This is a genomic window from Micromonospora sp. DT48 (assembly GCF_049844495.1).
Classification (GTDB): Bacteria; Actinomycetota; Actinomycetes; order Mycobacteriales; family Micromonosporaceae; genus Micromonospora.
In genome coordinates, this window is the sequence record NZ_JBNCLE010000021.1 from 1 (window position 1) to 57671 (window position 57671).

Annotated in this window: 40 protein-coding genes, 1 pseudogene and 1 riboswitch (1 of these 42 running past the window's edge); of the genes and pseudogenes, 8 read left to right on the forward strand and 33 right to left on the reverse strand. The window is 71.4% G+C overall.

Annotation, left to right across the window (positions count from 1 at the left end; translation table 11 throughout):
- Positions 1–672 precede the first annotated feature (672 nt).
- Positions 673–924, reverse strand: coding sequence for an SCO4848 family membrane protein (locus tag ACLQ2S_RS22615; protein WP_155221721.1), 252 nt, complete (start codon positions 922–924; stop codon positions 673–675).
- Between the two features lie 69 nt (positions 925–993).
- Here ACLQ2S_RS22615 and ACLQ2S_RS22620 point away from each other — a divergent pair, with 69 nt between their 5' ends.
- Positions 994–1536: a hypothetical protein gene (locus tag ACLQ2S_RS22620; protein WP_155221722.1), complete on the forward strand. Its 543-nt coding sequence runs from the start codon at positions 994–996 to the stop codon at positions 1534–1536.
- Between the two features lie 4 nt (positions 1537–1540).
- Here ACLQ2S_RS22620 and ACLQ2S_RS22625 read toward each other — a convergent pair whose 3' ends face one another.
- The 5 genes from ACLQ2S_RS22625 to ACLQ2S_RS22645 form a co-directional block, all read right to left on the reverse strand.
- Positions 1541–2410, reverse strand: a complete 870-nt coding sequence (locus ACLQ2S_RS22625; protein ID WP_425702704.1) for a DUF6406 domain-containing protein — start codon at positions 2408–2410, stop codon at positions 1541–1543.
- 51 nt (positions 2411–2461) lie between these two features.
- Entirely contained in the window at positions 2462–3286 is an 825-nt protein-coding gene (locus ACLQ2S_RS22630; RefSeq protein ID WP_309223832.1) for a DUF6406 domain-containing protein, read from the reverse strand.
- A gap of 47 nt (positions 3287–3333) precedes the next feature.
- Positions 3334–24051 (reverse strand): toxin glutamine deamidase domain-containing protein, encoded by a 20718-nt coding sequence (locus ACLQ2S_RS22635; protein WP_425702763.1) that lies wholly within the window; start codon positions 24049–24051, stop codon positions 3334–3336.
- Positions 24052–24162: 111 nt separating this feature from the next.
- Complete coding sequence (locus tag ACLQ2S_RS22640) at positions 24163–24501, reverse strand: hypothetical protein (RefSeq protein ID WP_425702706.1); 339 nt, start codon at positions 24499–24501, stop codon at positions 24163–24165.
- On the reverse strand, positions 24498–24890 hold the full coding sequence (locus tag ACLQ2S_RS22645; protein ID WP_155221725.1) for a YbaB/EbfC family nucleoid-associated protein: 393 nt from the start codon (positions 24888–24890) through the stop codon (positions 24498–24500). The genes ACLQ2S_RS22640 and ACLQ2S_RS22645 overlap by 4 nt, the downstream gene beginning before the upstream one ends.
- Positions 24891–25042: 152 nt before the next feature.
- On the opposite strand from ACLQ2S_RS22645, the gene mycP reads away from it, so the two are divergent.
- Positions 25043–26341 carry a type VII secretion-associated serine protease mycosin gene (gene mycP / locus ACLQ2S_RS22650; RefSeq protein WP_425702708.1) on the forward strand — a complete coding sequence of 433 codons (1299 nt, stop codon included), beginning with the start codon at positions 25043–25045 and terminating at the stop codon, positions 26339–26341.
- A 98-nt stretch (positions 26342–26439) separates the two neighbouring features.
- Here mycP and ACLQ2S_RS22655 read toward each other — a convergent pair whose 3' ends face one another.
- From ACLQ2S_RS22655 to ACLQ2S_RS22680, 6 genes and pseudogenes are all read right to left on the reverse strand, one after another.
- The gene (locus ACLQ2S_RS22655; RefSeq protein ID WP_155221727.1) at positions 26440–26730 is read right to left on the reverse strand and encodes a WXG100 family type VII secretion target; all 291 of its coding nucleotides are present in this window, start codon (positions 26728–26730) and stop codon (positions 26440–26442) included.
- Positions 26731–26744: 14 nt separating this feature from the next.
- Entirely contained in the window at positions 26745–27074 is a 330-nt protein-coding gene (locus ACLQ2S_RS22660) for a WXG100 family type VII secretion target (protein ID WP_155221728.1), read from the reverse strand.
- Positions 27075–27230: 156 nt separating this feature from the next.
- Positions 27231–28286: pseudogene (gene eccB / locus ACLQ2S_RS22665) on the reverse strand (type VII secretion protein EccB); the annotation flags it as partial.
- Entirely contained in the window at positions 28180–28989 is an 810-nt protein-coding gene (locus tag ACLQ2S_RS22670) for a hypothetical protein (RefSeq protein ID WP_230462576.1), read from the reverse strand. The pseudogene eccB and the gene ACLQ2S_RS22670, both read right to left, overlap by 107 nt.
- Entirely contained in the window at positions 28986–31271 is a 2286-nt protein-coding gene (locus tag ACLQ2S_RS22675; RefSeq protein WP_155218048.1) for a hypothetical protein, read from the reverse strand. The genes ACLQ2S_RS22670 and ACLQ2S_RS22675 overlap by 4 nt, the downstream gene beginning before the upstream one ends.
- A 20-nt stretch (positions 31272–31291) precedes the next feature.
- Entirely contained in the window at positions 31292–32080 is a 789-nt protein-coding gene (locus ACLQ2S_RS22680; RefSeq protein ID WP_155218046.1) for a hypothetical protein, read from the reverse strand.
- Positions 32081–32251: 171 nt separating this feature from the next.
- Here ACLQ2S_RS22680 and ACLQ2S_RS22685 point away from each other — a divergent pair, with 171 nt between their 5' ends.
- A complete protein-coding gene (locus ACLQ2S_RS22685) occupies positions 32252–33136 on the forward strand; it encodes a Crp/Fnr family transcriptional regulator (RefSeq protein WP_230462575.1) in 885 nt (294 codons plus the stop codon).
- Positions 33137–33173: 37 nt separating this feature from the next.
- Here the strand turns inward: ACLQ2S_RS22685 and ACLQ2S_RS22690 are convergent, their stop codons facing one another.
- The 13 genes from ACLQ2S_RS22690 to ACLQ2S_RS22750 all read right to left on the reverse strand — a co-directional run bounded on the left by ACLQ2S_RS22690 (position 33174) and on the right by ACLQ2S_RS22750 (position 45567).
- Complete coding sequence (locus ACLQ2S_RS22690) at positions 33174–34199, reverse strand: NAD-dependent epimerase/dehydratase family protein (RefSeq protein ID WP_425702713.1); 1026 nt, start codon at positions 34197–34199, stop codon at positions 33174–33176.
- A gap of 8 nt (positions 34200–34207) precedes the next feature.
- Positions 34208–34987, reverse strand: a complete 780-nt coding sequence (locus tag ACLQ2S_RS22695; protein ID WP_425702715.1) for a glycosyltransferase family 2 protein — start codon at positions 34985–34987, stop codon at positions 34208–34210.
- The gene (locus ACLQ2S_RS22700; protein WP_425702717.1) at positions 34984–36186 is read right to left on the reverse strand and encodes a nucleotide sugar dehydrogenase; all 1203 of its coding nucleotides are present in this window, start codon (positions 36184–36186) and stop codon (positions 34984–34986) included. Before ACLQ2S_RS22700 ends, ACLQ2S_RS22695 begins: the two co-directional genes overlap by 4 nt.
- A 291-nt stretch (positions 36187–36477) precedes the next feature.
- Complete coding sequence (pheT, locus tag ACLQ2S_RS22705) at positions 36478–39054, reverse strand: phenylalanine--tRNA ligase subunit beta (protein ID WP_425702719.1); 2577 nt, start codon at positions 39052–39054, stop codon at positions 36478–36480.
- Between the two features lie 36 nt (positions 39055–39090).
- On the reverse strand, positions 39091–40158 hold the full coding sequence (gene pheS, locus ACLQ2S_RS22710; RefSeq protein WP_155218041.1) for a phenylalanine--tRNA ligase subunit alpha: 1068 nt from the start codon (positions 40156–40158) through the stop codon (positions 39091–39093).
- Between the two features lie 329 nt (positions 40159–40487).
- Positions 40488–41285: a TrmH family RNA methyltransferase gene (locus ACLQ2S_RS22715; protein ID WP_425702758.1), complete on the reverse strand. Its 798-nt coding sequence runs from the start codon at positions 41283–41285 to the stop codon at positions 40488–40490.
- A 70-nt stretch (positions 41286–41355) separates the two neighbouring features.
- Positions 41356–41748 carry a 50S ribosomal protein L20 gene (gene rplT / locus ACLQ2S_RS22720; protein WP_155218039.1) on the reverse strand — a complete coding sequence of 131 codons (393 nt, stop codon included), beginning with the start codon at positions 41746–41748 and terminating at the stop codon, positions 41356–41358.
- A 32-nt stretch (positions 41749–41780) separates the two neighbouring features.
- A complete protein-coding gene (rpmI, locus tag ACLQ2S_RS22725) occupies positions 41781–41975 on the reverse strand; it encodes a 50S ribosomal protein L35 (RefSeq protein WP_013732809.1) in 195 nt (64 codons plus the stop codon).
- A gap of 20 nt (positions 41976–41995) precedes the next feature.
- Positions 41996–42640 carry a translation initiation factor IF-3 gene (gene infC, locus ACLQ2S_RS22730; protein ID WP_309223256.1) on the reverse strand — a complete coding sequence of 215 codons (645 nt, stop codon included), beginning with the start codon at positions 42638–42640 and terminating at the stop codon, positions 41996–41998.
- A 329-nt stretch (positions 42641–42969) separates the two neighbouring features.
- A complete protein-coding gene (locus ACLQ2S_RS22735; RefSeq protein WP_155218037.1) occupies positions 42970–43431 on the reverse strand; it encodes a PH domain-containing protein in 462 nt (153 codons plus the stop codon).
- Positions 43428–44417 carry a DMT family transporter gene (locus ACLQ2S_RS22740; RefSeq protein ID WP_425702724.1) on the reverse strand — a complete coding sequence of 330 codons (990 nt, stop codon included), beginning with the start codon at positions 44415–44417 and terminating at the stop codon, positions 43428–43430. Before ACLQ2S_RS22740 ends, ACLQ2S_RS22735 begins: the two co-directional genes overlap by 4 nt.
- A complete protein-coding gene (hisG, locus tag ACLQ2S_RS22745) occupies positions 44414–45259 on the reverse strand; it encodes an ATP phosphoribosyltransferase (RefSeq protein WP_425702726.1) in 846 nt (281 codons plus the stop codon). Before hisG ends, ACLQ2S_RS22740 begins: the two co-directional genes overlap by 4 nt.
- 44 nt (positions 45260–45303) lie before the next feature.
- The gene (locus ACLQ2S_RS22750) at positions 45304–45567 is read right to left on the reverse strand and encodes a phosphoribosyl-ATP diphosphatase (RefSeq protein WP_088947482.1); all 264 of its coding nucleotides are present in this window, start codon (positions 45565–45567) and stop codon (positions 45304–45306) included.
- Positions 45568–45704: 137 nt separating this feature from the next.
- Between ACLQ2S_RS22750 and ACLQ2S_RS22755 the strand changes: the two genes are divergently transcribed.
- Genes ACLQ2S_RS22755 through ACLQ2S_RS22765 form a run of 3 tightly spaced genes read left to right on the forward strand, consistent with a single transcriptional unit; the run spans position 45705 to position 48183 of the window.
- Positions 45705–46565, forward strand: a complete 861-nt coding sequence (locus ACLQ2S_RS22755) for an ABC transporter substrate-binding protein (protein WP_155218031.1) — start codon at positions 45705–45707, stop codon at positions 46563–46565.
- The gene (locus ACLQ2S_RS22760) at positions 46562–47407 is read left to right on the forward strand and encodes an amino acid ABC transporter permease (RefSeq protein WP_309223254.1); all 846 of its coding nucleotides are present in this window, start codon (positions 46562–46564) and stop codon (positions 47405–47407) included. Before ACLQ2S_RS22755 ends, ACLQ2S_RS22760 begins: the two co-directional genes overlap by 4 nt.
- A gap of 2 nt (positions 47408–47409) precedes the next feature.
- Entirely contained in the window at positions 47410–48183 is a 774-nt protein-coding gene (locus tag ACLQ2S_RS22765; RefSeq protein WP_155218029.1) for an amino acid ABC transporter ATP-binding protein, read from the forward strand.
- A 9-nt stretch (positions 48184–48192) separates the two neighbouring features.
- Here ACLQ2S_RS22765 and ACLQ2S_RS22770 read toward each other — a convergent pair whose 3' ends face one another.
- The 8 genes from ACLQ2S_RS22770 to rpe all read right to left on the reverse strand — a co-directional run bounded on the left by ACLQ2S_RS22770 (position 48193) and on the right by rpe (position 55763).
- On the reverse strand, positions 48193–49239 hold the full coding sequence (locus tag ACLQ2S_RS22770; protein WP_425702729.1) for a hypothetical protein: 1047 nt from the start codon (positions 49237–49239) through the stop codon (positions 48193–48195).
- Entirely contained in the window at positions 49236–50072 is an 837-nt protein-coding gene (locus tag ACLQ2S_RS22775) for a hypothetical protein (RefSeq protein WP_155218025.1), read from the reverse strand. The genes ACLQ2S_RS22770 and ACLQ2S_RS22775 overlap by 4 nt, the downstream gene beginning before the upstream one ends.
- Positions 50073–50270: 198 nt before the next feature.
- Positions 50271–50771, reverse strand: a complete 501-nt coding sequence (ribH, locus tag ACLQ2S_RS22780) for a 6,7-dimethyl-8-ribityllumazine synthase (protein WP_155218023.1) — start codon at positions 50769–50771, stop codon at positions 50271–50273.
- A 5-nt stretch (positions 50772–50776) separates the two neighbouring features.
- On the reverse strand, positions 50777–52039 hold the full coding sequence (locus ACLQ2S_RS22785; RefSeq protein WP_155218021.1) for a bifunctional 3,4-dihydroxy-2-butanone-4-phosphate synthase/GTP cyclohydrolase II: 1263 nt from the start codon (positions 52037–52039) through the stop codon (positions 50777–50779).
- Positions 52036–52656, reverse strand: a complete 621-nt coding sequence (locus ACLQ2S_RS22790) for a riboflavin synthase (RefSeq protein WP_425702732.1) — start codon at positions 52654–52656, stop codon at positions 52036–52038. The genes ACLQ2S_RS22785 and ACLQ2S_RS22790 overlap by 4 nt, the downstream gene beginning before the upstream one ends.
- Positions 52657–52658: 2 nt before the next feature.
- The gene (ribD, locus tag ACLQ2S_RS22795) at positions 52659–53720 is read right to left on the reverse strand and encodes a bifunctional diaminohydroxyphosphoribosylaminopyrimidine deaminase/5-amino-6-(5-phosphoribosylamino)uracil reductase RibD (protein ID WP_155218017.1); all 1062 of its coding nucleotides are present in this window, start codon (positions 53718–53720) and stop codon (positions 52659–52661) included.
- A 150-nt stretch (positions 53721–53870) separates the two neighbouring features.
- A riboswitch (FMN riboswitch) is annotated at positions 53871–54043 on the reverse strand.
- A gap of 57 nt (positions 54044–54100) precedes the next feature.
- Positions 54101–55189, reverse strand: a complete 1089-nt coding sequence (locus ACLQ2S_RS22800; RefSeq protein WP_425702734.1) for a GGDEF domain-containing response regulator — start codon at positions 55187–55189, stop codon at positions 54101–54103.
- Positions 55083–55763 carry a ribulose-phosphate 3-epimerase gene (gene rpe / locus ACLQ2S_RS22805; RefSeq protein ID WP_425702736.1) on the reverse strand — a complete coding sequence of 227 codons (681 nt, stop codon included), beginning with the start codon at positions 55761–55763 and terminating at the stop codon, positions 55083–55085. The genes ACLQ2S_RS22800 and rpe overlap by 107 nt, the downstream gene beginning before the upstream one ends.
- A 246-nt stretch (positions 55764–56009) precedes the next feature.
- Between rpe and ACLQ2S_RS22810 the strand changes: the two genes are divergently transcribed.
- Both ACLQ2S_RS22810 and ACLQ2S_RS22815 read left to right on the forward strand, forming a co-directional pair.
- Positions 56010–56897 carry a septum formation family protein gene (locus ACLQ2S_RS22810; protein WP_155218013.1) on the forward strand — a complete coding sequence of 296 codons (888 nt, stop codon included), beginning with the start codon at positions 56010–56012 and terminating at the stop codon, positions 56895–56897.
- 86 nt (positions 56898–56983) lie between these two features.
- Positions 56984–57671, forward strand: the 5' portion of a protein-coding gene (locus ACLQ2S_RS22815; protein ID WP_155218011.1) for a septum formation family protein. 197 nt of this gene lie beyond the right edge of the window; 688 of the gene's 885 nt are visible here — the first part of the coding sequence; its start codon is at positions 56984–56986; its stop codon lies off the right edge, out of view.

Here is a 57671-nt window from a genome sequence, read left to right on the forward strand (position 1 = left end):
CCCCGACAACAAAAAATGTTGCCAAAGGAATCCAAACCAACCAGACACACGCCTGGCCAGCCCGGGAATCAAACAAATTGGCACTGGCTTATCAAGCACCCTGTTGAGTTCTCAAAGAACAACCACACACCATCAAACAACCCACCAACGGGCCGCCATCCGGGGCACCACACCCGACCACAACCGCACCGGGCACTTTTACTACGTTACCTCACCGTCTGGGGCGAGTCAAACCGGATTGTCCCGGTCCGTCACGCTTCAGGTGGTTCGGCACCCGTGATCGAGCGCAGCGGTCGCCCGCCTGACTCGGTCATCGGATTTGGCAGGCCGGCCGCTGCGGTCTCCCGCACGCTCGCCCGGTGCCCTGCCGGTCGTAAACCTTACCCGGTCGGTTCCGCCCCACCAAATCGGCCCCTCTGGCCGCTCGGTCGAGCACCACCCGGCCGCGTCCACAGAGGAGATATCCCCTCCACGAACCCGGTGCCTAGCGAACCTGGGCCTCAGGGTTTTCGCCCTGTTTGCCCCCGTTCCGCGTTGGCAGAGAGAAAGTTACGCGTCCGGTGGATTGATCGTCAAATCGGCGCGACGCGGTCCCGGTCACACTCTTGGGATCGGGGGTGTGACCGCCCGGCAGGCCCAGGTCAGACCAGCTGAGCCACTCCGGACGGTGACTCAACGCGTACCGCGTCGGGATGCCCGCCAGCCACGGAGGCCGAGCAGCCCCACGGCCGTGCCGACGACCAACGACGCGGCGATGAGCAGCGCGTGCACCCACAGGAAGCCGGTCGCCGGCCAGTCCCCGACGTTCCCACTCGCCCACGACCTCGGGTCGTTCCAGATGGCCACCGCGAACCTCGGCCAGATCACCCAGGTCCACACCCCGACCCCGGTGAGGAAGACGGCCCAGCCGCGTGACAACACCATGGTCGGCGAGTATGCCAGCGGGCCGCACCGGGACGTCGGCGGAAGCATCCGATCGGTACGGTGGGTCGCATGAGCCCCCTGCTGAGCCGCACCAATGCGGAGGCACATCTCTACATGGATCTACACCCGTGCACCTGCGGTGAGACACGTTTCCCCCGGCAGAGTGCGGTCGTGGCGCTTGCCGACGGCGAACTGGCCAGCCGGTACACGGGCGCCTGCGCGGGGTGTGGGCAGGAACGGGAGTTCGTGTTCAGGCTGCCGCCCGAGCCGACTTCCACCGCCGGTGGGTTCCGCTACGGCGAAGACGAGCCCTCACAGCTGCTCGACCCAGGGGAGTGGCTGCTGGTCTCCGACGCGTACGCCGGGCAGGTGCCGGCCGACCCCGGGAGCGGCGAGGCCGCGCAGCGCGCTCGCGCCGTGCTGACCCGGGCCATGGCCGCGCTCGACGAGGTCGGCAAGTTCATCCCGCCGGACGCGGCCGTCGTCCCGGCGAACGCCTTCACCTCGGACCGGGGACGGCAGCTGCACCAGCGCGAGCCCGGTCGGTTCCGGCGGGACCGTCTCACGGCCGTGCACGACGCGTACGCCGAGATGCTAACGCGGCTCGCCTGATCCGTTACCTCGGCCCGTCCGCGTCGGTGCCGGGCTCCGTGATGGTTCCCGGCGGCACCAGCTGCGCCGGAGGCAGGTGGTCCAGCGCCATCGGGGTCAACCGGCCGACGAGGTGCCCGATCGAGTCAGCGACCACCCGCAGCGCCCGCTCTCGCGCTGCCGCGGCAGGTGAGCCGGGAGGCCCGACGAGATCCATCTCGTGCACGAAGTAGATGCTCTCGTCGCTCGGCTGTGCCGAGATGACCAGGAGGCCACCCGAGGGGTTGGCGATCACCAGCCAGTCCGGCGACAGCCAGGGATCCCGGTGTACGCGCTGCGCGTGCACCAGGTCGAACGGCGGGTACTCCGGATGCGCCCCGAGCAACGGACGTTCCGGCAACAGACTGAACGGCACGCCGGGAATGTGGTGCTCCACCTCGGGCTGCGCCCCGTTGTTCTGGCGCAGCCAGTCACGGTAGCTCGGCGACAGCCGCACCCCGAGGGAGGCTTCCAGCGACTGAAGTCGCGCCTCGTCGAGTTGCCCGTACGGGCGCAGCCGGGCCGGCTGCCAGAGCCGGCCGCTCGGCGGTTCCGCCACCTCGTCGGCGTCCACCCGCCGGAGCGTCACCTGCCACTCGTCCGCACTGGCCATGTCCAGGTCCGCGAAGCGCCAGGTTTCGTCGCCCACGGCGAAGGTCTCGCCGAGCGTCACCTCGTGGACGACATCCTCGTCGCTCCCGAGGGGCATCACGATGATCTCGGCACGGACCGGTGGCCCCACGTCGACCCACCGCGCCCCGAACCGGACCGGCCCGACGTTCGTTGTCGTGGTGTTCCGGACGGCGGCCACACGAGTAAACGAGCGCACCAGTCCCCTCCCGCCTCCTTCAGACACGACGAGGTGTCAGCATGTCGTACCGCCCCGACCTCAGTCGGACCTACCGGCTCATAGTTGCCCGTTCTCGTAGTTCCGGGGATCGGTGAACGTGCCGGCCGGGTGGATCTGAGCCGGTGGGAGGTGGTCCAGCTCCATCGGGGTCAGCCGACCGATGAACTCGTACATCGACCAGGCCACCGCCTTCAGCTTCCGTTCCCTAGCGGCCGTGGCGGCCGGGCCGGGTGGGCCGACCAGGTCGAACTCGTTGATGAAGTAGACGCTGTCGTTGCTCGCCTGCGCCGCGACGACCAGCAGGCCATTGACCGTGTTCGCGATGACGAGCCATTCCGGTGACAGCCAACGGTCCCGGTACTGCTGCTGGGCGTGCACCAGGTCGAACGGCGGATATTCCGGGTGTACGCCGAACAGCGGCCCCGACGGAAGCAGCGCGACCGGCATCCCGGGAATGTGGTGCGGCACCTCGGGCTGCGCACCGTTGTTGCGGCTCAACCAAGTGCGATAGCCCCACGGTAGTTGAACCCCGAGCGCGGCCTCCAGGGACTGGAGCTGGGCCTCGTCGAGCTGCCCGTAGGGGCGCAGTCTCGCCCGTTTCCACAGCCGGCCGGTCGGCGGCTCCATCACCTCGTCCGCGTCCACCCGACGGACGGTGACCTTCCAGTCGTTCGCACTAGTCATGTCGAGATCGGCGAAGCGCCAGGTCTCCCCGGCCACCGGAAAGGTCTCGCCGAGGGTGACCTCGTGGGCGAAGCTCTCGTCGCTCTGGAAGGGCATCACGATGATCTCGGCACGCACCGGTGGCCCCACATCGACCCAGCGCACCCCGAACCGGGCCAGCCCGACGGTCGTCGTGGTGTTGTTTCGGACGGCGGCCACATGAGTAAACGAGCGCACCAGACTTCTCCCGGCTCCCTCAGGCACGATCAGGTGTCCAGCATGTCGTACAGCGCCGGCTCGGCGGGAAGTGGGAAGCCGAGCACATCACGCGCGATCCGCTCGGCCTCCGCGCGCTCCACCGGCGCCGGTGTCGCCTGCCCCGGCGTCGTGCCCCCGGCCGTCCAGTGCAGTGAGCGTCCCTGGCCACCGATCTCCGACACCATCAGGCCGATCACCGTACCGTCAGCGGCGATCAACGCGAAGTACCCAATCCCATACCGATCGTCATCGAGATAGCGGCGACCGAGGGTGCGCGGTGGCGAGGCAGGCGCTGCCGGCGGACTGGGTTCGGCTATCGGAGCGCCCGGGGCTGGCACGACCAGCGGACGATGGACGACTCGCTCGGGTGACGATCGGGGCGACGGTACGGCCGGTTGGAGGTTCGCCGGGGGTCCGCCGCTCGTCGGCGGCTGCGCCGTTGCGGCGGCCGGTGACGGCTCCAGGTGCGCGCACATGGGCTGCATCAGATCGAGGAATGCGCGCACCGGCATCGAGGACGGATGCTGCCTGTTCCAGGGATTACGTAGCTGCACCTGGCCGTCCTGCACCGCAACGATTTCGTACACATGCTGCGCCTCGAGGCCGTAAGGCAAGGTGGTGCGCCCCGGATACAAGTCCATCGGCCGGGTGGCGATGGTGATCGGACTTCCGGCGGTGAGCAGAGCCGCCAGCTGCCGCTCGACCGCCGCCTCCCGACCCGGCGTGGCGTCGAGAAGCGTCTGGCGAGCCGGTAGGCCAGTGAGCTGGGTGAGCAACTCGGCCTGCAACAGGGGGGTACTGCCGACGTTGAGCCGTGCGTAGCCCATCGGCGCGGCACGGTGCGGATCGCCCTTGCCCTCCCATGCGCGCCACTCACGCTGCCACTGTTCGTGCCGCTCCTTGGTCCAGGTCCTGTCGACCGCAGCGAGCGCCTTCTCCAACACCGACGCCCATCCGACACCCACTGCTGACTGGTCGGCATACGCGGCCCAGGAACTGCCGGTGTGTACCGGGACATCGGGACGCACGTTGATCCGGATGCGCCGTCCAGTCGCCACCGACTCGTCGCCGCGCAGCACGGTCTCGTGCAGCAGGACATCCACCGTGCCGTCCGGTTTCGGCTGGAACAGCTGCGGAATGCGCTCCGGCCGGTGCCCGGCGAGGGCCGCCATCGTGGCCAGCATCCCGCAGTCACCCAGCATGCCCTGCTGCACCTGCGTCCGTAGGGGTGGGCCGTCGAAGAGCGGTGCCGGTTGGCCCGTTGCCGAGAGCAGCGAGCGGCCGTACTCGACCGGATTCTCGGGGTCTGGGTCGGGCAGGGTCACCCGGTCGGCGACCACCGAGACCTCGCCCGCGGTCACGGTCGGCGTGACCTCGGCTTCGACGTCCGGAGGCGGCGGCATCATCGCCTGCAGCGCCTGGGTGAGCGCCGTCGGCACCAGCCCCATCCGCCGTGCGCCCGCCAGATAGTGGAAGCTGTGCGTGGTGAGCACCGCCACGGCGGCGGGATTCGACCCGTACTCGGCGTTGAACGCGGCATAGGCCCGCGTCCGGTCCTCCATCAGCAGCGCGTTCCGGCCGGCGGGGGTGGCCAGGTCGTACGCGGGGGCCGACGCGTCCAGGTTGAACTCGGGAGCGCCTTCGAGGGTGTAGGGGCGCAGGTCGAAGCGGCCGGTCAGGTCGACGTAGATGCCCTCGGCGGCGATCCGGTCGGCGAGGCGTGGATCGACCTGGCGTACCTGGTCGAGCAGGTTGGGCGGCAGTCCGATCAGCTGCCCGGCAAGAGCCGGCATCCGGGGCAGCGAGGATTGGCTCTGCTCCCCCTGCACGGCCAGCTCGCGCAGCTTCCCGGCCAACTCGGCGGCGGGCGGCGGTTGGAATTCGGGGGCGAGGCGGCTGCGGTAGTCGATCGCCCGGAACCGTTCGACAGCTGTCTGGTTGGGGTTGACGGCCAGGGCATCGGTCACCGCCTCCGGTGTGATCACCGGCAGACTCAGCTGCATCACCTGGGTCCACACCTCGGTGGGCAGGACCGCGAGTCGCGCGGCTGCGTCGGGCGTACCCCAACGCAGGCCCAGCCGATCGACCAGGGCGTCGATCTCGGCACGCAGGACGAGTCGGGTGGCGGGGTCGACCTGCGCGTACCCGGCGGCCAGCAGGCGCAGCTCGGCCAACCGACCCCGGTCCCGGGCGGTGAGGCCGCCCGGGTCGATCGGCTGCTCAACGGCGCCCTGGTCGAAGAGCCCGACCTGCGCCTCACCGGTCTCGTGCCGGGCCAGCAGTTCCGCGGCCTCGTGCACCACCGCACGGTCGACCGTCCAGTCGGCGGCCCGGTCGGAGACGGTGAGGGTGAAGGTGCCGTCGAGGTTGCGGGTGGTCTGCGCCACGACGCCGTCGGCGAGCGTGCCGCCGGTGACCTGGACACGCAGCGGCGTCAGCCCGCCCGAGCGGATCTCGAAGACGTCCGGTCCGACGGCCGTCACCTGATCGGCGCCGATCGGCTCGGCCAGCAAGGGCAGGACCGTGCGGGCCCGCTCCACCACCGCCCGGGCGTCGGCGGTGGGCCGCCCTTGACCGTGGAACTCCGAGTCGGGCAACGCGGTGACCGTGCTGCGGGCCAGCTCGACGTGCGCGTACCAGGGGCTCATCAGGTCGAGGAAGGCACGCATCGGCATCGGTGCCGGGTGGTGGGAGTTCCACGGGTTGCGCAGTTGCACCTCACCGTTGGCCACCGACACGATCTCGTACGCGTGGCCCGCGACCAGCCCGTACGGTGGCTTGCCGCCCGGCTGCGCAGCGTAGGCGCTGGCCGGTCGGGTGCCGGTGATCAGCGGGCTGCCGGCGGCCAGCAGGGCGGCCAGTCGCGCCTCGGCGTCGGCTTCCCGGCCCGGAGTCGGATCGAGTTCGCTGACGCCGGTCGGCAGGCCGGTGAGCTGACTGAGCAGTTCGGCCTGCACCAGGCGGCTGCTGCCGTTGTTGAGCCGGGCATAGCCGAGTGGAGCCGCCTGCGCGGCGTCCACGTCCGGCCGGGCGGTCCACTGCTGCTGCCACTGGTCGTGGCGCTGCTGGGTCCAGGTACGGTCGATCGCCGCGATCGCCTTCTCCAGCAGCGAGGCCCACGAGGCACCGACCGTGGACTGGTCGGCGTACGCGCTGTGGCCGTTCGAGTTCGGGTGCAGGGGCACATCCGGGAAGACGGTCACCCGCAGTTGCCGCCCGGTCGGCGTGACCGTCCGACCCGGTCCGCTGGTCTCGTGCAGCACCACGTCGACCGAGCCGTCCGGGTTGGGGTGGAACATCTGCGTGACGGTGCCCGGCAGGTGACCGGCGACCGCCCCGATCACGGCGATCATGCCGCAGTCGCCGAGCGACCCCTGCTGGACGTCCTGGCGCTTCGGTGGCCCGTCGAACAGTGGTGGCGGTTGCCCGGTGCGGGCATCCACCGCCTGCCCGTAGACCGGACCCGGCTGGCCCTTCGACTCCGGTGGCAGGGTCACCCGGTCGGCCGTGACCCGGATCGTCCCGGATGCGTCCTGCGTCGCCTGGTTCTCCACGGAAGCGGCGGTCGTCGGCGGTACCGGAGTGATGCTGCGCAGTGCCTCGGTCAGGACGTCCGGCACCAGCCCCATCCACCTGGCCGTTCCCTGGTAGTGGAAGTCGTGGCCAGTGAGCAGGGACGCTGCCTGGTTGCCCTCGAGCGCACGTAGCGCGGCGCGGGCCCGTTGCCGGTCCTCGTGCAGTTGGGCACGCCGACCGGCCTCGGTGGTCAGGTCGTAGGCGGGGCGCGCCGCACCGAGGTCGATGGCGGGCACGTTCGTCACCATGTACGGACGCAGGTCGTAGCGGCCGGTCAGGTCGACGTAGATGCCCTCGGTGGCGAGTCGGTCGGCGAGTTGCGGATCCACCGCCCGGATCCGGTCGAGCTGTGCCTGCGGGATGCCGACGATCTGCCCGGCGAAGGCGGGCATCCGTGGCATACCGGATTGCGCGTGTTCCGCCTCGGTCGCCAGCTCCCGCAGCCGGGCGTCCAGGTCCGCCTGCTGGGGCACCTGGAAGTCCGGAGCCAGCCGGGCCCGGTAGTCGAACATCCTGATCCGCTCGACCTCGGTGAGGGTGGCGCCACCGGCCAGCACCGTGGAGACCGTGTCGGGCGTGATCGACGGCACGCTGAGCTGCATCAGGTGCGCCAACACGTCACGTGGGACGAGCGCCCACCGGGAGCGGACGTCCGGGTCGCCGAGACGTAGGCCGAGGTGACTGGCGAGAGCGTCGATCTCGGCGCGCACGGCGGATCTGGTGGCCGGGTCGGCGTCGGCATACACGGCGGCGAGCAGTCGGATCTCCGCCATCCGGCCGAGGTCGTGGGCGGTCAGCCCGGCCGGATCGATCGGGCCCTGGACGTTGCCCGGGTCCAGCGGGCCGACCAGTGCCCGACCCGACTCGTGCAGGGCGGTCAGCTCGGCGACCTCGTGCGCGAGTGCTCGGGCCACCACCGCATCAGCGGCCCGGTCGGAAACGGTGACGGTGAAGGTGCCGTCCGGGTTGCGCTGCGACTGGGCCACCGTGCCGTCGGCCAACGGACCACTGGTCAGCCGTACGGTCAGCGGGAACTGCCCGGCAGAGCGGATCTCGAACAGATCCGGTCCGACCGCGACCACCGCGTCCACCTGGGCGAACCGTGCCACCTGCGGCAACGCGGCACGGGCGAGATCCAGCACCGCTGCCGGGTCGCTGACCGGGCGGCCCAGACCGTGGAAGGTGGAGCCCGGAACGGCAGCGGCGGTGATCGCGCCCTCCGTCGATACGCTGCCGTCATGGCCACGCCCGCCGACCTCTACGCCGCCATCCTCGCCGACCCCGACGACCTCGACCTGCGGCGACGCTACGCCGACGCCATCGAGCCCACCGATCCCGAGCGCGCCGAGCTGATCCGCCTCTACCTGGCCGGGGAGTACGGAACCCGAGAGTCGCTGTTCCTGCACCGACGGATCCGCCCCCGGCTCGCCGAGCCGGTCACCCACCTGCTGAACACCTGGCAGTTGCGTAACGGCCTGATCGAGTCGGTGACCATGACCGCTCGTACCTTCGTCGACCACGGGCACGAGGTCTGGGCCAGCCACCCCGTCCGCCACCTGGTCCTGGTCGAGGCCGCCGGGCTGATGGCCGACGTCGCGCAGGTCGCCTGCCTCGACCGTCTGGTCGCCCTCGACCTGGGCGGAAACCCGATCGGTGACGACGGGCTCGCCGCGCTCGTCGACTCCCCGCACCTGGGCCGGCTGCGGTGGCTCGGGTTGGCCGACTGCGACATCGGTCGGGCTGGCATCGAGGCGCTGGCCGCCACCCGCAACCTGCCCGCCCTGCGCTACGTCGACCTGCGACGCAACCCCGTCGAGGTCACCGCCCGAGGCCACGGACAGGACATCGACGGGAAGCCCATCTCCGTCGAGCTGCCCTCGCTCGGGCAGGAGCTGATCGAGCGGTTCGGCCCGCTGCCCTGGCTGGATACCCAGTGGGGCTGGGCCCTGCTCGGCATTGTCCGCTGGGACGAGGTCTGACGGCGAGTCCGGCCGGGCGGAGCCACCGTCAGTGGGCGACGGCGGCGGCGAGACGCCACGGTTCGACTCCGCAATCCGCTGGGCGTGGAAACGAATGCTGGGTGGAATGCCCCGCGAGTCGTCCGGCAGCCCCACGGCCTGACGCTGGACCGCTTCCGCCACGCTCCTGTCGACCTCGGCCATCAGTGCGCCAGCCACCGAGGCACCGCCGAGGACTCGCAGCTGACCACTGCCGTCCCGGAGCCCCAACACGTCGGGGACGGGGTTGTCCACGTCGAGCGACGGCCCCTCGAGCGCCGCCAGGTCCACCTCGGTCAACAGGTTGTGTACGCCGCCGGGCAGGCGTGGCTCCTGCCCGATGGAGAGCACCACCCGGTCGTACACCTGCTCGGTGCCGTCGCTGAACCCGACGACGAACGCCCCGTCGACGGTGTGCCGGATGCTGACGACGCTGCGCAACGACATGTCCGACACGCGCGCCCGCGCGGCGTCCGAGTACGCGCCGAGACCGGGCAGGTTGTTACGCCGGTTGTCACCGCCACTGAAGCTGAACTCCAGCTGTGCCCGGGCATCCGCCACCGGATCGCCCGTCACCCGATCGGCCGGTAGCGGTCTGGCCTGGGCCGCCCAGTCGATGCGCCCAGCCGGGGAGGCCGCGGCCTGCTCGATGTCCCACGCGCCGGATGCTCCCGCGCCGTAGACCAGCACCCGGTCGCCCGACTGGTAGGTGTCGGCCAGGTTCTGCCCGCCGAAGTCGACCGGTCGCGCGGCCGGGCGGGGATCACTGAACGAGCCGTCCGGAGCGTAGCCGAGTCGGGCGGCCACCTCCTCGGGCAGCGTCCGCGGATCCACCTGATCGCCGGACGGGTCGAGCACCTGCCCGGTCAGGACGTCGACGGCGTAACCGGAGGACGGGTCGACCACCAACGGATCCGTCGGCCGACCACCGAGGTCGGTGAGCAGCGGCAGGTCCGCGGCACCCGTGCCGGTGCCGCCGAGGACGGCTCGCACGGTCGGCGCAAGGTCGGCCGGATCGACGACCGCGCCCGTCGGGTCGCGGAACACCGGGGTGGTACCGGACCGATCCACCCGGTAGCCGCTGGTCGGGTCGAAGAACTGCCCGTCAGTGGTGGTCGGCGCGCTCGGCACCCGCGCTGGGCCGGGGCCGGTCGCGATGTCGAGCGACGCGGTGAAGAAGTCCCGCCCGCCGATCGTCACCCGGAAATTCGCGCCGTCCGGCCACCCGGCGGCGTCGGCCGGGCGAGGCGTGACCGAGGTGGCGAGCCCCTGGTAGGTGGGCATCCCGGTGAGTGCCCGGGCCGCTCCGACCGCGTCGGCGAAGACGTCGGACGGGGTGAACCCGGTGCCCTCCTCGGCCAGGTCGGACGGCTGGAACGGCAGCCCGGGAAGTTCCAGCTCGGAGGGAACCTGCCCCATCAGCAGCGCCTGCCGCTCCGCCCACGGGTCGTGCCCCTGCGAGACACAGAGCACCGGCGGCAGACCGGAACCGGTGTCGGCCGGAGCGCCCATGGTAACGAAGTCGGCGGTGGCCGCCCAGCCCCCACCGATCACCAGCCGACCGAAGACGTGGTCGGGCGCCGCGTCCAACGCGGAGTCCACCCTGGCCGTCAGGGCGAGGTCGGCCTCGTTGCGCAGGGCGGTGGCCTGCTGTGCCCAGGACCGGGCCTCGGCGCGTACGGACGACTGGGCGGCGCGCAGTTCGGCGACGAGTTGCTGCCCGTCGCTCGACGCGACCCCGACCAGGCTCTCGACCTCGCTGGCGAAGGTGCCGAGGTGGTTGCGGATCGCCTCGAGACGGGCCTGGGCGGCCTTCGGGCCGACCACCGGCACGTTGTCGCGGTGACCGTGGACGGGGGCGACGGGCTCCTGCTCCAGCAGACCGGAGGAGACGAGCAGACTCAGCGCCTCGGCCTGGAGTTGACCGGCCAGCGCCGAGTCTGACGTGGCGGCACTGTCGGCGAGCACGACCCGCAGTTCGGCCAGCCGACCGATGTCCTGTGCGGTGAGGGTCCGGACACCGTTGCCCTCCGGCCGGGCGCCCTCGGCGAGCGCCGTGGTGGCGTCGACGCGCAACCCCACCGCCCGTTCCTGCGCGACGGTGTCCACCTCGGCCAGGGTCGCGGCCACCGCACGGCGGACGTGGTCCGGGTGCGCCCCGGTGGACACCTGCACCACCGCGCCGTCGGCGGTGTACTGCACGGTGGCGACCGGCGCGAGCGGCGCGTTATGGGCGGGGGCAGCCAGTTCGATGCGTATCCGGTACGGACCGTCCAGCGTGTCCAGGGTGACCGTGCCGGTGGCCGGGTCGACGTGGGCACCGTCCGGCAGAGGTCCGCCGTCCAGGGCTGCCTGGACGGCCTCCCCGGTCCGCACCGGATCGGCGTCAAGCAGCGCACCGCCGAACGTCGTACCGGCGGCGGCCTGCCGAAGATCGGGCCCGGCCGCATCGGTCGCGGTGTCTACGTCCGGGCCCGGAGGGCCACCGGGACCAGTGGGTCCGGTCGCTCCGTCCGACGGCGGTTGGCCGTCGACCGAGGTCAGGCCGTCGGTTCCACCTCGGGCCACACCTGCCGGCCCTTGATCCGGCCCTCGCGTCGCGCCTGCGCGTACTCCTCCATCACCCGGCGCGGCGGCAGGCTGGTGTGTGCCGTGACCACTCCCGACCGGTCGATGATGTAGCTCCCCTGGCCCACGTGCATCCCCGAGGCTCGTTCCTGCTCCGAGAGCTTCTCCCGGGCCAGCCAGCCGAACTCGAACTCCCGAAGCATGATCGGATTCTCGGTCCGCAGCAGTCGGCTGATCAGTGTCAGCGCTTCGTCCTCGGTCAACTCGCCCCTCTCCGTCCGGCACCATCATCGCCCAGAGTGCGTGGGTTTCCCGCACATCGGCGGCGGGCATCTCCACCGTCGTCGTCCCGGTCTGCGGATCCCACCACACCGGCGCGTCGGCACCCGCCGGGAAGACGATCACGAAGGCGTGCGAGCCGTCGACCTCGGGTTGGCCGGTCTCGTCGAGGACCACGTTCCCCGCCCCGTCGAGGAGCAGCCAGTCCGCCACCACCAGCGCCGACGCCCCCGGCCCGGCCTCCGCCACCTGCTGATAGAGGCCCGCGTACTGGGCGGCCACCGCGTCGGTGCGTGCGGACAGGTCCGCCGGTAGGTTGCCGGGGCCGCCGAGCCACTCACCGCCGATCCACGCCTCGGCCCGCTCCAGTCCACCCCGCTCACCGGAGATACGGTCGATCGAACCGTCGACGGCCCGGTCCGCCCAACGGGGCACCGACACCTGCGGGTCGCCGTGGAAGCTGGCCAGTGCCGCCAGCGACGAGTCGAGGCAGTTGTTGCCCCGACCGGGCCGATCCGGCCCGCCGTCGTTGACCAGTTGTCCGTACGGGTGGGTGGACGGATCGGCGAAGACCGCGTACCCCTGCGGGGTGGCCAAGCTCGCCGCGAGGTCGTCCTGGAAGCGCGGGTCTTCCAGCGGTGCCAGCTCACCCGGGCCGAAGCGCCGGCTCTCCGGCAACGGCTGGGTGGCGGTGGCCGGGCCGTCCGTCGCTACGCTGCCGTCATGGCCACGCCCGCCGACCTCTACGCCGCCATCCTCGCCGACCCCGACGACCTCGACCTGCGGCGACGCTACGCCGACGCCATCGAGCCCACCGATCCCGAGCGCGCCGAGCTGATCCGCCTCGACATCAACGGAATCCGCAACACCCGGGAGGTCATGCTCCTGCACCGGCGGACCCACCCGCGCCTCGCCGAGCCCGTCGCCCATCTGCTCGTCGACTGGCGGATTCGCAACGGCCTGATCGAGTCGGTGACCATGACCGCTCGTGCCTTCGTCGACCACGGCGCGGCGGTCTGGGCCCACCATCCCGTCCGCCACCTGGTCCTGGTCGAGGCCGCCGGACTCATGCCGGACGTCGCCCAGGCCGCCTGCCTCGACCGTCTGGTCGCCCTCGACCTGCGCGGAAACCCGATCGGTGACGACGGACTCGCCGCGCTCGTCGACTCCCCGCACCTGGGCCGGCTGCGGTGGTTGGGCCTGGCCCGCTGCGGCATCGGTGCGGCCGGAGTTGAAGCCCTGGCCGCCACTGACAACCTGCCCGCCCTGCGCTACGTCGACCTGCGACGCAACCCCGTCGAGGTCACCGCCCGAGGCCACGGACAGGACATCGACGGGAAGCCCATCTCCGTCGAGCTGCCCCCGCTCGGGCAGGAACTGATCGCCCGGTACGGCCCCCTGCCCTGGCTCGACGTCCAATGGGGATGGCACTGGCTCGGTGTCGGCTGGGAGGAGGTGTGAAGACGGTAGGGATTCCGGAGACGTCGAGGTCCCAACGGTACCGACGGTGACCGGGCCGTCCGTCGCTACGCTGCCGTCATGGCCACGCCCGCCGACCTCTACGCCGCCATCCTCGCCGACCCCGACGACCTCGACCTGCGGCGACGCTACGCCGACGCCATCGAGCCCACCGATCCCGAGCGCGCCGAGCTGATCCGCCTCGACATCAACGGCGGAAGTACGCCACGACGTCTGCTGCTCCGGCGCAGAGTCGGACCGCGACTCGCCCGTCCGATCGCGCACCTGGTCGACGGTTGGCAGGTGCGGCGTGGCTTCGTCGAATCGGTCACCATGCGGGCCGACGCCTTCCTCAGCCACGGTACCGAGGTCTGGGGCAGCGTTCCCGTCTGTCACCTGGTGCTGACCGACGTCACCGGACGTTGCGCCGACATCGCCGCGTCGCCCCTGCTGAAGACTCTGGTCGGCTTGGACCTGGGTGGCAACCCCATCGGTGACGACGGCGTGCGGCAGCTCACCGGTTCCGGGTTTCTGGGCCGACTGCGGTGGCTCGGGCTGTCCCGCTGTGACATCGGCGCCGAGGGGGCCGAGGCGCTGGCCGCCAGCCGTAACCTCCCCCGCCTGCGTTACGTCCAGTTCGACCGCAACCGGGTCGACATCCTGCCGTACGGCATCGGTCAGGACATCGACGGCAGACCGATCGGGGTCGAGATGCCCGCTGTCGGGCAGCGTCTGCTCGACCGGTACGGACCGCTGCCCTGGCTCGACACCCGCTGGGCCTGGGAGGGGCCCCCGCGATACCACGACGTCTGAGGCGTCCGGACCAGACCGGGGACCGCCCCCGGTCGGGCCGTCGCCGGTGGCAGCAGGCGGCATCGGCCGATTCGCCTCGGCGATCCGTTGCGCGTGGAACCGGATGCTGGGCGCGATGCCTCGGGAGTCGACCGGCAGGGCCGCGGCCTGGCGCCGGACTGCATCCTCCACCGTCTCGTCGACCCTGCTGATGAGCGGACCGGCCACGCTCGCTGCTCCCAGAATGCGCAGCTGACCACTGCCGTCTCGCAGCCCCAGCACATCGGCGGGTCCTACCGGTGCGGTGGCTGGCCCTTCGATGGGGGCAAGGTCCACGTCGGCAACCAGGTTGGCGACACCGCCCGGGAACTCGGCCGCCTGGCCGATCGAGAGGACCACCCGGTCGTACGTCTGTCGGCTGCCGTCGGTGAACTCCACCTGGAAGCCGCCGTCGACGGTGTGCCGGAGGCTGACGATCTCCCGCAACGACCGATCGACCTGGCTCTGCACCGTGTCGGCGTAGGCACCGACGTCGGGCAGCGTGTTCCGCCGGTTGTAGCCGCCTCCGAAGCTGTGCCGCAGGCGCGCCTCCGCGTCCTGGACAGGATCGCCGGTGAGCTGGTCCGGCGGCGGGTCCATCGCGCGGGCCGACCAGTCGACGCTCGCGGCGGGCGACGCCACGGCCTGCTCGATGTCCCAGGCGCCGGACGCGCCCGCGCCGAAGACGAGCACCCGATCCCCGGGACGGTAGGCGTCGGCGAGGTTCTGCCCGCCGAAGTCGACAGGTGGCGCGGCGGGGCGGGGATCCCGGAAGGACCCGTCCGGAGCGACACCCAGCCGGGCCCCGACCTCGGTCGGCACGGCTCCGGGGTCCACCGGCGTGCCGTCAGGGTCGAGCACCTGACCGGTGGTGACGTCCACGGCGTACCCGGAGGTCGGGTCGACCACCAGCGGGTCGGTGGGTCGCCCGCTCAGATCCGCCAGCAGCGGCAGATCCGACCGGCCGGCACCGGGGCCGCCGAGAACCGCTCGTACGCCCGGAGGCACGCTCTCCGGTGCCACCGGATTGCCGTCCGGGTCCTGGAACCGCACCGCGTCGCCGGAGCGGTCAACGCGGTAGCCGGTGCTCGGATCGACGTAGGTGCCGGTGGTGTCGGCCGGGACGCTCGGCACTCGGGACGGGCCCGGGCCGCTGGCGATGTCGACGGAGGAGGTGTAGAAGTCCTGGCCGTTGACGGTCACTCGGAAGTTGGCGCCGTCGGGCCAACCCGTGGCGTCAGCCGGCCGGGGTGTGATCGAGGTCGCGGTGCCCTGGTAGGTCGGCATCCCGGCGAGCGCGCGGGCCGCGCCCACCGCGTCGGCGAAGACGTCGGAGGGGGTGAACTGGGTGCCCTCCTGCGCCAGGTCGCTCGGCTGGAACGGCAGGCCGGGGATCTCCAGCTCCGACGGGACCTGCCCCATCAGCAGCGCCTGGCGTTCCGCCCACGGGTCGTGCCCCTGCGAGATGCAGAGCACCGGCGGCAGACCGTGGCCGGCGTCGGCGGGAGCCCCCATGGTGACGAAGTCGGCGGTCGCGGCCCAGCCACCACCGATGACGAGTCGGTCGAAGACATGGTCGGGTGCCACGCCCAGGGTGGCGTCCACCCTGGCGGTCAGCGCGAGGTCGGCCTGGTCGCGCAGCGCGGTCGCCTGTTGGGCCCAGGCGCGGGCCTCGGCGCGGACGGCCGACTGCGCGGCCCGGATGTCCGCCACGAGCTGCTGCCCGTCGCCTTGTGCGAGCCCGATGAGGCTTTCGATCTCGGTGGCGAGCGGGCCCAGGTGATGGTGGATCAGGTCGAGTCGGGCGCGGGCCGCCTCCGGCCCGACGACCGGCGTGTTGCTGCCGAGCCCGTGCACGACGTGCGTCGGCTGCTGTTCGAGGAGGCCGGAGGCGACCAGCAGGCTCAGTGCCTCGGCGCGTAGCTGGGCGGCGGTTCCGGGATCGGTAGTGGTGGCACTGTCGGCGAGCACCACCCGCAGCTCGGCCAGCTGACCGATGTCGCGTGCGGTCAGCACGCGGGTGCCGTCGCCCTCCGGACGGGCGCCCTCGGCGAGCGCGGTGGTCGCGTCGAACCGAACCCCTTCGGCCCGTAGCTGGGCGATGGTGTCCACCTCGGCGAGCGCCGCCGCCACCGCCCGCCGGACGTGATCCGGGTGGGCGCTCGTCGACACCTGCACGACGGCCCCGTCGGGGGTGTACTGGACGTTGGCCACCGGTACGACCGACGCGTCCACCGCGACCGGGGTCAGCTCGATGCGTACCGGGTAGGGACCGTCGGGAGTGGTCAGGGTGACTGTGGCGGTGGCCGGGTCGGCGCTGGCCCCGTCGGGTAGTGGCCCGCTGGTCAGGGCCTCCTCGACCGCGATCGAGGTACGCCCGGGGTTGGGATCGAGGAGCGCACCGCCGAAGGTCGTACCGGCCGCCGCCTGCCACAGGTCGGGGCCGTCCGGGTCGGTCACGCGCCCGGAGTTGCCCGGCGGCGGGCCGTCCACGCCGGGTAGCCCGGTGTCTGCGGCCGTGTCGGCCGGGGGCGTCAGGCCGTCGACTCCTGCGTCGGCCAGACCTGTCGACCCGTTATCCGGCCCTCCCTGCGGGCCTGCGTGTACTCCGTGATCAGCAGCGGTACCGGCAGACTCATCTGCGCGGTGATCACTCCCGTCTGATCGATGATGTAGCTCCCGTGGCCCAGCTGCCTGCCCTCCGCCCGTTCCTGTGGTGACAGCTGCTCCTTCGCCAGCCAGCCGAACTCGAACGGATGAAGCTCGATCTCGTTCGCCGTGCCCAGCAGGCGTCTGATCAACGTCAGCGCCTCGTCCTCCGTCATCCGAAACCCTTTCCGCCATGATCTCCATCGACCACAGCGCATACGTCTGCGACAGGTACGCGGCTGGGGGCTGCGGCCACGTCGTCCCTCGTTGCGGATCCCACCAGACCGGCCCGTCGGCACCTTCCGGATACACCAGGACGAAGGCGTGTGAGTCCTGGACCTGCACCTGCCCGTGATCCAGGACGAGTTCACCGGTGCGGGGATCCGTCCTGACCCATTCGGCCACGACGAGGGCCGCAGAACCGGGACCGGCCTCCGCGACACGCTGGTGAAGCTGCGCGTACTGCTCGGCCACCGCCGCTCTGTGCTCGGCCGGTGTCGTCGGCAGTCCCTCCGACCCACCCGACCAGTCGACGCCGAGGAATTGCTCAGCTCGGTCGAGCCCACTCGCCTCGCCGGTCACCGTTTCGATCGAGCCGTCCGGGCGGACGTCCGGCCACCGGGGGAAGGACACCCGCGGATCGCCGAAGAAGCTGGACAGCGCCGAGAGCGAGGAGTCCAGACAGTTGTTGGCACGCCCCGGCTGGTTCGGTCCGCCGTCGTTGACCAACTGTCCGTACGGATGGGTGGACGGGTCGGCGAACAGCAGGTACCCGTTCGGGGTGCGCAGGCTCTGCTCGACGTCCCACTGGTATGCCGGATCCTCCAACGGTGCCAGCTCGCCCGGCCCGAGCCGCCGGGTCTGCGCCAACCCGTGGTCGGTGTCGAGCGGCACCGTCGAGGGCTGGCCGCCGGGCGGCTCGGTGTTCAGGTCGCCGAGCGGCAGATCTCCGTCAGCTCGTCCTCCGTCGGCAACGGAACCGTCGCGAAGTGCGCCACCTGGCGCTCGGCCGTCGCCCGGTCGACCTGCTGGATCTCGTGGCGTTCCGGATTCGCCCAGAGGATCGCCGCCGCCACGTCCGGCCGGAACGTCCACGCCCGCGTCGGCCGATCCCAGATCACCGCCTGGGTCGGCCCGGAACTGTCCGCCTCCGCTATCAGGTTGACCGGCGGGCCGTCCGGATCGTCCGGTCTCCGGAGGAGGAAGTATCCGAACGTCAGCGGTGCCATGCACGCCCCCCATCAGGTCAGGGTCCAGACCGGGCAGGTCGGACACGGCCAATCCTCGCGCGGCGAGCACGTCGGCGAACGTCAGGCCCTGCTGTCCGAGCCAGTCGAGGTACGCCTCACGGATGCTCGCCTGCCGAGGGGAAGACATCCACTTCGCGAAGCTGGTGTCCTTCGGCGTGTCGAACCGGGCGCTGCTCATGCCTGACGGCATGCTCGCCGCGATGCCGTTGGCCTTGTTGATCGCCAGGATGTCGAGGAACGCGTGTACGCGGGCGGCCGGTGTCTGCGCCGGGTCGCGCATCACCTCGTACTGCTCGTGGGTCTGTTTGCCGACGTTGTAGCTGGTTTCGGTCGGGAACTGCAGCTCGAAGGTACGCCCGGACGGCGCGGTCAACGTGCAGTTCAGACCGAAGAACCGGTTCCCCGGGTGCCAGAAGTTCTTCAGGTCCGTGACCTGGTAACCCTGCGCCTCCAAGGAGGTGAGCAGCGCGTCCACCGCCGGTCCGTACGCCTCGGACTCCGGCCCCCGCACCGAGAAACGCACCACGTCGTTGACGGTGTCCAGCGCCGAATCGATGTCGTACCCGAGTGGTTCCAGCTCGGTGCGGTACTTGCGGGCCAGCGACTCGGCGCCCTTGACCCGATGCTGCTCACCGAGCGTGCTGAGCGCATCCGTGCCGGTCAGCCCGAGCCGCGCGTTCACCTCGGCGTTGACGGTGTGCAGGTCGGCCAGGATCTGGTCGGCCGCCGTCTGCGCCTCGGCCAGGGCGTCGAGCAGAGTGGCCCGGTCGGCGTCCGGAAGCCCGTCCAGGTAGGGACTCGCGGCGGGATCGCTCTCCGGCGCGGTACCGGAGTCGCTCAGTCCGTCGGATCCGGGGCTGGCCAGACCTGCCGGCCGGTGATCCGTCCCTCCCGGCGTGCCGCCGCGTACCGCTTCATGATCAACGGTGGCGGCAGGCTGGGATGTACCGTCACCACTCCCGTCTGGTCGATGATGAAGACCCCCTGGCCCAGTTGCCGACCCTGCGTCCGCTGTTGCGGCGAAAGCGTCTCCTGGGCTGCCCAGCCGAACTCGAACGGGAACACTGCTACCGGGTTGTCCGTTCCCAGCAGCCGGGTCATCAGCTGCCGGGCTTCCTCCCTGCTCATCGACATGGCTGGGCTGCACCTCCATCGACCACAGGTTGTGCGTCAGTTCAACATAGTCGCCGGGTAGTGGATCGGTGGTGGTGCTGCCGAACTGCGGGTCCCACCACACCGGCCCGTCCGCGCCCTCGGGGAAGACCAACAGGAAGACGTGCTCACCGGCGGGTTGGGTGTTGCCGTCCGCGTCGAGCAGGGGATCCCCGGTGTTCTCGTCGAACAGGATCCAGTCGACGGCGACGACCGCCGCCGCTCCCGGCCCGGCGTCGAGAACACGCTGGTAAAGCTGCTCGTACCGGTCGGCCAACGCGTCCGACCGCTCGGCGGGCGTGACCGGCAGGGTGTCGCTGTCGCCGGTCCACTCGCCACCGATCCAGCTCTCGATCCGGTCGTAGCCGCTCAGTTCACCGAGCGTCGTTTCGATGCTGCCGTCGGTGAGCTGGTCCGGCCAACGCGGATACGACACCTGCGGATCGCCGTAGAAGCTGGCCAAGGCGGCGAGGACATTGTCGACACAGTTGTTGGCACGACCAGGCTGGTCCGGTCCGCCGTCGTTGATCAGCTGACCGTACGGGTGGGTCGAGGGGTCGGCGAAGACCGCGTACCCGTCCGGGGTTCGCAGACTGGCCTCGACGTCGTCCTGGTAACGCGGATCCTCCAGCGGGGCCAACTGCTCCGGCCCGAACTGGCGCGTGTCCGGCATCGGCCAGCCCTGCATGTCCGGCCAGACGCCCGGCTCGGGATTCCCGGCGGTGTTCGGATCCGGCTCGCCCTCCGGGCTCGGGCTGTCCGGCACCGCGTCCGGATCGCTCGGGTCGGGCAGCGTCCCGTCGGGGTTGTTCGGGTCGGCCGCTGCTCCTTCCGGGTCATTCGGGTCGACACCGGCGTCGGTGTCCTGGTCCCGTCCTCCGGGCGGCGAATCCGCGGTCGAGGCCGGCGGGACCGGAGCCGGCGTGCTGGCTCCGGGGGCGGTGTGACTGACCGGGTCGCCTTCGGCATCCAGCACGATCGACCAGACACCGTCCACCCGTCCGGTGTGCAGCGGGCCGGTGGCGGAGATGATCTGGTTCTGGCCGTCGAGCCAGATGATGGTGCCGTCATGGTTGACGGCGTTCCAGGTATGCGCCCCGGTTCCGTCGTTCCAGCTAGTGACGATCAAGGCCGCAGAACCCGGACCTGCCGCGCGAAGGGCGTCGGCGACGTTGTCCAGGCCGCTTGTTCCGCTGCCCTCGTGCGTGAAGGGGGCCCCGAGCGCCTGCTCCTGCCGCGCCGTACTGCCCGCCTCTACGGCGGTAGACGGGGCAGTGGGAGCCGCCACCTCCGGCCGACCGAACCAGGTAGACAGAACGGAAAGTCCGACATCGGCACAGTTCGTGTCTCGGCCAGGCACGGTAGGCCCACCATCGTTGATCAATCCCGTCCACGGGCCACGTGGGTCCGGATGCACCAACGGTCGCCCGGTCGCTTGATCGCTTGGAACGGCGTCTTCCAACGCCTGCTGGTCCCTCGGGTCAGGCGGAACTAGACCCTGTGGCTGCCCGTAGGGGCGGCTGTCGCTGGGCAGCGGGCCAGTGCCCACTGCCCCCGGTACTGGTGGTTGATAACTGCTGACGTCCCGTTCCTGGTCCGCCACAGGCTCCACACCGAACTGTGGCAGGAAGTGCGCACACGATCGGCAAGGTGGTCGATAATGCCCGAGTTCATAAGTGACGCCGTCAGACCTAGCTGTCCTGATCTGGTGCGTGACGATCTTGGCGCCTTGCAGCGACTCCGAGGCGTACTGCTCGAAGGTGCCGGGCTTCCCCGCCTCCCGCCATTGCTGTTCAAGGTTGTAAAGCTGGTCGGAAACCAGGGCGACCTCGGCACACTTCCCGTGCCCACCGCCCACGCCGTCGGCGAGGCTCGCTGAAATCCGGTCCAGTGCGGCCTGCGCGAGAGGGTGCACCCGAGGTTGTGTGGGGGGTGAAGTGCTTCTGTCGGCGGTCATGCTGGTGTGCGTGGTGATGGTGCCGTTGGGCATCAGCAACGCGCCGGCCATACCGGGCTGCTTGCCCTTGGATATCGTCCCGGCCTTCACCTCCCGCCGGACAGCCTCGGCCAGGGTCCGCGACGCCTCGATCAGGGCGCGTTCCGCTTCGGGGCTGTTCGGATCGCCGTCGACCGACGTCGGATCCAGCCGCCAGCTGTGCGTACCGTCTCCGGTCTTTCCATCCGACCGCTTGAGGGTCTCCGGGTCGACCGGGCCGGTATTTGTCTCGGTACCGGGGTTCGTCGGCCCACCCTGGAGGGTCCCGCTACTGGTCGGCACCGGGACCACGACCGGCCCTTCGGCCGTCCGCTGAGCCGGATCGGTCGGCCCGGATTCCGGATTCGTGTCCGTGTCGGACGGGGGAGCGGCGTCGGGAGAGGGCGTCGTCGGCTCGACGCCCGCGCTCTGTGTCGGCACCGTCGGGGCGGCCGGGTCTCTTGGCGCAGGTGTCGTGTCCGGCTGAGCGGTGGACGGCGCGGGTTGGGCCGGGGTGGTCTGTTGGGCCGGCGTCGCCGGCGTACCCGGCTGGTTGGTGGTGGTTTGCTGCGTGGATCCGGCGGGCTGGGCCGGGTTGGTCGTGGTGGGGCCAACGGCCGGCGCCAGCGAGATCGAGCCTGCCGTGTTCGCCGCCGTCGGATTGACCCCCGGGGCGGCTGGCGTGTTCCGGCCCTGCGTCGGTTGCGTGGTGGTGTTGCCGGAGGGCTGTTGGGTGCTCGTGCCCGGGGTCGGTGTGCCGGTCGTGGTCGGCGTCGCGGCGGTGGGCGTGCTCGTCACCTGCGGACCGGTCGTAGCCTGGGGACCGGTGGTGGTGGGTGCACCGGTGGTGGTGGGCGCGCCGGTGGTGGGGGCGGGGTTCGTCGCGGTGGTCGGGCCGGTGGGTGCGACGGTGCCCGGCGGTGCTCCTGCCACTGGTCCGGTGGCGGGGGCCGTCACCGGACCGGCGACAGGTGTGCCGGGTAGCACGGCGGGCGGCGCGTCCGTACCGACGGACGGATCTGTGTCGACCGGTCCGGGCGCGGTGACGTCGCGGACCGGGGTGTCCGTCGTCGTGCGGGCGGGCCCGGCCGAACTGTCGCCAGGCGGGCTGGTGGTGACGTCCGCAGACGGACTCGCGACCGGCCCGGCGTCGGTCCGGACCGTCGTCTCGTTGGTCCTCCGGTCGCCGACGTTGGTGGTGGTGTCGGTGCCGGGTTGCGTGCTGGTGCTGGTCCGGTCGGTGCCAGGTGATTCGGCGACCGGCGCGCCTCGGCTTTCCGGAGCACTCTGCTGGTCGCTGGTGACGTTACCGGTGTCGCTGACGGCCGGCGTGCCCTGTGGTGTCGCGGCCACCGGATCGGCGGGAACGCTCACCTGGTTTCCGGTGGAGACGTCGGCGCGCGACGAGTCGGCGGCGTTGGGCGTGTCCGCGGTCGGCGCGCCGGTGCTGTCGCTCGTCGGTGCTGCGGCACCGTCCGCCGAGGGGGGCGCGAGGCTGATCGAACCCGCACCGCTGCTGGGGACCGTCCCGGTGTCGGTTTGGGTGGTGCCACCGCCCAGGTCGGTCGTTCCGGCGCCCGAGGTGGCACCCGCGCCGCTGGAACTGCTGCTGCCGCCCGCAGCGGAGTCGCCCGCTCCGGCCCCGGAGTTGGCACCTGCGGCTGAGCCACCATCCGTGGTCGAGCCCGTACCGCCGCCGGTCGCCCCCGCGCCATCGGTGCCGCCACCGGTCGCCCCGGCGCCCCCGCCACTGCCCGTCGAGCCAGCACCCGTGCCACCGGTGCCGCCACCGGTCCCTCCGGCGCCCGCGCCACTCCCAGTCGAGCCGGCACCCGTGCCACCGCCGGTCGCCCCCGCGCCCGCGCCGTTGGCCCCGCCGAGACCACCGAGGCCGTTCGTGCCGCCGACACCCATGCCCGGGTTGATCCCACCCGCTCCGAGGCCGGCACCGGGATTGAGCGAGATGCCCAATTTGCCGAGACCCCAGTTGGTGACCCGCCCACCCAGGTTGCCGGCGGCGCCGCCGGCCATCGTGGCTCCGGTACGGCCGGCACCGCTGGCGAAGCCACCCAGGAAGGCGTCCGCATCGGGCATGGCCCACTGCCCGTTGATCGTGCCGTTGGCGAGCACACTGGCTGCCGGCGAGATGATGGCGTTCTGGGCGCCGGAGGCGAGGCTCGTGCTGCCCCAGCGAACGATGCCGCTGCCCCGGAAGGAGAGCTGGGACGGGCTGAACGAGAACGGCATGCGGGGTGCGACCCGCCGGCCGGCCCAGTTCATGCCGGTGCCGAGCACCGCGCCGTAGGCCCCACCCACGCCAGCGGTGAGGGTCCGATTGCCGTCCCACTGCCGCCGCTCGCCGGTGTGCATCTGGTACGCCTGGGCACCGACGTCGATGATCAGCTCTTCGCCGATCTCCTCCAGCAGCTCACGGCCGAGGCGGTTGAGGCCCTGCCGGAAGCCCTGACTGGTGACCATCTGGCCGATCCGGGTGCCGGCCGCCCGCAGGGCGGCCCGCATTCCCGCCCTGGTCAGCAGTTGCCGCCCCATCTGGGCGATCAAGCGCCGGAAGGCGACCGTCACCGCCTGGCGTCCACCAGCCAGGATGCCCGGAATGGCACCGGCCGAGACCCCACCCAACCAAGCCATCAGGAGCGCGACGAAGACCGCGATGACGGTGATGATGACCGCGATCAGCACGGTCAGCTTCGCGTACTCGATCTCCAGGGCGGCCTGGTCGCATCCGGATGCGTACGCGGCGGAGATCTCCTGGATCAGCGGCAGGCCCTTGTTCGGGTCGACGCCGATCTGGTTCCACAGACCGCCGAACGCCTCGCCGGCACCGCCGCCCCAGCTCTGCAGGATCTTCATGACGGCCGGGTCGGCCTGGCCCAGCGTCTCGCTGACCGCGTCGGCCAACGCCTGCCACGCGTCGGCCAACTCCCGCATCCGGTCCTCGTCGCCGCTGGGCCACGCCTCTCCGGCGCTCACCCAGCAAATGGCGTCCCAGACCCACGCGTACTCGCCCAGCGAGTTCCTGGGATTGGGTATCGCCACCCCGAATGCCCCTCTGTCCGATGTCGACCCGTAGCGGGTGAACTGCTACTTGTCGTCGCCGCCGAACAGTGTCTTGACCATCTCGTCGGTGTCGACGGTGCCCTCGACCGCACCCTTGACGGTGGGCCCCAGCACCTCGACCAGCGGCACCAGATCCGCGAGCAGGTCGAGGACCTGCTGCGCCGGCTGATCGCCACCGAGGTAGTTCTTGTTGAACTCGTTGCCCGGCTCGTCGTCACCCCAGGGCTTGCCGCCGTTGAGGGTGTTGATGGCCGCCCCGGCATTGCTCCAGGCCGAAGCGAGTTGCGCACCGGCCGCGCCGAGTTCGTTGGCGCCCTCCAGGGCAGCGTCGGGCTTGACGAAGGTGTCGCGCAGTTCGCTCACCGCTTCTCCTCCCCGGGTAGATCGCTGTCCAACTGACGGAAGATGCCGTCCAGGTCATGATCGATGTAGGCCTGGAACTGACTGTCCGGTACGAACGGTCGAACCAGCTTCTCGACCTCAGCCATGGCCTTCTCGGTAGCCCGCCGGATCGTCTCGGTGACCGTGGCGGAAAGCTCCTTCGAGTTGGGCCGGCGGTAGATGCGCGGATCGAACTCGACCTTCGTCACGTGACCACGAGGACCGACCGTCACAGTGACCAGGCCGTCATCGGAGGTGACGGTCGCCTTCACCGTCTTGAGTTGCTGTTGCAGGTCACCAACGCCGGAACGCATCCGCTCGAACTGCGCCATCAGTTCGTCGGCACGGGCGCGCAGCGCCTGTACGTCCATGGCGTGTTCCTCCCCGCGCAGGTCCCATCCGCCGCCCACGCCCGGGCGTGACAACCCGACCATACTGAATGGGCGCGACATCGGCGTCCCCTGGTCCGGCGAGCAGCCGCCGCTAGGATTCAGCGGGGCCGGTTGACGGGAGGCGTGCAGACATGTTCCGGGACCGTCCGGTGACGACGTTCGTGCTGCTGGGGGCGCTTCTTTCTCCGGTGTTGGCGATTCCGGTGGCGAGCCCGGCAGCAGCCGCACCGGCGATTTGCAACAATCCGAGCGATCCGGGAGAGATCAACACCGAGACGCCCTGGCATCTACGGTGGCTCGCTCCGCAGCGCGTGTGGCCGTTCAGCACCGGAGCGGGAGTACGCGTCGCGGTCATCGACTCCGGCACCGACAGCAACCACCCCCAACTGACGGGTCGGGTGACCACCGGCTTCGACGTCCTGCACGGCGCACCCGGCGGCGACGTGGACTGCGTGTCCCACGGCACGGCAGTGGCCAGCATCATCGCCGCCCGCCGGCAGGACGGGGTGGGTTTCCACGGCCTGGCACCGGATGTGACGATCGTGCCGATCCGGGTCAGTGAACGTAACGCCAACGACGGCCCGGGCGCCGGCGGCGACACCGTCACCGGAGCTCGTTTCGCCCAGGCCATCCGGCGAGCCGTCGACGACGGCGCAGACGTCATCAACATGTCGGTGACGCTCTACCGACCGGACCAGGACGTGGAGCAGGCCATCCGCTACGCGGTGGAGAAGGACGTCGTGTTGGTCGCCGCCGCCGGCAACCAACACCAGGACGGTGCCCGCCCCGATCCGGTGCCCTATCCGGCGGCCTACGACGGCGTGATCGGCGTCGGTGCCATCGACCAGTACGGTGCCCGCATCCGACAGTCCCAGGTCGGCCCGTACGTGGACATCAGCGCCCCGGGTGGCGCCGTGGTGGCCGCGACCCGGCTGATCGGCCACAACACCTACGACGGGACCAGCTTCGCCGCCCCGATGGTGAGTGCGACCGCCGCGCTGATCCGGGCAGCGGAGCCCAACCTCTCCGCTCGGGCGGTCACCAAACGGATCCTGGCCACCGCCGACCCGGCCCGGGGTGACGCCTACCGGGGCTACGGCAACGGGGTGGTCAACCCGTACCGGGCGGTCACCGAACGGTTGACGACGGGAAGTCCCGTGGCGCAGCCTCCGCTGCCCGACGTGCCGCACGACGCTGCGGCGCAGGCACGCGCCGAGCGTTGGGCGCTGTTCGGCCGACTGGCCCTCTGGATCGGGCTGGCGCTGGCCGCGATCGCGGTCGCCGTCGCGGCGCTGGCCGCGCTGCTGCCGCGTGGTCGCCGCGCGCGGTGGCGACCCACCCGCCCGGCGGCACCGCCCCCGGCCGAGCCCGAGATCGACGAACCCGAGGAGATCTTCTTCCGGGTACCGAGCTCGACACCGCGCGGCTGACAGCGGCGTCGACGCCGAGCGGACCGTCACCGCTGCCTGCGGCGAAAACGGCGATGGCCCGGCGCAGGGGCCGGGCCATCACTACTGCGGGTCTCGGTTCAGCCGCCGAACTTCGCGCGGTTCGCCGCCTCGCGGGCCTGCATCTTCGCGGCCGACTCACGCAGCGCCTTCTCGATCCGACCGAGCAGGTCGCGAAGGTCGTTGGCGGCCGACTCCCACTCGCTCTGCCGCTGGAAGTACGCCTCCCGGGCGTCACCATCCCAGGTGGCCAGCAGCGGCGCGATGCCGGACTTGAGCCCGTCCAGCTCTCCGGTCATGTTCCGGACCGCTCCGCTGCAGCTGTCCGCTGCGGCGTTCAGCCCGGCGAAGTTGTACCGAATCTCCGTCATGAGTCTCTCCCCCGTCAGAGCTTCAGCGCCGCGGTGATCTGGCCGGCGGTGGCACCCGCGCTGTCCATGTCGGCCCGGATCTCCTCGTCGCTGACGTCGTAGTCCTTACCGGCGGACCCGACCGCCTCGGCGATCGCCCGAAGCGCGACGTTGAGTCGGGCCATGTCCTGGTCGAACCGCTCACGGACCTGGTGGAAGGAACCGGCACCAGCGCCCTTCCACTGGTCGTACAGCGGCGCGAGCTGGTCCATCAGCGAGTTGAGGTTGCCGGTGAGCCGATCGGCGACGGCATCGACGTCACCCTCGGTCTTCAGCATCAAGCCGGTGTCGGTATTCATCGACATGGCGGAAGTCACCCCCGTCCTCAATTGATCGCCCCGTCTCGCCGGGGCGTCCTGTCAGTCGGTGCTCGCGCACCATCGTCATACGAACGGTAGCGGGTCGTGTCCAGCGCGCGCTAGACCGCCACCTGCTCCGCCTCTCCATTGTGGCTGGTCAGGTCACTCCGGGTCGAGCGCGAGTTTCGCCGTCGTCGGGTCGAGCACCGGCCCGGCGGGCAGCCGGACCACGAGGCTGGCGGGCAGCCGGACCGGCTGCACACCCGAGTAGCCGAGGATCGCGGGCACACCCTCGGAGGCCAGGGGGTAGCGATGCCCCAGGTCGGTGACCAGATTGAGGGTGCCCGACTCCTGGTCCGGGGAGGAGACCGCCGCGACGAGGACGCCGTGCCCCGGCTCGATGACGACCCGGTCGGCGAGCGGGATGCCGTCACCGGTCTGCTCACCGGTGCGTACCGGTTCACGCACCGGTTGGACCTGCGCGTCGAGCAGCAGCGTCGGTTCATCCGCTCCCGGCTGGTAGGCCGCGCAGATCGCCGGTTGGTCGCCGGTCAACCTGGCGATGTCCGGCCGCTGCTCCGGCGCGCGATGCCGGCCCTGGGCCGGCGCGGACGCCTTGGGCGCGGCGGCGGCGGCACCGGCGGCGAGTTCGATCGGGTGGGGCCTGGCCTCGCCCGGGTACGCCGACTGCGTCTCCCCGTCGGCCATCACCACGTCCGCCTCAAGCGGGGTGATCGGCACCAGCCTCGACCGTTCGGCGAGGTAGTACTGGCGGCTACCGCCCTGGCTCTCCACCACGAAGACCTGGCCGACGCGGGCATCCGGCAACGCGCTCGAAGGCGTGCCCCGGTCGGCGACCCGGCGGGGAGCGATCGGTTCTCCGGCGGGCAGTGCGTTCAGCCACGCCCCACCGACCTCCACCACCGGCTCGGCGCTCATGGTGAGCCCTTCCAGCACGATCTTCTCGTTGCGGATCTCGTACCGATGGTCGCGCCAGATCAGGTGCAACCGCTCGGTCTTGCGGTCCCGCACCAGCAGCCCGCTGTCGCCCGGTTCCCGGCCGCCGGGGGGGGGGGGGCCCCGCCGGGTGCCAGGGAGGGCCACCGCACGATCAGTTGGCGCGCCCCGACAGCCCGTGTTGGCGCTCGTACGTCCGGAGCGCGACATCCCAGGCCTGGGTGTACTCGGACGGCCCGAGCCCAAGGTCACCGTGCCCCTTCACCGCCTCCCGCAGCAGAGTCACGAGATCCGGGATGACGCCCCGGCGCTCCTCCACGTACCGGTGGAAGACCTCCGCGAACTCCGCCCCGGCCAGATGCGCGGCGTGTCCGGTGACCGGATCGTCCTCGAGACTCTGCAGCACCGCGGCCCAGCGGCGGGTCAGGTCGTCGGCCTGCCAGGCACGGATCTTCTGCAGTTCGTGCTGGCACTCCAGCTCGATCCGCCTCTCCCAGTACGGCCGCAGCCGCTCCCGTACCCGCTCGTCCGGGCTGACCCGCAGGTGGACGCCGAACTGCGGCAGGTTCGAGTCCTGTGGCCAGCGCTGGTGCATCAGCAGGTTGTTCAGTGCCCGCTCCAGGTCGTGGGCGCGGTGCGGCTCGTGCTCCCGGGCAAGGTCGATCGACCTCTCCCGGACGATCCCACCCGCCCAGGGCAGCAGCCCCTCGGCGCGGGCGCGCAACTCCTCGAAGCTCATGTTCGAGGCGGTCCAGGCGTAGACGGCGTGCAGCCGGAAATCGAAGGCGTCGCCCTTGGCCGGCACCAGCAGCGGCTGCGGTACGTCCTGCCGGAAGGTCACGCGGGAGCGAACCGCCGGCCGTGGCACGGCCGGCGAGGCGAAGATCGAGTGCCACCAACGGCGCTGCGGCTGCCTCGGCACGGGCGGGCGTAGGTCCGGATTCACCGGGGGCTGATTGCTCATGGGTAGTCCTCACCGATCAGTCGTTCGACCTCGTCGAGCAGAACGTTGCGGGGCATCACGGAACGCCACACGTGCCGTAGCTGGTGGTCGAGTCGCCGGCACAGCGGTGGCCGGCCGGACACCACGAGTCGCAGCAGCGCCAGGACGTAGCTCGCGACCTCCGGCTGCCCGTCCGCGCGGTTGAGCCAGAACCCCAGAGTCCGCCAGGCCCGGTACGCCGTCTCCGGCAGACTCAGCGAGGTGGCCCAGAGCGTCGCCAGGTCGTCCGGGGCGACGACCCCGACGCGGGCGAGATCCAGCAGTTCCGGCCACTGCTCCCGGGGCGGCCGTGCCCACCGTTCGGCCAGCACCCGCAGCGTCCGGGCGGCGTGCAGGCGCACCTCCCGGTCGGGCGAGCGGGTCCACTCCGCCAGGTCGGGCAGCAGCGTCGCGGCGTGACCACTCTGGTAGACCTCGACCAGGCCCCGAACCACCGAGTTGTTCCACCGTTGCATCCGCGCGGACGCCACCAGGCGCAACTGGACCAGGGCCACGTCGGGCCAGAGCCGGGCCAGCCCGAGCTCGTGGGCACGGGCCACGGTGTCCCGCAGGTGGGCGGCCGAGCCGGCGGCCCAGCTGTCCAGCTCGACGCGTACCCGCTGTCTCAGCCGGGGTTGCATGGCCATCGCGACGAGCACGATCGCCGCCGCCTGCCGCACGCCGGCCCGCCGCTCCCGGGCCAGCTCACGCACCGTGTCCAGGGCCGCCTGCACGTTGCGGCCCGCCGTCCAGCCGACCGCGCCGGCCGCGGCCTGCCGCACCACCGGCTGGTCGGCGCGCACCAGATCCGCGAGCCAGCCGAGCAGCACTCTCGGCTCCCACCAGTCCGCCCACGCCGCGTCGAGCACCGCGCTACGCAACTCCTCGCTGCCCGGCGCGAACTGGAGACGGACACCACCGGCGTTCCAGTCGTCGTCCGACACCGTCACCGCCGCCCGCAGCGTCGGGCCCAGCAGGTCGTCGAGCGTGGTGCCGCGCAGCCGCACCGGAGCCGCCCTCGACGGCGCGGGCTCGCCGCCGGCCGCCCCGTCGACGGTGGGAAGCCGGTCGGCGGCGACGAGCCGGTCGGCGGCGATCCGGATCTCCGAGGTCGTCAGGCCGGCGAGGATCGCGCAGCAGAGCCGGAACGCCCGTACCTGGGTGACGGACCAGCCGACGGCGGTCCCAGCGTCGTCCTCCGCGTCGAGGATGCGCGCGGCACGTTCGCGCAGCTGCCGAGGTAGCAGCTCGGCCAGGCGGTCGGTGAGCGCACCGGCGCGTGGCGCCGTCCGGGCGATCGCCTCCACCACCGCGACCACCTCGCGGGGCCGGGGCTCCCCGCTCAGGTACGCCGTGAGCATCGGGTGCCGGCCGCACTCCTCCTCGACATACCGCTCCACGCACGCACCGTCGCAACCGCCCGCGCAGAAGCCCACACACCGCCCGGCCAACTCGCGTCGCAGTCGGGCGCGGAACACCTCCTCAGCGCCGGCCGGCCGATGTTCGACCACACGGCCGCTGAGCTCCTGGATCCGTCGCGAGAAGTCGCCGACCAGCAGCAGCGTCACCCCGTAGGTCTCGGCGTGGGCCGCCAGGGCGACGAGCATGTAGCCGTCCACCGAGCGCACCGTCTCGTCGCTGACCCGCAGCACGTAACCGCAGCCGGACCGGGGACCGGAGTCCCTGCCGAGCAGGTCGGCGAGGTGTTCTACCCCCAGTACGCCCACCCGGTCGAGGCCGTGCCGACGGGCCGAGGCGACCATCGCCGAGGTGAAGCGGCCGGTGCCGGGCGGACCGGACAGACACAGCAGATGACGTTGTTTCAGCTGGCGATCCAACTGCTGATCACTCAGGGCCGGGGCGTACGCGTAGGCGACGTCCCGGACGGTCGCCTCGCTGAGCGTCTCCGACCAGACCCGACCTCCGGTCGCCGCCGCGGCCGTCACGTTGACCGTGCCGATGGCCATCGCGCCGTGACCCGTCGCGTTCTGCCCCCGCACCTGCATGTCGCCGACGTCGATGCGGGCACCGCCGCCGAGCAGGCCGGCGAGCCGGCGCAACACGTCAGCGGAGTCCAACGGCTCCTCGGCGTCGTCGACGTCGTCGATCTCCTCGACCCCCGGAGGCTCCTCGGTCGGATCCGGCGCCGGTGAGCTGTCGGCCGTCACCGGCGCCCGTGGCTCCTCCCCCGGCCGGTCGCCGGCCGGTGACTCGTCGGCGTCGACGTCACCGGGGGCGGGCGGCACCTCAGGATCGAACGACATCGATTCCGGATGGCGGTCGCTCACCGGTCCGTGCCCCCACCGAACGTCGCGTCACGGCCGATCGAACCGATCGCCATCGCACCCGGTCCGACGGCGTTCTGACCCTCGACGACGATGTCACCGGTGCGGATCCCACCCGCCGGACCCTCCGGCGGTTCGCCGGACGCGGGGCATGGACGCGTCGGCTCCTCGCCTGGGGTCGTCGGCAGGTCCACCCACGACGTGAGGTCCTCGTCGACGACACAGAGCCACGCCGGCTCGCGGAACTCCTTGGCCGGGTGCACGACGTCGACGCGCCGGAACCGATCCGGACGGAGTTCCTCGGGATACTCGGTGACCACATCGCGGTAGATGTCGGCGGAGACCACCAGCGCGACACCGGCGTCCGGGAAGGCCGCCAGGGCTCGACGTACCGGTTGCGCGTCGCACAACCTGCTGACCGCGACGACCGCCTGCCCGGGGAAGCCGTTGGCCCCGTCGAGATGGACCATGCCCTGGTGCACCGCGACCCGGAGCCGGATGCGGGCCGCCGGCAGGCGGCTGACGTTGTACCGCCGCAGCAGCCGGTCCAACTCCGGCACGAACCGGCCGATGACCCGGGCCTCGGAAACGTCGCGGGGCAGGATCGCCAACTCGCCGTCACCGGACTGCTGCGTCGTCCAACCGACCCGGTCCATGCCCACCGCGTCGGCCGCCTCCCGCAGCAGCCGGTGGAAGTCGTGCTGCGCCTCGTACTGTTGATGATTGGTACGCCGGCTGTAGCGCTCCATGTCCACGCAGACCAGCAGGCGCCGCTCCGGATGTCGCATACGGTCGACCCTCCTCACCACGGCCCGTCGGAGCCGGGCACCAGGTGACATCCAAGACGCGACCGGCGGCGAAGATCCCGTAGAAAGACGGCATCGCGACGGGCTGTCGGCCAACCGTCATCCCGTCCTGGTCGGTGATCTCGTCGGCGCGACGCGGGTGAACTGGAAGGCATGTGGACCGTGCCGATCGAGCTGCTCCTCGCGCTGGATCTGCAAACCTGGCTGACCCTCGGCCTGGTCGCCGGCTACCTGGTCACGGTGGCACTGCTCCGGCGGGCGTCGCGCACCGTACGCGGCCCGCTACGCTTCGATCTCTGTCGTTGGTCGATAAGGGTGGGAGCGTTGATGCGGCGAGACCAGCAGCCGAGCACGCAGTGGCCGCACGGCACCTTCCTCCAGCGGCTCGGCCCGCCCGTGCGGTCGGCGCTGCTGGAACTCGGTGTCCGCCGTCGGGTGCCGGCCGGGCAGATCCTGATCCACGAGGGACGGCGGGAGTCCCACCTGGTGCTGATCGAGGACGGGCTGACCAAGGTCACCGCGGCACTCCCGGACGGCCGTACCGCGTTGTTGTCGCTTCGGGTCGGCGGCGATCTCATCGGCGAGATGTCGGCGTTGAACGACGAGCCACGCTCCGCCACGGTCACCGCGTGCGGGCCGGCCCGCTACAGCGTCATCCCGCGAGAGCGGTTCCGGGCCTTTCTCCGCAGCCACCCGGACGCGGCGCTCGAACTCGCGGCCATGGTCTCGGACCGGCTGCGCTGGTCGAACCGGCGACGGATCGACTTCACCTCGTACCCCGTCAAGATCAGAGTGGCGCGGGTGGTGGCGGAACTGTCCCGCACCCACGGTCGGCAGGCGCCCGGCGGTGTCGTCATCGACGTACGGCTCACCCAGCCGGAACTCGCCACCATCTGCGGCGCCTCCGAGACCTCCGTCCAGAAGAGCCTGCGTGACCTGCGGGCTGAGGGCCTCGTCGACACCGACTACCGTCGGATGACCGTCCTCGACCTGCCGCGACTGCGGGCGCTGGGGCAACTCGACGCCGACGAGAGGTAGCGTCCGACGGCGGGCACGCGGCCCCGACCGGCGCGGGTCAGAGGCGACCCTCGGCGACGGCCCGGGTCACCCAGGGGATGACCTCGTCGAGCATCTCGTCCAGCGACGTGGTGGCGGTGAAGCCGAGCACCTCGGCGGCCTTGGTGGTGTCCGGCACCCGCTTGCGTACGTCGTACTGGAAGGGTTCGTCGCTGACGTACCGGAACGGCACGTCCGGTCCCTTGATCTTGCGCCAGATCAGCTCGGCCAGCTCCAGCACCGTGGTCGACTCGGCGGTGGAGAGATTGAAGTCCTCGTTGCGGGCCGCCGGGTGTTCGATGGCGAGCACGATGCCGCGAGCCAGGTCACCGCCGTAGGTGTAGTGCCGCACCTGGTCACCCTCGCCGAGGATGTGCAGCGGATCCTGCCCCTTGACGATCTTCTGCACCAGGTCGGGCACCACGTGCGACATGGCCAGCTTCACGTTGCCGGAGAGCACCTCGGCCTGCCCGAGCGCCCGCCCCTCCCCCACGCCGACACAGTTGAACGGCCGCACGATGGTGTACGGCAGCCGGTACTGGTCCCAGGCGGCCCGCGCGTAGTACTCCACGGCCAGCTTCTGGAAACCGTACGAGGACAGCGGAGGCGGAATGCGCCGCTCGTCGCCCTCCCTGCTGGGCCAGTGCTCGGTGGACTCGAACACCATCGACGAGGAGAGATAGGTGACCTTGGACAGGCCACCGTCGCGATGCGCCCGGATCGCCGCGTCGCAGGTCGCCGCCATGATCCGCTCGTTGGTGGCGAGCAGGTCGTAGGCGTACGCGTGGAAGTAGGAGATCCCGCCGATCATCGCCGCACCGGCGACCAGGTGATCGCAGCCGTCGAGCAGGTCGGTCAGCAGGTCGGTGTCGCGGGCGTCCCCCTCGACGAACCGGAACCGGGGGTGCCCCTCGTGGCTCTGCGAGACCGGGCCGTACTTCGAGAAGTTGTCGACGCCCACCACCTCGTGGCCGCGCTCCAGCAGCTCCGCGACGAGGTAGCCGCCGATGAAGCCGGCCGAACCAGTTACCAGGACCTTCGCCACGTACGCTCCTATGCCGTCTGCTCGAACTCGGTGCCGCGCGGTGCCGGCACCGCCGGCTTCCGCACCCGGGCGGTCAACTTCTCCCGGCTCAGCCGTCGACCGTAGGCGAACAGGTACCAGCGCAGGTAGCCGGGGAGGAAGCGCCCCAGGTCGAAGTGGGACTCGCCGAGCGGCCGATCCAGCCAGATGGTGGGGATCTCGGCCACCGGCAGGCGCAGCCGGGTGGCCTTCGCGGTCAGTTCCAGCCCGATCTCGAAGCCGGTCCGTGACTCGATGCCGACCTGCCGGACGAAGTCCGTGTCGTACGCCTTGAAGCTGTTGGTGGCGTCGCGGGTGCCCACCCGGGCGAAGGTGTACAGGCTGCGGCCCGCCCAGCGGGACAACATCCGCTTCAGCCTCGGCCCACCGACCTGCTGGCCACCCGGCATGTAGCGGGAGGCCGCGGCGACCACCACGCCCCGGTCCACCAACCGGGCCAGCTCGTCGATCTGGCGGGGATCGTCGCATCCGTCGGCCATGGTCACCACCGCGACCGGTGCCCGCGCCGCGTCGATGCCGAACCGGATCGCGTTCGCCGGGCCCCGACCGTAGGTGTTGAGCACCGCCCGGACCCTCGGGTCGGTACGCGCGATCCGCTCGACGTACGGGACGGTGGTGTCCTCCGGCATGTCGTGCACGATGAGCACCTCGGCGGGCAGCAGCATCTCGCGCAGCATCCGCTCCAGGCAGCGGACGATCGCCTCGCCCTCGTTGTAGACCGGCACGATCACCGAGACCCGGGGGTTCACACCCGCACCCCCTGCCCGGTCAGCCCCCACATGTCGACCACCGGTTTCTCGGTGTCGAGGTGGGCGTACTGCTCGTGGGGCGCGGCGATGACCAGCAGGTCGGCCCGGCGCAGCACCTCGTCGAGGTCGACGAGGCGCTCGTCGGGCACGTACGGGTCGGTGCACAGCGTCTCGCGCGTCTTCAACGCCAGGATCTTGCGCAGCTTGTACGCCAGGCTCTCCCGGGGGTCGTCGCTGCCACCCTTGAAGGCCATGCCGAGAATCCCCACCGTCGAGGTGGCCAGGTCGAACCGGTCCTCCAGACGGGACACCAGGTACAGCGGCAACCCTTCGTTGATCAGCATCGCCGAGTGGCCGAGGACGAAGTTGTTCCGGTTGAACGCGGCCAGCTGCATGGTGTCCTTGAACAGACACGGCCCGGCCGCGAACCCCGGCATCGGCAGGTCCGCCGCACGCGGATAGTCGTACGCCACCGCGTGCCGGATCCGGGCGAAGTCCAGCCCGAAGTCGTTGGCCATCATCCAGAACTGGTTGGCGGTGGCGAACTTGATGTACCGCCAGGTGTTGGTGAACAGCTTCGCCAGCTCGGCCTCCTCGGGCTCGAGCGGGACGATCTGGTCGGTCAGGTGCCGGAACAGCTTCTCCGCCCGGGTCAGCGCCTCCGGGGTCCGCGCGGCGACGATCTGCGGCAGGGTGAACAACTCGGTCATCGCCCGGCCCTCGGCGATCCGCTCCGGGCAGAACGCGACGTCCGCGCGCAGTCCCTTGCCGGCCAGCAGCTTCTCGGTCAACGCGGTCACGCCCGGGTAGACGGTGCTGCGCAGCACGATCAGCTGGCCGTCGCGCAGGTGCTCGGCGCAGCGTTCCAGGGCGCGGGGCACGGCACCGAGATCCGGGTTGAGGTGCTCGTCGACCGGTGTGCCGACCACGACGACCAGGTGCTCGGAGACGCCGACGGCAGCCGGGTCGGTGGTGGCCCGCAGCCGCCCGGCGGCCACCGCCTCGGCCAGTGGAGCGGCCGCGCCGGGCTCGGCGAAGGGCAGGGTGGCCGAGTTGACACCGGCGACGGCCTCGGCGTTGATGTCGTACAGCACGACGGACAGCCCTCTGGCTGCGAAGGCGATGCCCAGTGGCAGGCCCACCCGGCCACAACCACCGACTATGCAGACGTCGACCGAGGCGGGTGGATCATCGGACATGAGGGGACTCCCGTGGGGGTGGCGGGGTGGTGACGGTGGCGGCACTCGGAATCCAAGCAGGCTAACCGCTCGGAGGTGACTCGCGGGTAACCAAACAGCCATCGGTCCTGACCTTTCGGTCGACCCACCACCTACCGCATCGACACCGCCACCGTCAGCACACCGCCCGTTTGCCGCCCACCCCCGTACGGCATGAAGGAAGGGCCCCTTTTTATCGCCTGGGGGGTGGCAGGCGATAAAAAGGGGCCCTTCCTATACAGCAGGCGTTAAGAAGGTGCCCTTCCTTACATGTCAGGCGCCGCGGAGGGTGGCGCCGAAGCGGTCGGCGGCGCGGGCCACCGCCGCGTCGCGGGCGGCCACCGCCTCCTCGACCGTCAACGTCCGGTCCGGGGCACGGAAGGTGAGCTTGTACGCCAGCGACTTGCGACCGGCGCCGAGCTGCTCCGAGGCGTACAGGTCGAACAGCCGGATCGACTCCAGCAGCTCACCGGCGCCCTCGACGAGCGCCTGGCGCACCTGCTCCGCCGGCACCGAATCGTCCACCACCAGCGCCACGTCGATCAGCGCCGGTGGGAAGGGCGACACCGTCGGCGCGCTGGCCGGCGGGGGCGACGGCACGGCGTCCAGGTCCAGCTCCATGGCGCAGGTCCGCCTCGGCAGCTCCAGCGTCGCCACGACCTGTGGGTGCAGCTCACCGGCGTGACCGACGACCGTCCCGTTGACCAGGAGCTCCGCGCAGCGACCCGGATGCCAGGGGGCGTGCTCGGCGGCCCGTACCTCGATCCACCGGTCGGGGATGCCGGCGGCGGCGAGTACCGTCCGGCCCGCCTCGATGGCGTCCGCCCAGCCCGCCGCCCGGCCGTCACCCCACCAGCCGGCCGGCTCGATGTCGCCGGTCAGCACGACGGCGACGTGCCGGGGTTGGTGCGGCACCACGGCGTCGGCGGCGGCGAACTCCGCGTCGGTGGGACGGCGGTCCACGCCCATCGCGGGCGGGCTTCCGGCGTCCGGCCGGGGGTGGAAGACCGTGCCGATCTCGTAGAGGGACAGGTCCCGTAGGCCACGGCCGAGGTTGCGCCGGACGATGCCGAGCAGCGGGCCGAGCAGCGTGGTACGCAGCAGCGGCTCCTCCTCGGACAGCGGGTTGGCCACCCGCACCGCCCGGCGGCGCGGGTCGTCGGCGGGCAGGCCGAGTTGGTCGGCCAGGCCGGTGGCGACGAACGGGTGCGCCAGGACCTCCACGTGGCCCCGCTCGGCCAGGGCGCGGGACACCGCCCGGTTACGCCGCTGCTGCCAGGTCAGCCCCCGGCCGGGCGGCGCGGTCGGCAGCACCGACGGCACCTTGTCGTACCCGTCGAGGCGGACCACCTCCTCGATCAGGTCCGCCGGGTCGGTCAGGTCGGGTCGCCAGGTCGGCGGGGTGACGCTGAGCGTGTCGTGGTCCCCGGCGGCCACCGCCGTCTCGCCCGGGTCCTCGGCCAGCCGGTCGGGACCACGGACCACGGTGCAGCCGACCTGCTCCAGCAGGGCGACCACCCGCTCCGGCGGGTAGTCCACCCCGACCCGCCGACCCGGCAGGTCGACCGGCAGGGTGATCGGGGCGGGCGGCCGGACGTGGTCGATGTCCAGCACCTCGTCACTGGCGGTGCCGCCGGCGTACGAGGTGAGCAGTTCGACGGCCCGGTCCAACGCGACCAACGGCAGCGCCGGATCCACTCCCCGCTCCCAGCGCTTCGCCGCCTCGCTGAACAGCTTGTGCCGACGTGCGGTGCGGCCGACCATCGCCGGATCCCAGTGCGCGGCCTCGAACAGCACGTTGACGGTGCCCGGCAGGACCTCACTGGTCTCCCCGCCCATCACGGCGGCGAGCGAGATCGGCATGCCGGAGCCCTCACCGGCGACCGGGTTCGGCAGCCCGGCGTCGCAGATGACCATGTCCTCCTGGGCGAGCGCCCGGGTCACCCCGTCGAGCGTGGTCAGCTTCTCCCCCGGCACCGCCCGGCGCACCACCAGCGGGCCTTCGATCCGGTCGGCGTCGAAGGCGTGCATCGGCTGGCCGAGTTCGAGCATCACGTAGTTGGTGATGTCGACCGGCAGCGAGATGTTGCGGATGCCGGCGATGGTGAGCCGTTGCCGCATCCACTCCGGGGTCTGCGCCGACGGGTCGACGCCGCGCACCATCCGGGCCGCGAACCGGTCGCAGCCGACCGGATCGCGCACCTCCACCGGGTACGCCGGCTCGGGGGTGGCGGGGGTGGCGGGTACTCGACCCCGGTCGGTGTAGTCGACACCGAAGGCGTGCGCCAGTTCACGGGCGAGCCCACGCAGCGACATCTGGTAGCCCCGGTCCGGGGTGATCTCGACCTCGACGACGATGTCGCAGAGGCCGACCACCGGACGGGCGTCGTCGCCGGGTTCGGCCGCGACGTCCTCGGGCAGCACCAGGATGCCGGAGTGGTCGTCGCCCAGCCCCAGTTCCTTGGCCGAGCAGATCATGCCGTTGGAGTTACGCCCGTACGTCTTGCGGGCTCCGATGGCGAAGCCACCGGGCAGCACCCCACCGGGCAGGATCACCACGACCCGGTCCCCGGGGGCGAAGTTGCGGGCGCCACAGACGATCTCCTGCGGCTCGCCGGTGCCGTTGGCGGTGCCCACGTTCACCCGGCAGAACCGGATCGGCTTCTTGAAGCCGGTCAGCTCCTCGATCTCCAGGATCTCGCCGACCACCAGTTGCCCGGTCACCGTGCCGGACAGGTCCACGATGGACTCGACTTCGATGCCGAGATCCACCAGGGCCCGCTCCAGCTCGTCAACGGTCAGGTCGGGAAGGTCGACGTACTCCCGCAGCCAACTGAGAGAAACTCGCATTACTGGTAACCACCGTCTCCGTAACTCGCGCCCGCACTAAGCCCCGTGGCCGAACGCCCGGGTGAACCGGACGTCGCCCTCGACCAGATCCCGCATGTCGCCCACCCCGTGCCGGAACATCACGGTGCGGTCGATGCCCATGCCGAACGCGAAGCCGGAGTAGACCTCCGGGTCGATGCCACACGCCCGCAGTACCCGAGGATTGACCATGCCGCAGCCACCCCACTCGACCCACTGCGGGCCCTTACGGTGCTCCGGGAACCACACGTCGAACTCGGCCGACGGCTCGGTGAACGGGAAGTAGTGCGGCCGGAACCGGGTCTTCGCACCGGCGCCGAACATGGCGCGGGCGAAGTGGTCGAGGGTGCCGCGCAGGTGCGCCATCGTGATGCCCTTGTCCACCACCAGACCCTCCACCTGGTGGAAGACCGGGGAGTGGGTGGCGTCCAACTCGTCGGTGCGGTAGACCCGGCCGGGAACCACCACGTAGATCGGTGGCTTCCGGCTGAGCATCGTGCGTGCCTGCACCGGCGAGGTGTGCGTACGCAGCACCAGCCCGGAGCCCTCCGGTGCGATGTGGAAGGTGTCCATCAGCCCTCGGGCCGGGTGGTCGACGGGGATGTTCAGCGCGTCGAAGTTGGTCCACTCCAACTCGACCTCGGGCCCCTCGGCCACCTCGTAGCCCATCCCGACGAACAGATCGCTGATCTGCTCCATCAGGACGGTGATCGGGTGCCGGGCGCCGCGCGGGTGCCGGTCGTACGGCAACGTCACGTCGACTCGTTCGGCGACCAGGACCCGCTCGGCCTCCTCCCGTTCCAGCACCTCGGCGCGGGCGGCATACGCCTGCTCGATGGCGCGGCGGGCCTCGTTGACCCGCTTGCCGGCATCGGCCTTGGCGGCCGGCGGCAGCGCGCCGATCTCCCGACGGGCCAACGCGACCGGGGCCCGGTCCCCCAGGTGCGCCGGACGCACCGCGGCCAGCTCATCGGGGTCACCGGCGGCGGCGAACGCCTTCTCGGCCTCGGCCACTGCCTCGGCCAGGGCGGCCGGATCGAGCAGCGCGACCTGCTTCGGGTCGTACGGATCGTTGCGGTAAGTCATGGCGTACGGGCACTCCCTCACGACGGCGCCAGCCCTCGCGGGCGGCAAGTGCGGTGTCCAGGAACGTCGGCGATGTCGCGGGCGAGGTTTCCGGCGGCGACCGGCAAAGCGGATACGGTCGTCGGCTGGGCCCGGCGCGGCCCGGTGAACGTTCTGGACACCGCGCTAGAGTCTACGGACGCGCGGCTGTGCCGCAGCCCGCCGGTGGGAGTCGCGTGGAGAGCAGGTCAGGCCCGCCGCCCGCCGACACCGGCGGGCTGGCTAAACGAACGCCGTGGTGCGTTCACCATCGGGGCCGCATCTCCTCCATCGTGCGCGCATGATCGGGATCAGCGCTGGGCTCTGGCCGAAGAATACAGGCAGACGGCCGCCGCCGCAGCAAGGTTGAGGCTCTCGGCCCGCCCGTGCAGCGGCACCCGGACCCGGGCGTCGGCGGCCTCCGCCAACTCGGCGGGCAGGCCGTGCGCCTCGGATCCGAACAGCCAGGCGGTCGGTGCGGCGAGTCGACCGGCGTCGACCAGCTCGTCGAGGTCGTCCGCGCCATGACCGGTGGCCGCGAGCACGGTCAGCCCGGCGGCCCGCGCCGCGCCGAGCACCGCGACCGGGTCACGGTCGCGGACCACGTCGACGTGGAACAGGCTGCCCGCCGACGACCTGACGCACTTGCCGTTGTACGGGTCGACGGTGTCACCGGCGAAGACCACCGCCGTGGCACCGGCCGCGTCGGCGGTACGCAGCACCGTCCCGGCGTTGCCCGGGTCACGGATCCCGGCGAGCACCGCCACCAGTCGGGGGGTGCGGGACAGCGCGACGTCCAGGGGCACGTCGAGGTGCCGGCAGACGGCGACCAGCCCCTGCGGGGCGACGGTCTCGGCGAGCGCGGCGACGGCGTCGTCGGTCACCTCGGAGACGGGTACGTCGGTGGCGGCGGCGCTCGCCGCCAGGTCGGCGTACCGGTCGAGGGCGGCGGGGGTGCCGAACAGCTCCAGCACGGTGCGGGGACGGGCCAGCGCCTCCCGGACCGCCTGAGGTCCCTCGGCCAGGAACCGGCCGGTGGCGTCGCGCTCGCGGCGACGCTGGAGCCGACGCGCGGCCACCACCCGGGGCGTACGCGGGGTGAAGAGCATGAGGTTCTCCGCCACACGCGCCAGGCGCCCCCCCGGTCACCGAGGGGCGCCTGGATGCGCTGCGTGGGACTCAGGCGGCCTGGGCCGACGCGCCGCCGGTGCCCTCGGCCTGCACCGCGGCCCGGGCCAGCTCGACGATCGCCGCGAACGCGGCGGCGTCGTTGACGGCCAGGTCAGCCAGGATCTTGCGGTCGACCTCGATGCCGGCCAGGCGCAGGCCCTGGATCAGCCGGTTGTAGGTCATCCCGTTGGCGCGGGCACCAGCGTTGATCCGCTGGATCCACAGCTGCCGGAAGTCGCCCTTGCGGTCACGACGGTCCCGGTAGGCGTACTGCATCGAGTGCAGCACCTGCTCCTTGGCCTTGCGGTACAGCCGGGAGCGCTGACCGCGGTAACCACTCGCGGTCTCCAGCAGGGTACGACGCTTCTTCTGGGCGTTAACAGCCCGCTTGACGCGTGCCATCTCAACTCCTTCTTGGACTCAGGTGGCGCGCGTCAGCGGCCGAGCAGCTTCTTGAGGCGCTTGACGTCGGACTTGGCGGCCTCGACCACGCCGGTCAGCCGGCGGGTGCGGGTGGAGGGCTTCTTCTCCAGGTTGTGCCGCAGACCGGCCTGCTGCTTCATGATCTTACCCTTGCCGGTCACGCGGACGCGCTTACCCGTCCCCGTGTGGCTCTTCATCTTCGGCATGTGGAACGTCTTCTCCCCTGTTACTGACCGCTGGTGTCAGCGGTCTTGCCGGTCTCGCCGGCTGCTGCGCTCTCACTGGTCACCGCCGGTTCGGCGGCCGCCGCGGGCTCCTCCGCGGTCCGCTCCCGGGGCCCACCACGGGACGCCGTGGCGGCGACCGCGGAGGCCTTCACGGCCCGGTGCGGAGCGAGAACCATGATCATGTTTCGGCCGTCCTGCTTAGGAGCGGACTCGACGTATCCCAGTTCCGTGATCTCGGACTCGAGCCGGCGCAGGAGCCGGTAGCCCAGCTCCGGGCGGCTCTGCTCGCGACCGCGGAACATGATCGTCACCTTGACCTTGTCGCCGGCCTTGAGGAACCGCACCACGTGACCCTTCTTGGTCTCGTAGTCGTGCGGATCGATCTTCGGCCGGAGCTTCATTTCCTTGATGACGGTCTGCTGCTGGTTACGCCGCGCTTCGCGCGCCTTCAGTGCGCTCTCGTACTTGAACTTGCCGAAGTCCATGAGCTTGCACACCGGCGGGCGCGCCATCGGCGCAACCTCGACCAGGTCCAGATCGACGTCCGCGGCCAGCTGAAGGGCGCGCTCCAGCGGGACGATGCCCACCTGCTCACCCTCGGGGCCGACCAGTCGGACCTCACGTGCCCGGATCTGCTCGTTCACGCGTGGTTCGACGCTGATGGGGCCTCCTCGAGTCGGTTCTTCATGCGTGGCCGACCCTGCGGCTCCCGGTGGGAACCGGCCCGGAAAGTAGAAGGCCCTGGCATATGCCAGGGCCTGCTCGACCGGTCGGCACGATCACAGGATCGCGCATCCGGAGCCGGGACGTGCCCGGAACCGGTGACCGGACCCGGACGCCGCAGTCGGCGACTCGGGTGGGAGCAGGCGCTCCGCTTTCATGGCAGCCCGCGAGAGCGGACAGCCTGGTCGACTCGACAACACTACACCCTCGATGACCGAGGCCCCAAACCGCCCCCGGCGACCGGGACCGCTCAGCGGGCCGCGCGCTCGGCGACGTCGGCCAGGTACGCCTGGTGCAGGCGGCGCAGCGCGCGGACACCGTCGACCGCGAGTTGCTTGTCGGCGGCCTGGAGGGCGACCACCGGCAGCAGGTCGTCGTCGTAGAGCTCCAGGGCCGCCCAGGGGGCGCCCCGGTCGAACCGGACGCCCCGGACGACCTCCCAGGGCAGCTCGTACGAGCCGATGATGTTGCGGACTCGGATGCCCCGGGCGTCGGCGTCGACCCGGGGACGGGTGAACACCAGCGCGCCGAGCGCGAAGATCACGCCGAGCCCGATCATCGCCAGTTGGTCACCACGCTGGAAGGTGCCGTAGCCGTTCCCGGTCGGACCGGTCAGCGTGGTCGCGATCAGGGCGAACACCACGACCAGCACGGGTGCCGCGATCCAGCAGACCAACCGGATGCGGCGCGGTCGCAGGCGGATCTGACTCATCCACCCAGTCTGCCATCCGGACCCGGCGTGCCCTCCGGCGCCACACGGAGCGCGCCGCCGTCGACCTCGGCGGTGGCGGCACGCGGGCCACGCCCGGCGACCAGCACCGCGAGCAGAGTGAACAGGGCACCCGCCAGCACCGGCAACCGGACCCCCGGCCCCTGCGGCAGCAGCAGGTCCAACAGCACCGCGCCGGCGAGTTGCCCGCCGACCAGCGCCAGACCGGTACGCAGCACGCCCGCCGCGCGTACCCCCACCACCAGGCTGGCCACGATCACCACCCCGAGCAGCCCACCGGTGTAGAGGTGCCAGCCGTCCGGCCAGCGGATCGGCGGACCGGTGAACGCGCCGGCCAGCGCCGCGACCAGCAGCACCGCCGGCGTACTGACGACGAAGTTGACCGCGACCCCGGCGGCGGCCGAACCGGCCGCCGAGATCCGGCCGTTGAGCGCCGCCTGCAGAGCCACGCCGATGCCGCCGGCCACCGCCAGCAGGAGCACCCCGACGGCCAGGTCACCGACGGGCTGGCCGAGCTGGGCCAGGCCCACCGCGGCCACCCCGAGCAGCGCCCCGGCCACCCGGGGCGCGGTCAGCGGCAGCCGCCCCACCGGGGCCAGGCCGACCCGGTCCGACGCCAGGCCGCCGAGGCTGCCACCGGCCACCTGGGCGATGGTGAACACCGCGACCCCGAGCACCGGTACGGCGTACGCGGCCAGCACCACGATGGCCGCGCCACCCAACCCACCCAGGTACGACCACCAGGGCAGGCGGGAGCGCCGCAGGGCGGCCAGCCCGGTTCGCATCGACGGCAGTACCAGCAGCCCGAGCAGCACCAGCAGGCAGCCACCGAGGTTGTTGACGACCGCGCCCAGGGAGGCGTTGCCGACCCGCTGGCCCAGTTCCGCGTTGACCGCGCCCTGGGCCGCGGACGCGGTTCCGCCGAGGACGACCAGGGTGAGTGCGACCGCTACCGGCGGCGGCCTCACAGCCGACAGGCGTGGATGTTGGTGACCAGGATCGCGCGGGCACCGACTTCGTACAGCTCGTCCATGATCCGGTGCACGTCGTCGCGGAGCACCATGGCCTGCACGGCCACCCAGCCCTCCCGGTGCAACGGGGAGACCGTCGGCGACTCGATGCCCGGGGTCAGCGCGCTGGCCTGCTCCATCAGCCCGGCCGGCACGTCGTAGGTGAGCATCACGTAACGCCGGGCCACCAGCACCCCGTGCAGCCGGCGCAGCAGCTGCTCGGCCTGCGGGTGCGGGGCCGCGCCGACCCGGCGGACCAGCACCGCCGAGGAGCGCAGCAGGGGCTCACCGAAGACCACCAGGCCCGCCTGGCGCAGGGTCGCCCCGGTCTCGACCACGTCGGCGACCACGTCGGCGACGCCCAGCCGGATGGCGTTCTCCACCGCGCCGTCGAGCCGGATCACCTCGGCCTTGACGCCCAGCTCGGCGAGGTGGCGCTCGACCAGCCCCGGGTACGCGGTGGCGATCCGGTGCCCGCCCAACTCCCGTACGTCGTCGACGTCGTCCGGCCGGGCCGCGAAGCGGAAGGTGGCCCGGCCGAAGTTCAGGTCGACGACCTCCTCGGCCGGCGCGCCGGAGTCGATCAGCAGGTCCCGGCCGGTGATGCCGACGTCCAGGTCACCGGAGCCGACGTAGGTGGCGATGTCCTTCGGGCGCAGGTAGAAGAATTCGATGTCGTTTGCCTCGTCGCGGCAGACGAGGTCCTTGGGGTCGGTGCGCTGGCGGTAGCCCGCCTCACGCAGCATCTGGGCGGCCGAATCGGCCAGGGCGCCCTTGTTGGGTACGGCGACACGCAGCATGACGGAGTGCTCCTTCGATCGGTTCTGGTCGACGGTGGGGGCACTCACAGATGTCGGTAGACGTCCTTGAGGTCGAGACCACTGGCCAGCATCAGCACCTGGACCTGGTAGAGCAGTTGGGAGATCTCCTCGGCGGTGCGCTCCGGCCCCTCGTGCTCGGCGGCCATCCACGACTCGGCCGCCTCCTCGACGACCTTCTTGCCGATGAAGTGCACGCCCTTCTCCAGTGCGGCGACCGTGCCCGAGCCGGGGGTGCCGGCCGCTGCCTTGGCCTGCAACTCCGCGAACAACTCCTCGAACGTCTTCACGGAGACGGATTCTTTCAGTCGCCCTCGGTCGCCACGTGCACCGGGTCGGTGGTGACCGGTGGACGGGACCGCGTTCCCCACCGACATGATGGGATGACCCTTCGATCTCCACCGATGAGGGTCGTACGCTGTCGGCCATGGTCACCACCCCGCGTACCCTCGCTTTCGCCACCGCGGCGACCGTTCTGCTCGCGGCCAGCGCCTGCACACCGCAGGTCCAGCCGGCGCCCATGCCGACCGCGTCGGCGGCGTGCACCAAGGACAGCCTGCCCACCCAGACTGCGGGCAAGCTCACCATCGCCACCGACGAGCCGGCCTACCAGCCGTGGTTCGTCGACGACAAGCCGGACAACGGCAAGGGCTTCGAGTCCGCCGTGGCCTACGCGGTGGCCGAGCGGCTCGGCTACACCCGCGACGAGGTCACCTGGACGCGGGTACGGTTCGACGCCGCGATCGCGCCGGGGCCGAAGGACTTCGACTTCGACATCAACCAGTTCTCGATCACCGACGAGCGCAAGCAGGCGGTCGACTTCTCCGCCCCGTACTACCTCGTGCGGCAGACGGTCATCGCAATGAAGTCCTCCAAGATCGCCGGCAGCGGCGCACTGGCCGACCTGCGGGACGCCCGACTCGGCGCCCAGGTCGGCACGACCAGCTACCAGGCGATCACCGACGTGGTGCAGCCGAAGTCCGAGCCACGGGTCTACAACAGCAACGACGACGCCAAAAAGGCCCTCCAGAACGGCCAGATCGACGGCCTGGTGGTGGACCTGCCCACCGCGTTCTACATCACCAGCGCGGAGATCGACGACGCGGTCATCGTCGGGCAGCTGCCCCAGGTCGGCAGCCCGGAGGCGTTCGGGCTGCTGCTGGACAAGGACTCCCCGCTCACCGGTTGCGTCAGCGCGGCGGTCGGGCAGCTCGCCAGCGAGGGCGTCCTCAGGCAGTTGGAGGAGCAGTGGCTCGCCCAGGAGGCGCGAGCGCCCGAACTGACGTGAGCACCACCGCGCACCAGCCCTCGCCCGCCCAGCTGGCGAGGAACGCGTACCGCCGTCGGCAGACCGTGGTCAGCGTGCTGGTCGCCGCCGCCTCCACGGCGGTGGTCGGCACGCTGCTGGCGGTCACGGTCACCGGAGCACCCGGCTGGGAGCGGGTACGCCAGACCTTCCTCGACCCGCAGGTCGCCTGGGACGCGTTGCCCCGGGTGCTGACCGGGCTCTGGCTCAACGTGCGGCTGCTGGTCTGCTGCGCGATCGGGGCACTGCTGCTGGGGCTGCTGATCGCGGTGCTGCGGACGCTGCGCGGACCGGTCTTCTTCCCGGTCCGGGCCCTCGCGGCCGGTTACACGTACACGTTCCGTGGGCTGCCGCTGATCATCGTGCTCTACCTGTTCGCCTTCGGTGTGCCCGGGTTGCGGCTACAGGGCACACCGTCGGTGCTGGTGCTGGGCGCGCTTGCGTTGATCCTCACCTACGGCGGCTACCTGGCCGAGGTGTTCCGCGCCGGCATCGAGTCGGTGCATCCGAGCCAGCTCGCCGCGGCCCGGTCGCTGGGGCTCAGCTACCGGCAGGCCATGCGACACGTGGTGCTGCCACAGGCCGTGCGTCGGGTGGCGCCACCGCTGCTCAACGACGTGGTGTCGTTGCAGAAGGACGTCGGGCTGATCTCGCTGGCCGGTCCGATCGACGCGGTACGGGCGGCGCAACTGGCCAGCGCGCAGACCTTCAACTACACGCCGTACATCCTGGCCGGCGTGCTCTTCGTCCTGCTCGCGATCCCGCTGATCGCCGTCACCGACCAGGTGACGCTGCGGGCCGCCCGACGCCAGTCCGGAGGTTGACCATGGGTGCGACGTCGGCCCCGGAGGTGCTGCGCTGCCGGGGGCTGCGCAAGGAGTTCGGCGGCCAGGTCGTCCTCGACGGGCTCGACCTGACCGTCGCCGAACATCAGGTGGTGGCGTTGATCGGGGCGTCGGGATCCGGCAAGTCGACCCTGCTGCGCTGCGTCAACCTGCTGGAGGAGTTGCACGACGGCACCATCGCGCTGGACGGTGAGGAGATCTCCGCCCCGGGCGTCGACCCGGATCGGGTACGCCGCCGCATCGGCATGGTCTTCCAGTCGTACAACCTGTTTCCGCACCTGAACGTGCTGGACAACATCACCCTCGCGCCCCGGCGGGTGCACGGGCACTCGCGGGCCGAGGCCGAGCAGCGCGCCCGGGAGCTGCTGGCCCGGGTGGGGCTGGCGGAGAAGGCGGACGCCTACCCGGACCGGCTCTCCGGTGGTCAGCAGCAACGGGTGGCGATCGTCCGGGCGCTGGCCAACTCGCCCCGGCTGCTGCTGCTCGACGAGGTCACCTCGGCGTTGGACCCGGAGCTGGTCGGCGAGGTGTTGACCATGATCCGCGACCTGAAGGCGGAGGGGATGACGATGGTCCTGGCCACCCACGAGATGGGGTTCGCCCGCGACGTGGCCGACCAGGTCTGCTTCCTGGACGCCGGACGGGTGATCGAGTCCGGCCCGCCCGAGCAGGTCCTCGCCGCGCCGACCCACCCCCGCACCCGCCAGTTCCTGGCCCGCATCATCGAGGCGGGTCGGCTGCCCGGTCGACCCTGACGACGCGGATCAGGCGGGTCTGAGCGTCACGGCGATGGTGTCGTCACCGATCTTCATCGGTGTGCCGTCTCGCAGCACCGTGAGGGTGCCGTCGCGCCATCTCTCGACGACCACGTGGCTGGCCGGCGCCTGCGGGAGGATCGTCCAGCCCGTGGCGTCGAGGGCGAGGGCGAGCACGGGAGGATCCTCCGGGACGGTCGTCGTGTCACCCCGGTCCGTGCACTTCCAGGCCCTGGCGAGGGCGTGCAGCCGGCCGTCGGGCGCCCACCACACGTCGGAGTACGCCGCGTAGGGGCCCAGGGTGGCCCCGAGCCCGTCGGCCTCGCGGATCGGCACCGTCGGCGGGTCGAGCCAGGTGCCTCCCGGCCGCACCTGCACCGCCGACCCCTGCGCGCACGCGCCCCCGTGGAAGCCCATCACGATCGCCAGTTTCCCGTCGGGGCCGAGCCTGGCGCGCACCGGCGCGTTGGCCTCGGTCGAGCCGAGCGGGGTGGTCTCGCCGGAGAGCCGCACCTCGTACATGTCCTCCGGGCCACCGGAGGGGGCAACCATGTCGGTGTCGGCGCCCGCCACCAGGACCCGGTCGTCGGCGGCGTCCAGCACCCGCAAGCCGAGAGAGTGGAAGGGCAACTGCGAGGGGATCTTGCTGAGTTCGCCCCGTTCCGCGTCCACGATGCTGAGCCCACGCTGCGAGTCGGCCACCACGACGCGGCTGCCCGGCAGGCCCACCGGATCCTGGCAGTCCGGGCAGGGAATGGTGCGGGCCCGGCCGTCGTGGCCGTCCAAAATCGACAGAGTGCGCTCCGCGCGGTCCGCGCCGGATGCCAGGACCAGGTAGCGCCCGTCGCCGGTCCACGCCATCGAGTCGACGCCACCGGCGAAGTCGCCATCGAGGGTGAAGGTGACGGTGTCACCGGTCACCAGCAGCAGCCGCCCACTGGTGAGGACGGCGTAGGTCTGACCGGAGGCGCTCGGCGTACGCGTCGTCTCGGGAGCCGCGTCGGTGCACGCGGCCAGTGCCAACACCAGGCCCGCGGCGAGGACGCGCCGGATCACACGCACTCGATCTCGCCTCGCAGGAGCGCGCGGTAGTTCTCACCGCTGACGATCGGGGCCAGGTCGTCACTGCACACGGATTCGTACCCGCCGGGAATCACCCAGGCGTGCGTGTCGGTGTCCCGGATGACGTGGCTGGTGCTCTCGAACGGTTTACCGCCCGGGGCGGAGAGGATCTGCTGCGCGCCGCCGACGGAGCCGTCCAGGTAGGTCAGCTGGTAGCGCCACGTGCAGTGCTTCTCGTCGGTCCGGCCGATGAACACCAGCACGAACTTCTCGTTCGGGTCGAGGGTGATGAACTTCTTCGAGAAGTAGTTCGCGATGTCGCCGTCCTCCTCGCCGATGCGGTCGAAGACCGGCCGGGAGGAGTCGATGGTGACCTCGAGATGGGGCTTGTCGCCCTCCCCCTGCCTGCCGAGGTTGACGTAGCCACCCGTCAACGGCACCCCGCACTGGATCTCCACCGGTTTGATGTCGGTGATCACGACAGGCTCGCTTCGATTGCCTTCGAGCGTTACCTGCCAGGCGGTGGCGGCGACGTCGACGGCGTTGTTCTCGGTCGCCCACCGGTGTTCGACCTCCGGGTCCACCAGCCGTCCGTGCACCGGGTCGTACGTCATCGCCTGTTTCAGCGGGCGTGGGTCGGTGCCGGCGGGGACGACGTAGCCGGCTCGGCCGTTGTCGTCCCGCAACCGCTCCATTCCGAGGATCTTGATCGCGTCCTGTCCGGCCAGGGCCTCACCGATGGATTCCGCCGACCGGTGCGCGTTGAGATAGGCGACGAGGATCGTGGTGCCGTACGCGGCGGGCGCCCCGAGGATGACCGCCAACATCCAGGTGAGGGGGTGCCGCCACCATGGCGTCCTCCGCTCCGGTGGCGACACGACGACCGTCGCGGGTGCACGACGCCGTCGCTTTCGGCTCCCCATGGATGGCAGGCTATCGCCGGCCATCCAGTATGGAGCCCGCCTCGTGTTCCCCGCGGTCAGGGCCCACCGTTGCGCGGCCAGCGAGCCGGGCCCTCGGCGCGGTCAGCCGGTGAACCCGACGCGGTGGTTGGCGGCGGCGGTGACCTGGCGGATGGCCAGCGCGGCGTCGAGGGCGGCGACGGTGGAGGACCAGCCCTTGTCCTCGGCGGAGTCGGGCAGCCCGGCACGGTCGCGGGCCTGCTCGATGGTGTCCACCGTGAGCACCCCGTGGGCGACCGGCTTGCCCTCGTCCAGGGCGATCCGGGTCAGCCCGTCGGTGACCGAGCGGCAGACGTAGTCGAAGTGGGCGGTGGCACCGCGGACCACCACGCCGAGGGCGACCACCACGTCGCAGCGTCGGGCCAGGGCCTGCGCCACCACGGGCAGTTCCACCGAGCCGGCCACCCGGGCCACCACCGCCCGCGCGCCGCACGCCTGCGCGGCGGCCACCGCCCGGTCGAGCATGTGGTCGGTCAGGTCACCGTGCCACCGCGCGGCAACCACACCGACGGTCATCCCGGTAGCGTCGACCGGGGTCGATCCCGGCTCACCGAAACCCGCCATCTCTCCTACGCTCCGATCTCTCTGCCGGGCACCGGACGTCCCATCGGCGCCTCGGACACCTCGTCAAGCTGGTCGAGCAGGTGCCCCATCCGGTCCCGCTTGGTCCGCAGGTAACGGACGTTCTCCGGGTGCGGACGCACCGGCAGCCCCTCCCGGCCGGTGATGGTCAGGCCGTAGCCCTCCAGCCCCGCCCGCTTGGCCGGGTTGTTGGTCAACAGCCGCATCGAGCGAACCCCGATGTCGTAGAGGATCTGCGCTCCGGTGCCGTAGTCACGCGCGTCGGCCGGCAGGCCGAGGTCGAGGTTCGCGTCCACCGTGTCGCGGCCCTGGTCCTGCAACTGGTACGCCTGGAGCTTGTGCAGCAGCCCGATGCCGCGTCCCTCGTGGCCGCGCACGTACAGGACCACGCCCCGCCCCTCGCGGGCCACCCGGCTCAGGGCGGCGTTGAGCTGCGGCCCGCAGTCGCAACGCACCGACGAGAAGACGTCGCCGGTCAGGCACTCCGAGTGCACCCGCACCAGCACGTCCCGGCCGTCGCCGATCTCACCCATCACCAACGCCACGTGCTCGGCCGAGTCGTACTCGCTGCGGTAGCCCAGCGCCCGGAACACCCCGTGCTCGGTGGGCATCCGGGCGTCGGCGACCAGCTCGACCTGCTTCTCGGTACGCCGCCGGTAGGCGATCAGATCCGCGATGGTGACCAGGGTCAGCGAGTGCTCGGCACAGAACTTCTCCAGGTCCGGCAGCCGCATCATGGTGCCGTCGTCGTTGACCAGCTCGCAGAGCACCCCGGCCGGACGCAGACCGGCCATCCGGGTCAGGTCGACGGCCGCCTCGGTGTGCCCGGGACGTCGCAGCACCCCACCGGCGCGGGCCCGCAGCGGCACCACGTGCCCCGGGCGGGCCAGGTCCGTCGGGCCGGTGGCCGGGTCGGCGAGCAGCCGGATGGTGTGCGCCCGGTCGGCCGCCGAGATGCCGGTGCTCACCCCCTCCCGGGCGTCGACGGTCACCGTGTACGCCGTCTGCCGTCGATCCTGGTTGGTGTGGTGCATGGGCGGCAGGTCGAGCCGATCGCACTCGCTCTCGGTGAGCGGTACGCAGATGAAGCCCGAGGTGTATCGCACCGTGAAGGCCAGCAGTTCCGGGGTGGCCAGCTCGGCCGCGAAGATCAGGTCGCCCTCGTTCTCCCGGTCGGCGTCGTCCACCACCACGACCGGACGCCCGGCCGCGATCTCGGTCAGGGCCTGCTCGATGTCGGCGAAGGTCATGCCGGCACCTCCGCCCCGTCGACCGTGCGGCCACCCAGCAGCCGTTCCACGTACTTGGCCAGTACGTCGATCTCCAGGTTGACCGGATCACCCACGGACCGGGTGCCGAGCGTGGTCGCCGACAGGGTGGTGGGGATCAGGCCGACGGCGAACCAGTCGGCGGCGACCTCCGCCACGGTCAGCGAGACCCCGTCGACGGTGATCGAGCCCTTCTCCACCACGTAGCGGGACAGCGCGGTGGGCAACCGGAACCGGACCGTCTCCCACCGCTGCGCGGGCTCCCGGGAGAGCAGCTCGCCCACCCCGTCGACGTGCCCCTGCACCAGGTGACCACCGAGGCGGCTGCCCAGCGCGGCGGCGCGTTCCAGGTTGACCCGGTCGCCGGTGCGCAGCGTGCCCAGCGCCGAGCGGCGCAGTGTCTCGCCCATCACGTCGGCGGTGAACACCCCACCGTCGACGTCGACGACGGTCAGGCAGACCCCGTTGACCGCGATCGAGTCGCCGTGTCGCGCGTCGGAGGTGACCAGTGGGCCACGGACCGCTACCAGGGTCGAGTCCTCCGCCGTCGGGGTCACCCCGACGACCTCGCCCAGTTCCTCGACGATGCCGGTGAACATGCCTAGCCCTCCCTCTTCCGGGGCAGCGCGGTGATCCGCAGGTCGGGACCGACCTGCGTAACGTCGGTGAGTTCCAGGTCGATGGCCTCGGTGATGGTGGTCACGCCCGCGTCGACCAGCGCGGCGGGCCCGGCTCCGAGCAGTCGGGGCGCGAGGTAACCGACCACCCGGTCGACCAGGCCGGCGGCGAGGAACGCCCCGGCGAGCCGGGGGCCACCCTCCAGCAGCACGGCCCGGATCCCACGGGCGTGCAGGGCGGCGAGCAGCGCCGGCAGGTCGACGCCGCCGTCCGGGCCGGCGCCCACCTCGTCGGCGGTGGCCACCCAGGTGCGGGCGGCACCGTCGCGCACCCGGGCGTCCTGCGGGGTACGCCCCGTCGAGTCGACCACCACGCGCAGCGGCTGCCGGATGGCCAGGCTGCCGTCGCGCAGGTTGCGCACGGTGAGGCGGGGATCGTCGGCGAGCACCGTGCCGACGCCGACGAGCACCGCGTCGACGGTGGCGCGCAGGGCGTGCACGTCCATCCGGGCCGCCTCGGAGGTGATCCACATGCTGGTGCCGTCGGCTGCCGCGGAACGGCCGTCCATGGTCGCCGCGTACTTCCAGATCACGTACGGCCAGCCCCGGCGCATCGCGGTCAGCCAGGCCACGTTGCCCTGCTCCGCCTCGGTGCGGCGGACACCCACGTCGACCCGGACGCCGGCGGCCCGCAACGTGGCCGCGCCGCCGGTGGCGACCGGGTTGGGGTCCGGTACCGCGATCACGACCCGGGCCACTCCCGCCTGGACCAGCGCGGTGCTACAGGGGTTGGTGCGGCCGACGTGGTCACAGGGTTCCAGGGTGACCACTGCGGTGCCGCCCTTGGCCCGCTGACCGGCCTGGGCCAGCGCGACGATCTCGGCGTGTGGTCCCCCGGCGTACGCGTGGAAGCCCTCGCCGACGACCTCGCCGTCGACGTCGAGCAGCACGCAGCCGACCACGGGGTTGGGACTGGTGGTGCCGAGCCCGCGCGCCGCGAGTTCGATCGCGCGACGCATCGCCTCGTCCACGGAGACGCTCGCCATCGCCTGCCGTCGCCCTCTCGCTCGTACGCGCGGGCGGGGAGTCGGGCCGGGTGGCCACGGCAGGCGACGGAACGCGGGTACGGCACGGCCGCCCCGGCGAGGGACGTGCCCACGCCGGATCCCGGCGAGCCACACGACCCGTTCCGCCCCGCGCGCTGTCTCCCATCCGGACTGTCTGGGCGCGGCCGAGCCGCCCCCAACCGTCGGCCCCGGATTCTCACCAGGTCCACCGGGCGGACGAACCGCTCCCGGGTCGCGGGCTTACCACGGTCGGACCGTGGATCACCGCCGGTTCGGAATTACACCGAGTCCCGCCAGCGCGTGGTGGGTACTGAGCAAAGTCTTACACGTCCGGCGGGGCGTCGTGCCACCCGGGCGAGCTACTTCACATGACGGCGACCGGGATCGGACACGCCGCGACGGCGATCCACCGCCACGTACGAGCCGGGTTGACTCTTCGCCACGGTCTTCATCTCGGAGGCGACGGTCATCGCCTCCAACGGGTCGGTGATGCGCTTGTCGGAGTCGGAGATCGCGACACCGATGGAGAGGGTGACCAGCGCGGCCCGGCGGATGTTGCCCCGCCGGTCCTTCAGCTCCACGTAACCGCGTTCCCGGTCGGTGGGATCGTAGAGGGCGTCGGCGGCCTTCTCGAAGTCCACCGACACGCGCAGGGTGAGCGGCCGCACCTGCTCGGGTGTGCACACGAAGACGAAGTCGTCACCGCCGACGTGGCCGAGGAAGGCCGGTGGCAGGGCGACCGCGACCACCGCCCGGTGCAGGCTGCGGGCCAGCGCGGAGATGAAGCCGTCCCCCCGGACGAACCCGTACCGGTCGTTGACGCTCTTGAACCGGTCGATGTCGATGTAGCCGACGGCGTAGTCGGTGCCGGCGCGGACCCGGTCGGCGATCTCCCGCCGGATCCGGCTGTTGCCCGGCAGCCCGGTCAGCGGGGAGACCTCCCGGAACTCCTTGTTGCGCCGCAGCGTGGAGCTGACCCGGGCGACCAGCTCGGCGTTGTCGAAGGGCTTGACCAGGTAGTCGTCGGCGCCGGCGTTGAGCCCGTTGACCTTGTCCTGGGTCATCCCCTTGGCCGTCAGCATGATCACCGGCAGCGCCGCGGTCATCGGGTCGGCACGCAGCCGCCGGGTCAACTCCAGCCCGTCCACCCGGGGCATCATCAGGTCGACCACGGCCAGGTCCGGCCGCTGCCGCTCGATCAGCTCCAGCGCCTCCTGGCCGTCCGCCGCGAGGATCACCTCGAAGCCCTGCAAGCGCAGGTTGAACTCGACGAAGCGGGCGATGTCCTCGTCGTCGTCGACGACGAGGATCACGTCCTTGCGATCGTCGGCGGTGTCCACGTCAGTGCCCGGTAGCCGCGCGCTCGGCCAGCCCGCGCAGCCGGCGTACCGCCTCGGCCGGGTCGTCGGCGCCGTAGACGGCGGTGCCGGCCACGAAGGCGTCGGCACCCGCCTCGGCCGCCTGCTCGATGGTGTCGGCGGCGATCCCGCCGTCGACCTCGATGCGCAACTCCAGGTGGCCGGCGTCGACGTGCCGCCGCGCGGTGCGGACCTTGTCCAGCAGGTGCGGCAGGAACCGCTGCCCGCCGAACCCGGCCTTGATGGTCATCACCAGCAGGGTGTCGAAGCTCGGCAACAGGTCGAGGTACGGCTCGATCGGCGTGTCCCGGTCGATCGCCAGCCCCGCCCGGGCACCGGCCGCCCGCAGATCCCGGGCCAACGCCACCGGGTCGTCGCACGCCTCGGCGTGGAAGGTGACGTTGTACGCCCCCGCGTCGGCGTAACCGGGCGCCCACCGGTGTGGATCGTTGATCATCAGATGGACGTCGAACGGCAGCTTGGTGGCGGCCCGCAGGCTCTGCACCACGGGCAGCCCGATGGTCAGGTTCGGCACGAAGTGGTTGTCCATCACGTCGACGTGCAACCAGTCCGCGGCGCCCTCGACGGCGCGGACCTCCTCGGCGAGACGGGAGAAATCGGCGGCGAGGATGCTGGGCGCGACGATTGGCGGCGGTACGGTCACAGGGCCAGTGTACGAACGCGGCCAGCGGCCATGGCGTCGTGCCAGCAACCGGGACACCCCGTGACCCGGAGGTGACCAATGGTGCAGAATGACCCCCTTCGGACCGGTGAAACGGAACGAAGCTCAACTTCGGCTGGCCAGACGACCGATTCGCGGCAACACTCCATCGGGGACGGTGACGGTATCGTGCAGGCCGGTGGGCGCGGGAGCCGGCAGCCGGGCGGCGGCTCCCGGAAAGGGCGGACGATGCGACGGTGGCTCGCGGCACTGGGGCTGGCCAGTACCGCTGCGATGATGCTCAGCGGTTGCGTACGGCCGGGCGGGACAGACGGCGATCTCACCGACGACTGGCAGACGATGCGGGCACCGACCATGTTCGTGCCGGCCACCGACGCCTGCCTGCCCCGGATCACCTCGGTCGTCCAGGCCAGCACGTACGAGACGGTGGACTGCGCCCGCAGCCACCTCGCCGAGACGGTCCACGTCGGCACGTTCACCGACGCCGCCGCCGAGGGCAACCGCCCCGAACCGGGGTCGGCGGCGTTGCGTACCGCCCGGGCCGAGTGCGACCAGCGGGCCCGGCTGGTGCTCGGCGGTGACTGGCACACCGCCCGGTTGACCCTCAACATCGCCCTGCCGTCGGTGCCCGCCTGGAACAGCGGCGCCCGGTGGTTCCGGTGCGACCTGAGCGAGACCGACAGCATCGACAACACCCGGCCGGTCAACCGCACCGGCAGCCTGCGCGGCGCCCTGATCGGTGACTCACCGCTGGTGCACCGCTGCTTCGACCCGAAGCTCATCGGCGACAGCCTGAACTACATGGCCCCGGTGCTCTGCACCGAGCCGCACGGCGCCGAGTTCGTCGGCGTCTACGTCGAGCGGGACATGAGCTGGGAGCAGTTCAGCGCCTCCGCCGGACAGGCCCACAAGCGCTGCATGGAGCTGATCGCCGCCTTCGCCGACGTACCCAACAACGCCGACCTGCCCTACCGGGCCGGTTCCATCTTCTACCCGCCGTCGCAGCGGGAGTGGGAGGAGGGCGACCGGGGCGTGCGGTGCATCCTGTGGAGCGACGACCGCAAACTGACCGGGTCGATGCGTGGCGTGGGCCCGAAGGGACTGCCCGTCACCTGAGCGCGGTGAGCCAAACGTCCCGGGCAGCGCCGGAGCCCGGTGCCGTATGCTCCCGCTTCGAAATCGGGAGCGGGAGGTCGACTGTGATGCGGCGATGGGTGACCGGGGTCGCGCTGGGCGTCGTGACGGCGCTGGCGGCGACCGGCTGCACCAGGCCGGCCGGCATCGACGGCGATCTGGTCGACGACTGGGCGTCGATGGCGGTGCCCACGGTGTTCACCCCCGACGACGGCGTCTGCCACGGGCAGCCGCAGGAGGTCGGCTACCTCAGCGCGTACGCCCCGGTCGACTGCGCCGAACCGCACCGGGCCGAGACGCTGCACGTCGGAGCCTTCACCGAGACCGCCGGGGCCCGACCACCGACGGTCGGCAGCAAGGCGATGCGCACCGCGTACAGCGAATGCGACCGGCAGGCCCGCACCACGCTGGGCGGCGACTGGCGTGCCGCCCGCATCGGCCTCACCGTCGTCCTGCCCTCACCGCGGGCATGGACCGGCGGCGCCCGCTGGTTCCGCTGCGATGTGCACGAGTTGCGCGCCCTCGACACCCCGGTGCCGGTACGCCGTACCGCCAGCCTGGCCGGTGAACTCGACGGCTCGTCGGCGTTGCGGCACGGCTGCTTCAACGCCCGCACCGAGGGCGACGAGGTGATCGAGATGGTCGCCGTCGGGTGCACCAAGCGGCACCGGGCCGAGTTCGTGGGCCTCTGGCAGGCGCCGAAGAGCAGCTGGTCGGAACTCCTCGCGAAGCCGGAGCGGGTCCACCGTGGCTGCC

Excerpts from the sequence above, each read along its gene's own strand:
- ACLQ2S_RS22755 (WP_155218031.1), top strand. The coding sequence starts at position 45,705 with ATGGTCACCACCCCGCGTACCCTCGCTTTCGCCACCGCGGCGACCGTT.
- ACLQ2S_RS22810 (WP_155218013.1), top strand. The coding sequence starts at position 56,010 with ATGCGACGGTGGCTCGCGGCACTGGGGCTGGCCAGTACCGCTGCGATG.
- rplT (WP_155218039.1), bottom strand. The coding sequence starts at position 41,748 with ATGGCACGCGTCAAGCGGGCTGTTAACGCCCAGAAGAAGCGTCGTACC.
- hisG (WP_425702726.1), bottom strand. The coding sequence starts at position 45,259 with ATGCTGCGTGTCGCCGTACCCAACAAGGGCGCCCTGGCCGATTCGGCC.
- mycP (WP_425702708.1), top strand. The coding sequence starts at position 25,043 with ATGTTCCGGGACCGTCCGGTGACGACGTTCGTGCTGCTGGGGGCGCTT.
- rpmI (WP_013732809.1), bottom strand. The coding sequence starts at position 41,975 with ATGCCGAAGATGAAGAGCCACACGGGGACGGGTAAGCGCGTCCGCGTG.
- ACLQ2S_RS22680 (WP_155218046.1), bottom strand. The coding sequence starts at position 32,080 with ATGCGACATCCGGAGCGGCGCCTGCTGGTCTGCGTGGACATGGAGCGC.
- ACLQ2S_RS22785 (WP_155218021.1), bottom strand. The coding sequence starts at position 52,039 with ATGACCTTCGCCGACATCGAGCAGGCCCTGACCGAGATCGCGGCCGGG.
- ACLQ2S_RS22790 (WP_425702732.1), bottom strand. The coding sequence starts at position 52,656 with ATGTTCACCGGCATCGTCGAGGAACTGGGCGAGGTCGTCGGGGTGACC.
- ACLQ2S_RS22670 (WP_230462576.1), bottom strand. The coding sequence starts at position 28,989 with ATGAGCAATCAGCCCCCGGTGAATCCGGACCTACGCCCGCCCGTGCCG.
- ACLQ2S_RS22615 (WP_155221721.1), bottom strand. The coding sequence starts at position 924 with ATGGTGTTGTCACGCGGCTGGGCCGTCTTCCTCACCGGGGTCGGGGTG.
- ACLQ2S_RS22715 (WP_425702758.1), bottom strand. The coding sequence starts at position 41,285 with ATGCTCTTCACCCCGCGTACGCCCCGGGTGGTGGCCGCGCGTCGGCTC.
- ACLQ2S_RS22700 (WP_425702717.1), bottom strand. The coding sequence starts at position 36,186 with ATGTCCGATGATCCACCCGCCTCGGTCGACGTCTGCATAGTCGGTGGT.
- pheS (WP_155218041.1), bottom strand. The coding sequence starts at position 40,158 with ATGACTTACCGCAACGATCCGTACGACCCGAAGCAGGTCGCGCTGCTC.
- ACLQ2S_RS22620 (WP_155221722.1), top strand. The coding sequence starts at position 994 with ATGAGCCCCCTGCTGAGCCGCACCAATGCGGAGGCACATCTCTACATG.
- ACLQ2S_RS22660 (WP_155221728.1), bottom strand. The coding sequence starts at position 27,074 with ATGTCGATGAATACCGACACCGGCTTGATGCTGAAGACCGAGGGTGAC.
- ACLQ2S_RS22685 (WP_230462575.1), top strand. The coding sequence starts at position 32,252 with ATGTGGACCGTGCCGATCGAGCTGCTCCTCGCGCTGGATCTGCAAACC.
- ACLQ2S_RS22765 (WP_155218029.1), top strand. The coding sequence starts at position 47,410 with ATGGGTGCGACGTCGGCCCCGGAGGTGCTGCGCTGCCGGGGGCTGCGC.
- ACLQ2S_RS22735 (WP_155218037.1), bottom strand. The coding sequence starts at position 43,431 with ATGAGTCAGATCCGCCTGCGACCGCGCCGCATCCGGTTGGTCTGCTGG.
- pheT (WP_425702719.1), bottom strand. The coding sequence starts at position 39,054 with ATGCGAGTTTCTCTCAGTTGGCTGCGGGAGTACGTCGACCTTCCCGAC.
- ACLQ2S_RS22655 (WP_155221727.1), bottom strand. The coding sequence starts at position 26,730 with ATGACGGAGATTCGGTACAACTTCGCCGGGCTGAACGCCGCAGCGGAC.
- ribH (WP_155218023.1), bottom strand. The coding sequence starts at position 50,771 with ATGGCGGGTTTCGGTGAGCCGGGATCGACCCCGGTCGACGCTACCGGG.
- ACLQ2S_RS22645 (WP_155221725.1), bottom strand. The coding sequence starts at position 24,890 with ATGGACGTACAGGCGCTGCGCGCCCGTGCCGACGAACTGATGGCGCAG.
- ACLQ2S_RS22775 (WP_155218025.1), bottom strand. The coding sequence starts at position 50,072 with ATGTTGGCGGTCATCCTCGGGGCGCCCGCCGCGTACGGCACCACGATC.
- ribD (WP_155218017.1), bottom strand. The coding sequence starts at position 53,720 with ATGGCGAGCGTCTCCGTGGACGAGGCGATGCGTCGCGCGATCGAACTC.
- ACLQ2S_RS22675 (WP_155218048.1), bottom strand. The coding sequence starts at position 31,271 with ATGTCGTTCGATCCTGAGGTGCCGCCCGCCCCCGGTGACGTCGACGCC.